General features: G+C 59.8%; 47 protein-coding genes and 1 riboswitch (1 of these 48 only partly in view). Of the genes, 39 read left to right on the top strand and 8 right to left on the bottom strand.

Annotation, left to right across the window (positions count from 1 at the left end; genetic code table 11):
- Positions 1-145: 145 nt before the first annotated feature.
- The 29 genes from argF to DWY51_RS04355 all read left to right on the top strand — a co-directional run bounded on the left by argF (position 146) and on the right by DWY51_RS04355 (position 32,260).
- Positions 146-1,141, top strand: coding sequence for an ornithine carbamoyltransferase (argF, locus tag DWY51_RS04495; protein ID WP_099431521.1), 996 nt, complete (start codon positions 146-148; stop codon positions 1,139-1,141).
- A gap of 138 nt (positions 1,142-1,279) precedes the next feature.
- On the top strand, positions 1,280-2,767 hold the full coding sequence (locus tag DWY51_RS04490) for a YfcC family protein (RefSeq protein WP_369831649.1): 1,488 nt from the start codon (positions 1,280-1,282) through the stop codon (positions 2,765-2,767).
- Positions 2,768-3,321: 554 nt separating this feature from the next.
- A complete protein-coding gene (locus DWY51_RS04485) occupies positions 3,322-4,803 on the top strand; it encodes a DUF1846 domain-containing protein (protein ID WP_006234276.1) in 1,482 nt (493 codons plus the stop codon).
- A 256-nt stretch (positions 4,804-5,059) separates the two neighbouring features.
- Positions 5,060-5,398 (top strand): hypothetical protein, encoded by a 339-nt coding sequence (locus tag DWY51_RS04480; RefSeq protein ID WP_040358312.1) that lies wholly within the window; start codon positions 5,060-5,062, stop codon positions 5,396-5,398.
- A 178-nt stretch (positions 5,399-5,576) separates the two neighbouring features.
- A complete protein-coding gene (locus tag DWY51_RS04475) occupies positions 5,577-7,238 on the top strand; it encodes a CTP synthase (protein WP_117770006.1) in 1,662 nt (553 codons plus the stop codon).
- Between the two features lie 2 nt (positions 7,239-7,240).
- A complete protein-coding gene (xerD, locus tag DWY51_RS04470) occupies positions 7,241-8,182 on the top strand; it encodes a site-specific tyrosine recombinase XerD (protein ID WP_171025140.1) in 942 nt (313 codons plus the stop codon).
- A gap of 462 nt (positions 8,183-8,644) precedes the next feature.
- On the top strand, positions 8,645-9,079 hold the full coding sequence (locus tag DWY51_RS04465) for a division/cell wall cluster transcriptional repressor MraZ (protein ID WP_006234269.1): 435 nt from the start codon (positions 8,645-8,647) through the stop codon (positions 9,077-9,079).
- Positions 9,080-9,099: 20 nt separating this feature from the next.
- Complete coding sequence (gene rsmH, locus DWY51_RS04460; RefSeq protein ID WP_006234266.1) at positions 9,100-10,065, top strand: 16S rRNA (cytosine(1402)-N(4))-methyltransferase RsmH; 966 nt, start codon at positions 9,100-9,102, stop codon at positions 10,063-10,065.
- Positions 10,066-10,155: 90 nt separating this feature from the next.
- Positions 10,156-10,626 (top strand): hypothetical protein, encoded by a 471-nt coding sequence (locus tag DWY51_RS04455; protein ID WP_022094483.1) that lies wholly within the window; start codon positions 10,156-10,158, stop codon positions 10,624-10,626.
- 260 nt (positions 10,627-10,886) lie between these two features.
- Positions 10,887-12,509, top strand: a complete 1,623-nt coding sequence (locus tag DWY51_RS04450) for a penicillin-binding protein 2 (RefSeq protein WP_055309809.1) — start codon at positions 10,887-10,889, stop codon at positions 12,507-12,509.
- 126 nt (positions 12,510-12,635) lie between these two features.
- Positions 12,636-14,060: a UDP-N-acetylmuramoyl-tripeptide--D-alanyl-D-alanine ligase gene (gene murF / locus DWY51_RS04445; RefSeq protein ID WP_117770004.1), complete on the top strand. Its 1,425-nt coding sequence runs from the start codon at positions 12,636-12,638 to the stop codon at positions 14,058-14,060.
- A 3-nt stretch (positions 14,061-14,063) separates the two neighbouring features.
- The gene (gene mraY / locus DWY51_RS04440; RefSeq protein WP_117746963.1) at positions 14,064-15,083 is read left to right on the top strand and encodes a phospho-N-acetylmuramoyl-pentapeptide-transferase; all 1,020 of its coding nucleotides are present in this window, start codon (positions 14,064-14,066) and stop codon (positions 15,081-15,083) included.
- Positions 15,084-15,092: 9 nt separating this feature from the next.
- A complete protein-coding gene (murD, locus tag DWY51_RS04435) occupies positions 15,093-16,499 on the top strand; it encodes a UDP-N-acetylmuramoyl-L-alanine--D-glutamate ligase (RefSeq protein ID WP_117770003.1) in 1,407 nt (468 codons plus the stop codon).
- A gap of 36 nt (positions 16,500-16,535) precedes the next feature.
- Positions 16,536-18,029 carry a putative lipid II flippase FtsW gene (gene ftsW / locus DWY51_RS04430; protein ID WP_117770002.1) on the top strand — a complete coding sequence of 498 codons (1,494 nt, stop codon included), beginning with the start codon at positions 16,536-16,538 and terminating at the stop codon, positions 18,027-18,029.
- Positions 18,019-19,134, top strand: a complete 1,116-nt coding sequence (gene murG / locus DWY51_RS04425; protein ID WP_117770001.1) for an undecaprenyldiphospho-muramoylpentapeptide beta-N-acetylglucosaminyltransferase — start codon at positions 18,019-18,021, stop codon at positions 19,132-19,134. Before ftsW ends, murG begins: the two co-directional genes overlap by 11 nt.
- Positions 19,135-19,231: 97 nt before the next feature.
- The gene (murC, locus tag DWY51_RS04420) at positions 19,232-20,650 is read left to right on the top strand and encodes a UDP-N-acetylmuramate--L-alanine ligase (RefSeq protein ID WP_055286074.1); all 1,419 of its coding nucleotides are present in this window, start codon (positions 19,232-19,234) and stop codon (positions 20,648-20,650) included.
- Positions 20,651-20,655: 5 nt separating this feature from the next.
- A complete protein-coding gene (murB, locus tag DWY51_RS04415; protein ID WP_117770000.1) occupies positions 20,656-21,567 on the top strand; it encodes a UDP-N-acetylmuramate dehydrogenase in 912 nt (303 codons plus the stop codon).
- 424 nt (positions 21,568-21,991) lie between these two features.
- Positions 21,992-22,780, top strand: a complete 789-nt coding sequence (locus DWY51_RS04410) for a cell division protein FtsQ/DivIB (protein ID WP_227790121.1) — start codon at positions 21,992-21,994, stop codon at positions 22,778-22,780.
- Positions 22,781-22,979: 199 nt separating this feature from the next.
- Positions 22,980-24,134, top strand: coding sequence for a cell division protein FtsZ (ftsZ, locus tag DWY51_RS04405; RefSeq protein ID WP_022094491.1), 1,155 nt, complete (start codon positions 22,980-22,982; stop codon positions 24,132-24,134).
- 210 nt (positions 24,135-24,344) lie between these two features.
- Positions 24,345-25,145 carry a polyphenol oxidase family protein gene (locus tag DWY51_RS04400; protein WP_117758729.1) on the top strand — a complete coding sequence of 267 codons (801 nt, stop codon included), beginning with the start codon at positions 24,345-24,347 and terminating at the stop codon, positions 25,143-25,145.
- Positions 25,142-25,978, top strand: a complete 837-nt coding sequence (locus DWY51_RS04395; RefSeq protein ID WP_055251678.1) for a phosphate ABC transporter substrate-binding protein — start codon at positions 25,142-25,144, stop codon at positions 25,976-25,978. Before DWY51_RS04400 ends, DWY51_RS04395 begins: the two co-directional genes overlap by 4 nt.
- 1 nt (position 25,979) lies before the next feature.
- Positions 25,980-26,906 carry a phosphate ABC transporter permease subunit PstC gene (gene pstC, locus DWY51_RS04390; protein ID WP_117769999.1) on the top strand — a complete coding sequence of 309 codons (927 nt, stop codon included), beginning with the start codon at positions 25,980-25,982 and terminating at the stop codon, positions 26,904-26,906.
- Between the two features lie 3 nt (positions 26,907-26,909).
- Positions 26,910-27,815 (top strand): phosphate ABC transporter permease PstA, encoded by a 906-nt coding sequence (gene pstA / locus DWY51_RS04385; protein ID WP_006234250.1) that lies wholly within the window; start codon positions 26,910-26,912, stop codon positions 27,813-27,815.
- A 12-nt stretch (positions 27,816-27,827) separates the two neighbouring features.
- Positions 27,828-28,631 (top strand): phosphate ABC transporter ATP-binding protein PstB, encoded by an 804-nt coding sequence (gene pstB, locus DWY51_RS04380; RefSeq protein WP_117758727.1) that lies wholly within the window; start codon positions 27,828-27,830, stop codon positions 28,629-28,631.
- Between the two features lie 92 nt (positions 28,632-28,723).
- The gene (locus tag DWY51_RS04375) at positions 28,724-29,581 is read left to right on the top strand and encodes a PhoU domain-containing protein (RefSeq protein ID WP_006234247.1); all 858 of its coding nucleotides are present in this window, start codon (positions 28,724-28,726) and stop codon (positions 29,579-29,581) included.
- Positions 29,582-29,700: 119 nt separating this feature from the next.
- Entirely contained in the window at positions 29,701-30,438 is a 738-nt protein-coding gene (locus DWY51_RS04370; RefSeq protein WP_117758726.1) for a YggS family pyridoxal phosphate-dependent enzyme, read from the top strand.
- 60 nt (positions 30,439-30,498) lie between these two features.
- A complete protein-coding gene (locus DWY51_RS04365) occupies positions 30,499-31,221 on the top strand; it encodes a cell division protein SepF (RefSeq protein ID WP_006234245.1) in 723 nt (240 codons plus the stop codon).
- A 15-nt stretch (positions 31,222-31,236) separates the two neighbouring features.
- A complete protein-coding gene (locus DWY51_RS04360; protein ID WP_040358293.1) occupies positions 31,237-31,524 on the top strand; it encodes a YggT family protein in 288 nt (95 codons plus the stop codon).
- A 61-nt stretch (positions 31,525-31,585) separates the two neighbouring features.
- Positions 31,586-32,260, top strand: coding sequence for a DivIVA domain-containing protein (locus tag DWY51_RS04355; RefSeq protein ID WP_006234242.1), 675 nt, complete (start codon positions 31,586-31,588; stop codon positions 32,258-32,260).
- A gap of 167 nt (positions 32,261-32,427) precedes the next feature.
- On the opposite strand, the gene DWY51_RS04350 is transcribed toward DWY51_RS04355, so the two are convergent.
- From DWY51_RS04350 to DWY51_RS04340, 3 genes are all read right to left on the bottom strand, one after another.
- On the bottom strand, positions 32,428-32,958 hold the full coding sequence (locus DWY51_RS04350) for a nitroreductase family protein (RefSeq protein ID WP_117758725.1): 531 nt from the start codon (positions 32,956-32,958) through the stop codon (positions 32,428-32,430).
- A gap of 280 nt (positions 32,959-33,238) precedes the next feature.
- Positions 33,239-33,862, bottom strand: a complete 624-nt coding sequence (locus DWY51_RS04345) for a DUF47 domain-containing protein (RefSeq protein WP_006234238.1) — start codon at positions 33,860-33,862, stop codon at positions 33,239-33,241.
- Positions 33,863-33,929: 67 nt separating this feature from the next.
- Positions 33,930-34,979 (bottom strand): inorganic phosphate transporter, encoded by a 1,050-nt coding sequence (locus DWY51_RS04340; protein WP_006234237.1) that lies wholly within the window; start codon positions 34,977-34,979, stop codon positions 33,930-33,932.
- 250 nt (positions 34,980-35,229) lie between these two features.
- On the opposite strand from DWY51_RS04340, the gene DWY51_RS04335 reads away from it, so the two are divergent.
- From DWY51_RS04335 to DWY51_RS04320, 4 genes are all read left to right on the top strand, one after another.
- Positions 35,230-35,568, top strand: coding sequence for a hypothetical protein (locus DWY51_RS04335; protein ID WP_117758724.1), 339 nt, complete (start codon positions 35,230-35,232; stop codon positions 35,566-35,568).
- An 83-nt stretch (positions 35,569-35,651) separates the two neighbouring features.
- A complete protein-coding gene (locus DWY51_RS04330) occupies positions 35,652-36,347 on the top strand; it encodes a Bax inhibitor-1 family protein (RefSeq protein WP_117758723.1) in 696 nt (231 codons plus the stop codon).
- A gap of 137 nt (positions 36,348-36,484) precedes the next feature.
- Positions 36,485-37,636 (top strand): TIGR02452 family protein, encoded by a 1,152-nt coding sequence (locus DWY51_RS04325; RefSeq protein ID WP_117758722.1) that lies wholly within the window; start codon positions 36,485-36,487, stop codon positions 37,634-37,636.
- A 77-nt stretch (positions 37,637-37,713) separates the two neighbouring features.
- Entirely contained in the window at positions 37,714-38,373 is a 660-nt protein-coding gene (locus DWY51_RS04320) for an SGNH/GDSL hydrolase family protein (RefSeq protein ID WP_158556905.1), read from the top strand.
- Positions 38,374-38,706: 333 nt separating this feature from the next.
- Here the strand turns inward: DWY51_RS04320 and thiD are convergent, their stop codons facing one another.
- Both thiD and thiC read right to left on the bottom strand, forming a co-directional pair.
- On the bottom strand, positions 38,707-39,537 hold the full coding sequence (gene thiD / locus DWY51_RS04315) for a bifunctional hydroxymethylpyrimidine kinase/phosphomethylpyrimidine kinase (protein WP_117758720.1): 831 nt from the start codon (positions 39,535-39,537) through the stop codon (positions 38,707-38,709).
- Between the two features lie 182 nt (positions 39,538-39,719).
- Positions 39,720-41,054, bottom strand: a complete 1,335-nt coding sequence (gene thiC / locus DWY51_RS04310; protein WP_117758719.1) for a phosphomethylpyrimidine synthase ThiC — start codon at positions 41,052-41,054, stop codon at positions 39,720-39,722.
- Positions 41,047-41,162: riboswitch (TPP riboswitch) on the bottom strand. (Overlaps the previous gene by 8 nt.)
- Before the next feature lie 63 nt (positions 41,163-41,225).
- On the opposite strand from thiC, the gene DWY51_RS04305 reads away from it, so the two are divergent.
- On the top strand, positions 41,226-41,741 hold the full coding sequence (locus DWY51_RS04305) for a hypothetical protein (protein ID WP_118072001.1): 516 nt from the start codon (positions 41,226-41,228) through the stop codon (positions 41,739-41,741).
- A 23-nt stretch (positions 41,742-41,764) separates the two neighbouring features.
- Here DWY51_RS04305 and DWY51_RS04300 read toward each other — a convergent pair whose 3' ends face one another.
- Positions 41,765-42,574, bottom strand: a complete 810-nt coding sequence (locus DWY51_RS04300; protein ID WP_117758717.1) for a YaaA family protein — start codon at positions 42,572-42,574, stop codon at positions 41,765-41,767.
- A 105-nt stretch (positions 42,575-42,679) separates the two neighbouring features.
- Positions 42,680-44,077: an aminopeptidase gene (locus DWY51_RS04295; protein ID WP_117758716.1), complete on the bottom strand. Its 1,398-nt coding sequence runs from the start codon at positions 44,075-44,077 to the stop codon at positions 42,680-42,682.
- 166 nt (positions 44,078-44,243) lie between these two features.
- Between DWY51_RS04295 and polA the strand changes: the two genes are divergently transcribed.
- Complete coding sequence (gene polA, locus DWY51_RS04290; protein ID WP_117769997.1) at positions 44,244-46,994, top strand: DNA polymerase I; 2,751 nt, start codon at positions 44,244-44,246, stop codon at positions 46,992-46,994.
- Positions 46,995-47,266: 272 nt separating this feature from the next.
- Here polA and DWY51_RS04285 read toward each other — a convergent pair whose 3' ends face one another.
- Positions 47,267-48,094, bottom strand: a complete 828-nt coding sequence (locus tag DWY51_RS04285; protein WP_117769996.1) for a Cof-type HAD-IIB family hydrolase — start codon at positions 48,092-48,094, stop codon at positions 47,267-47,269.
- Positions 48,095-48,648: 554 nt separating this feature from the next.
- Here DWY51_RS04285 and DWY51_RS04280 point away from each other — a divergent pair.
- From DWY51_RS04280 to ndk, 4 genes are all read left to right on the top strand, one after another.
- A complete protein-coding gene (locus tag DWY51_RS04280) occupies positions 48,649-49,875 on the top strand; it encodes an argininosuccinate synthase (RefSeq protein ID WP_117640300.1) in 1,227 nt (408 codons plus the stop codon).
- A 235-nt stretch (positions 49,876-50,110) separates the two neighbouring features.
- Positions 50,111-50,281 carry a hypothetical protein gene (locus DWY51_RS09495; protein WP_158556904.1) on the top strand — a complete coding sequence of 57 codons (171 nt, stop codon included), beginning with the start codon at positions 50,111-50,113 and terminating at the stop codon, positions 50,279-50,281.
- 119 nt (positions 50,282-50,400) lie between these two features.
- Entirely contained in the window at positions 50,401-51,831 is a 1,431-nt protein-coding gene (gene argH, locus DWY51_RS04275) for an argininosuccinate lyase (protein WP_117769995.1), read from the top strand.
- Between the two features lie 385 nt (positions 51,832-52,216).
- A protein-coding gene (gene ndk / locus DWY51_RS04270) for a nucleoside-diphosphate kinase (RefSeq protein ID WP_055251725.1) crosses the window boundary here: on the top strand, positions 52,217-52,409 show its 5' portion. 212 nt of this gene lie beyond the right edge of the window; 193 of the gene's 405 nt are visible here — the first part of the coding sequence; its start codon is at positions 52,217-52,219; its stop codon lies off the right edge, out of view.

Below are 52,409 nucleotides of genomic sequence, written 5' to 3'. Positions count from 1 at the left end.
GCGCTGCATGAGCATGCCCTTCTGGCGCGAGGACCTCTAAGTCTTTCCGTTTCCGGTGCGGTCCCCCTACAACCGCACCGGCTTCGCCCGTTAAACGGGCAACACTAATACTTACGTAATTCATTTCTTCGAAAGGAATCGAACCATGGGTGTTAACCTCTCCGGCCGTAGCTTCCTCAAGCTTCTCGACCTCTCCACCGAGGAGATCGAGTACCTGCTCAAGCTCTCCAAGAACTTCAAGGACATGAAGCGCGCTGGCGTTCCGCACCGCTATCTCGAGGGCAAGAACATCGTTCTGCTCTTCCAGAAGACCTCCACTCGTACCCGCTGCGCCTTTGAGGTCGGCGGCATGGATCTGGGCATGGGCGTCACCTACCTCGATCCGGGTTCGTCGCAGATGGGCAAGAAGGAGTCCATCGAGGACACCGCCCGCGTTCTCGGCCGCATGTATGACGGCATCGAGTTCCGTGGCTTTGCCCAGGACGATGTCGAGGAGCTCGCTGCTAAGTCCGGCGTGCCCGTGTGGAACGGCCTGACCACTGAGTGGCATCCCACCCAGATGCTCGCCGACATCCTGACCGTCCAGGAGAACTTCAACTACGACATCAAGGGCAAGACTCTCGTTTTCATGGGCGACTGCAAGAACAACGTTGCTCGCTCCCTCATGGTCGTCTGCTCCAAGCTCGGCATGAATTTCGTGGCCTGCGGCCCCGAGGAGTGCATGCCCGCCGACGACGTCATCGAGGCCTGCAAGCCCATCGCCGAGGCCAACGGCTGCACCATCAAGCTGACCACCGACGTCAAGGACGGCGTCACCGGTGCCGACGTTATCTACACCGACGTGTGGGTCTCCATGGGCGAGCCCGACGAGGTCTGGGCCGAGCGCATCGCTCAGCTCACCCCGTATCGTGTTACTTCCGAGGTCATGGCTATGGCCAACCCGGGTGCCATCTTCCTGCACTGCCTGCCCAGCTTCCACGACACCAACACTACGATTGGCGCCGAGAAGTGCGAGCAGTTCGGCATCACCGAGCAGGAGGTCACCGACGAGGTCTTCGAGAGCCCCGCTTCCAAGGTCTTCGACGAGGCCGAGAACCGCATGCACACCATCAAGGCTGTCATGTACGCCACGCTCAAGTAAGAGCATCTAGCATCTCGCTCGGGGTGTATTGCTGCTCACCCCGAGCAGTTTTGTCTGGTAAATATCTTGCGTCGGGCGGTGGGCACGGCACGGAAAATCCGCTTCGCGCGAGAAAGTTAAATGATTTATGAAGGGGGGATGAGAACCATGACTGAGACCGCTAAGAAAAAGCGCGGTATGCCTTCATCGTTCACCATTCTTCTAGCTCTGCTGGCAATTGTTGCAGTTGTTACCGTTATCGTCTCCGGCACGTCCGGCGGCGCGGTTACTGCCGCCCGTCTGAGCGATTTCTGCACCGCCCCGATTAAGGGCTTCGCTGACGCTCTGCCCGTCTGCCTCTTCGTTATGATCCTGGGCGGCTTCCTCGGTATGATGACCGAGACCGGCGCTCTGGACAACGGCATCGCCGTCCTGGTGCAGAAGCTTAAGGGCAACGAGATCATGCTCATTCCCGTGCTGATGCTCATCTTCTCCCTCGGTGGTACCACCTATGGTATGTGCGAGGAGACCGTTCCCTTCTACGCCCTGCTCGCCGCTACCATGATGGCTGCCGGCTTCGACCCGATGGTCGGCGCCGCTACCGTCCTGCTCGGCGCTGGCTGCGGCTGCCTGGGCTCCACGGTTAACCCGTTCGCCGTCGGCGCTGCCGTTGACGCTCTGACCGGCGTTGACATTGCCGTGAATCAGTCCATCATCATCGGCCTCGGTGCCGTCCTGTGGATTGTCACTACCGCTATGTCCATCGTCTTCGTGATGAACTATGCCAAGAAGGTCAAGGCTGACAAGGGTTCCACCATCCTGTCGATGCAGGAGCTCAAGGATGCCGAAGAGGCTCACGGCAAGGCTGCTTCCGAGGTCCACAAGGAGGTCAAGCTCACCGGTCGTCAGAAGGGTGTTCTGATCGCCTTCGCCTTCACCTTCGTCGTCATGATCGTCGGCTTCATTCCGCTGGCCGACCTCAACGAGGGCGTCGCCAACTTCTTCGACGCTGGCGCTGTCTACGACGCCGACGGTAACGCCGTCGTCCAGGGCTGGTCTGCCCTGATCACTGGCCTGCCCATTGGCCAGTGGTACTTCGACGAGGCTTCCACCTGGTTCTTCCTCATGGCTATCCTGATCGGTATCATCGGTGGCCTGTCCGAGAAGCAGATCGTTAACACCTTTATCACCGGCGCTGCCGACATGATGTCCGTTGTTCTCGTCATCGCCCTCGCCCGTGGTATCTCCGTCCTCATGGCTAACACCGGCCTCGACGTCTTCGTCCTCGACGCTGCCGCCAATGCCCTGGCTGGCCTGTCCGGCGTGATCTTCGCTCCCATGAGCTTCCTGGTTTACTTCGGCCTGTCCTTCCTGATCCCCTCGACCTCCGGTATGGCCACCGTCTCCATGCCCATCATGGGACCGCTGGCTGTTAAGCTCGGCTTCTCGCCCGAGGTCATGGTCATGATCTTCTCCGCCGCCATCGGTGTCGTGAACCTGTTCACCCCGACCTCCGGCGCCATCATGGGCGGTCTCGCCCTGGCCAAGATCGAGTGGACGACCTGGCTCAAGTTTGCCCTTAAGCTCATCGTCGCGCTCTCCGTCGTCTGCGCCGTCATCCTGACCGTCGCCTGCGTGTTGATCTAAGTACCCAACGGGTACCCCACGGAAACCTTGACGATCCTGTAAAGGATCACCTGGTCATCGTCTGTCCGGTGGGGTCAACCCACCGGTAGACTCCTACCTTTAGCCCCCTTCCGTTCCGTGCGCGGGAGGGGGCGCTCTTGTGTTCCGGCGTTTTACCAAACGCCGGAACCACTCGACGCTGCAAGCCCGCCAGAGCGGCAATCTGACGTTCAATCGTCGGGCATGGCCAAAAGGCCTATGCCCTCCTCTTTCACGTCACCTTGCTCGCTCTGGCGGGCTTTCGCTGACTTTTGCTCCACCTGCGGCGCTGCCATTGTTGGTGCAGAGGGCGCTTTGCCTACTCTGGTGCCCGTTCGCTGGCTTTGGCTCTGCCTGTGACGTTTTCATTGTTGGTGCTGAGTGCCTTGTTTCCCGTCCCAAATGATCTACCCCGGGTCCCCGGTGGTTGCGGTGGGCGTGTTTGGTTGGTGCCTGTTGATGGTCTGGGTATCGGGGAGGGCGGGCTCCGTTATAATCGCCTAGAACATTAAATGGAAACGGGACGGGAGCCATATATGCGCCAGGGTTTCGACAACGCGAAGTATATCGAGCTGCAGGCTGCTCACATTAAGGAGCGCATCTCGCAGTTTGGTGGCAAGCTCTATTTGGAGTTTGGCGGTAAGCTGTTCGATGACTATCATGCGAGCCGCGTGCTACCGGGTTTTGAACCGGACAGCAAGTTCCGCATGCTCAAGAGCATCGCCGACGATGTCGAGGTTATCATCGCAATCAACGCGAACCACATCGAGAAAAACAAGGCTCGTGGTGACCTCGGTATTACCTATGACGAGGATGTGCTGCGCCTGGTTGACCTGTTCCGCGGCAACGGCTTTGCCGTCGCGGCTGTGGTCATCACCCAGTACGCCGGCCAGCCTGCTGCCGATGTGTTCCGCAACCGCCTGAACGCGCTCGGTATTCCCGCCAAGCTGCACTATCCCATCGAGGGGTATCCGCACGATGTCGATCTGATCGTGTCCGACGATGGCTACGGCAAGAACGAGTTTGTCGAGACCACCCGACCGCTCGTCGTGGTCACTGCCCCCGGTCCTGGCTCGGGCAAGCTTGCCACCTGCCTGTCTCAGCTCTATCACGAGCACAAGCATGGCACGGCCGCCGGCTATGCTAAATTCGAGACCTTCCCGGTCTGGAATCTTCCTCTGACGCATCCGGTCAATATTGCCTACGAGGCCGCCACGGCTGACCTCGACGACGCCAATATCATCGATTCGTTCCACCTTGAGGCCTACAACAAGACCACGGTCAACTACAACCGCGACGTCGAGGCCTTCCCGGTAGTCCGTGCCCTGATGGAAAAGATCCTGGGCAAGAGCCCCTACCAGAGCCCTACGGACATGGGCGTCAATATGGTCGGCTTTGCCATCACCGATGACGATGCCTGCCGCGACGCTTCCAAGATGGAGATCGTCCGCCGCTACTTTACCGCGGTCGAAAATGTGCGCCGTACCGGCGTGGGCGATGAGCAAGTCGACCGTCTCAAGATTATTATGAAGAAAGCCGGCATCGATAAGAACTACTCACCGGCGCGCTCAGCGGCCCTCACCAGGGAGCAGCTGACGGGTGGTCCCGTGGGTGCCATGGTCATGCCCGATGGCTCCGTGGTGACCGGTAAGACCTCCACGCGCCTGGGCGCCGCAAGTTCGCTCATTATGAACGCCCTCAAGCATGTCTCGGGCGTCGACCTTGAGCTCGAGGTCATTAGCGATGAGGCGATCGAGCCCATCAGCAAGCTCAAGACGCATTTCCTGGGCAGCAAAAACCCGCGCCTCCACACCGACGAGACGCTTATGGCGCTGTCGATCACCTCGGCCACGAGTGAGACGGCCGCTCGCGTCCTTTCGGGCCTGGAGCAGCTGCGCGGTTGCGATGCCTTCTTTAGCGTGATTATCTCGCCGACGGACGAGACGGTACTGCGCAAACTGGGTATCAACGTGTGCTGCGAGCCCAAGTTTGAGCGCCGCGGTTTCTTCCATCGCTAAGTTTGAAGCACCGCGGTAATTGCATTGCATTTTGGCCGTATCGGGTTAGCGCCCGGTACGGCTTTTTGATCAATAAAGCGCCTATTTCGGCGAAAAATAGCTGTTTACCTGCCTAGAAACAATTTGAGCGGTATACAATAACCGTAACTGTTTCATCCTTAGCGGGATGCCGCATGATGGATATTACCTGCCATCGTGAGGTGTGTCGGTCGCGCACGGCGCGTTAGATGCTCGTGCTCGGTTTGAGGAGGCTGCTATGGCGGGCAAGGGTCGTGCGAGTGTCAACGATATGAAGCGTGTCGAGGTGCTGGTGTTGATGGAGATCGACCAGCAAACTGAAGACAATGGCGGGCCGTATGGTTTCTCGCGCAAAACGCTTGCCGAGCGCGTGGGGGTTTCGCCGTATCGTGCCCGCGCCGCAATCGATCGCTTGGATTCCGAAGGCATGATTGATGTCGTCTCGCGTTATAGCGACGACGGCGGTCAGCTTGCAAATGGCATTTGCCTCACCGAACGTGGCGAGTGGTATCTTGAGGGCGTCCGTACCGGCATGCTCGTTCAAGAAATGCTTGAGGACGAGGTTGCTGATCGATAGCAGCATGTAACCCTTGCCATAGCGACGCCGCCTGGGAAACCGGGCGGCGTTTTGTTTCAAGATTGAGAAATGCAATCTCACGCGAGAAAAATTGCGAACGGTCCGCGGCGCGAGTATTACAATGAAGACCCGTAAGATGTGGATAAACAACTTCTACGGGAAGCGCAGGTAACTCAATATGACCAAGCATGTGTTCGTAACCGGTGGCGTGGTTTCGTCTCTGGGCAAGGGTATCACCGCGGCCTCGCTGGGCCGTCTGCTCAAGTCGCGTGGCTACAAAGTAACGATGCAGAAGGCCGACCCGTATCTGAACGTCGACCCCGGTACCATGAGCCCGTTCCAGCATGGTGAGGTCTTCGTTACCGAGGATGGTTACGAGTCCGACCTGGACCTGGGTCATTACGAGCGCTTTATTGATGAGAACCTGACCCGCGATTCCAACTTTACGACCGGCGCCATCTACAAAAGCCTGATCGCCCGTGAGCGTCGCGGCGACTTTTTGGGCGGTACCGTGCAGGTGATTCCCCACGTCACCAACGCCATTAAGGACAAGTTCCGCCGCATCGAGGAGCAGACCGGCTCCGATGTAGTCATCACCGAGCTGGGCGGCACGATCGGCGACATCGAGTCGCAGCCGTTTGTCGAGGCCATCCGCCAGTACCGCAAGGAGGCCGGCCCCGAGAACGTCTGCTACATTCACGTGTCGCTCGTTCCCTATATCGCCGCCGCCCACGAGGTCAAGACCAAGCCCACGCAGCATTCCGTCAAGGAGCTCCGCAGCTTTGGCATCCAGCCCGATATCATCGTGCTGCGCTCCGACCACCATATCGATGACGCTATCCGCGGAAAGATCGCAAGCTTCTGCGACGTCGACACCGATTGCGTCTTTACCAACGAGGACTGCGCGAGCATTTACGATGTTCCGCAGCTGCTTGCCGAGCAGGACTTTGACCTGCGCATTTGCGAGCGCCTGGGTCTGGATCCGCGTGAGCGCGACATGAGCGAGTGGAACGAGTTCCTGCGCAAACAGAATCACGCCAACCATCACACCGACAAGGTGAAGATCGCCGTCGTGGGTAAGTACACGCAGCTGCCCGATGCGTACCTGTCGGTTATCGAGGCCCTGCACCATGCGGGCGTCTTCTACGATCGCCATGTGGACGTCCAGCTGGTCGACGGCGAGAGTCTCGACGAGCAGAATGTCTCCGAGGTTCTGGGCGACGCCTCGGGCATCCTGGTCCCCGGCGGCTTTGGCAAGCGCGCCCTGGAGGGCAAAATCCTCGCGGCCGAGTTTGCCCGTGAGCACAAGATTCCGTATCTGGGCATTTGCCTGGGTATGCAGGTCGCCGTGTGCGAGTTTGCCCGCAATGTCGTTGGCCTTGCCGGTGCCAGCTCCTCCGAGTTCGATCCGGATGGGCCGTATAGTGTCATCGATCTGATGAGCTCGCAGGAGGACGTGACCGAGAAGGGCGGCACCATGCGCCTGGGCGCCTATCCGTGCAAGCTCGCCGCCGATACCCTTGCTCGCGAGGCATATGGCGAGGAGCTCGTCTACGAGCGTCACCGTCATCGCTTTGAGTTCAACAACGCCTTCCGTGACCAGCTCGAGGACGCCGGCTTGGTTATCTCGGGTCTGTCGCCCGACGAGCGCCTGGTCGAGATGGTCGAGCTGCCGCGCGACGTGCATCCGTGGTATGTGGCAACCCAGGCTCATCCCGAGTTCAAGAGCCGCCCGACCAACCCGCAGCCGCTGTTCCGCGAGTTCGTGCGCGCTTCGATCGGCCAGCACGAGGGTGTCGACCGTCTGCAGGTGACGCCCATGAACCTCGCTACGGACTAAGGGTGCCGGCGAATAAGGAACATACCGAAGCTACTCCCTCGTCGCTCGCCGTGGCGGCGGGGGAGTATCTCGATTACCTCGCGGTCGAGCGGGGTTTGGCGCGCAACACGATTGCGGCCTATCGTCGTGACCTGACGACGTACTGCGCCTATCTGGAGCGGGCGGGTATTGTGTCTTTTGAAGAGGTGACCCGTCAGGTCGTGGAGGGCTTTGTCGCCGACCGTCGCGATGGGGGCTATTCCGATGCCTCGGTGGAGCGTGCGCTTGCGGCCGTGAAGGGCCTACATGCCTTTTTGGTGCGCGATGGGGCTGTGGCCCAAAATCCAACGGCGGCGTTGCGCCTGCCTAAAAAGGCTGAGCGTTTGCCGGAGTATCTATCGGTGGAGGATGTCTCGGCGCTGCTCGATCAAGACTTCCCCGAGGGCGAGATGGGCTTGCGCGACCATGCCATCTTGGAAGTGCTCTACGGATGCGGTTTGCGTGTGAGCGAGTTGGTGGGGCTCGATGTGGGCGATATCCATATCGACGATGGCTTTGTGCTCGTTCGTGGTAAGGGCTCGAAGGAACGCCTGTCCCCGCTGGTAGGAAGCGCGGCGCGAGCTCTGACGCTTTATGTAACTGAGGGGCGTTCTCGCTTGGCGGCCCATGCCCGCGGAACCGAGACCTCGGCGGTCTTTTTAAATAAGAACGGCCGCCGTCTGTCGCGCCAGGGCATCCATGCCATCTGTGAGCGCTACGGGCGCCAGGTGGGACTGGTGGGGCTCCATCCCCATACCTTGCGCCACTCCTTTGCCACCCACATGCTCGCGGGCGGTGCCGACCTGCGTGTGCTGCAGGAGATTTTGGGCCATGCCGATATTTCGACCACGCAGGTCTACACGCATGTCGACCGAACGCAACTGACCGAGGTCTATCTGGCGGCGCATCCGCTAGCACATCGCTAGCACCTCGCTGACCTGCATATTTATAAATATTAAATGGGACGGGCCCCAGATTGCCGATACGCACTTTTGCGCGCATGGGCAATCTGGGGCCCGTCCCATTTTTTGCCAGACACCGACGCGGTGGTGGGCCGTGTGTACCGTGGGCGGGGGAGTTTGGGGGCGATGTGAACGGCGTGTAAAGGGACGTAAAAATCGCCTCAAGGTCAACTTGAAGGTTGAGGTTCGCGGGCGTGGTTCTACAGGTGGCATCCCGCCGTTGCTGTAAACACAACATATTGTGTTTTCGAACATATGCTTGGGGGTGTTTTGCAATATATGGTGAGTGGAGTAGTGGGGCGGGGTGGGGGAAGGGGTGGGGAAAGGTGTTGAAAAATGGGGCGGTTCCCCATATTATTAATGACGTCGACAAGCGGGGTGGTTCCCCGCGTACGTGCCATCTGAGTAACCGAGGGGAGGGCGCACATGGGAATGACTGGTGCATACGAGCGCAATCTCGATGCAAAAGGTCGTCTGTCCCTGCCTGCACCCCTTCGCGAGGAGCTTGGAGAGCACGTTCGCGTGTTCAAAGCCCTGGATGTCGATGCTCTGTACGTGTTCTCTGCCGAGGCCTTCGATAAGTGGGTCGAAGGACTCTTCGCGGGTCGTGAGGGCCACGAGGGTTTTAACCCGCGTGACATTAATGACCAGAAGCTCATGAGGGCGATCAACAAGCGCACCACGTCGATGGACGTGGACAGCGCCGGTCGTATCGGTCTTTCCGAGTCTCTCCGCAAGCAGGCGAACCTCGACCGCGAGGTCACGGTTGTGGGCAACTACGACCACCTTGAGGTTTGGGATCGCGCCGCGGCCGATGAGGACGATGACGATGAGGCCCTGCTGGACCTCTTCTTCTCGTAAGGGCAAGGCACGGGTAACGGATGGAGCGTGGGATCTTGACACAAGAATATCGGCATGAACCTGTCATGCTCGGCGAAGTGCTTGAGTCGCTGCGGCTAAAGAGCGGCTCCGTTGTCTGCGATTGCACCCTTGGCGGTGCCGGCCATTCGGTAAAGATGGCCGCGCAGGTGGGGGAGACGGGCCTTTTGCTCGGCGTCGATCAGGACGACATGGCCCTCGAGGCCGCTGGCGCCCGTCTGGACCGCGAGGTTCCCGGCGTTCCGCACCAGCTGCTGAAGGGCAACTTCGGCGACTTGGACGAGCTACTTTGCTCGGCCGAGGTGCCCGGGGTCGATGGCTTCCTGTTCGATTTGGGCGTTTCGTCGCCGCAACTCGATATCCCTGGCAGGGGCTTTTCGTATAACGAGGACGCCCCATTGGACATGCGGATGGATCCGGGTAATAACACCTTAAACGCAGCTGAGGTCATCAACACCTATAACGAACACGACCTCGCCCGGATTCTACGCGTCTACGGCGAAGAGAAGTTCGCCTCGCAGATCGCGCGCGAGATCGTGCGCCGCCGCGAGCAAGAACCGATCGAAACCACCGGCCAATTTGTCGAGATCATCAAGGCGGGTATCCCGGCTGCCGCTCGTCGGCATGGCGGACACCCGGCCAAGAAAAGTTTCCAGGCCATTCGCATCGAGGTCAATCACGAGCTCGATGTGCTCGAACGAGGGCTTGATGCCGCCACCAGGTGGCTCAACCCGGGCGGACGTATCTGCGTCATCTCGTATCACTCGCTCGAGGACCGTATCGTAAAGAACCACTTTAAGGAGATGAGCCAGGGGTGCACGTGTCCGCCGGAGATTCCGGTGTGCGTGTGCGGCAACGTGCCGATACTCAAGGTCATCACCCGCAAACCCTTGGTTGCCCAGCCTGATGAGGTTGAGCGCAACCCTCGGGCGAGATCAGCCAAAATCCGCGTGGCGCAGCGTCTGTAGGCGCGACCGTGCGATATTGGACCTCCCGCTCGCACCATAAACGAAGCTTAAACACACTACCAACGTACTCGGGATGGGAGGCGGCATATCATGGGCTACAACACTTCAAGCGCAGCACTCGCCTATGATATGAACGCCATGCCCGCCTATCGTGAGACGCCGCAGGCCCCCGTTGCTCCCCGTGAGCAGCGCACGCCGCGCTTTGATGTCTACACGGGCGCGGGCCGTCAGGCAAACCAGGCGGTAAGCCCGGTTTTCATGAGCGTTCTTAAAACGTTTTGCATCATTGCGGCTATCTTCATGACGATCGGCGTCGCCCGCGTGGCGCTCGCCGGCGTTACGGCCCAGGTGCTCAACAGCAACGCCGAGCTTACCAACACGCTCGAAAAAGCGACCGATGAGAGCTCCGACCTGGAGGTCATGCATTCGGTCTATGGTGCCGACACGCGCATTCGCGACCTTGCGGGCGCTTATGGCATGGTGGAGCCCAGCGAGAGCGTTACACTTGACTTTTCGCAGGATGCAGCCGCGGGCGCCAACGCGACCGCGACCGCTCAGTAGCAAGACGGTAGCTGAGTATGACAAATGACTATCGCCGCGGTTCCGATGGGGGCCGCGGTTCTGGACGTCCCTCGTCGCGGGGACGTTCTGGTTATCAAGGAACGGGTCGGCAATCTTACAACGCCGGGCAGTCCCGTGGCAACGACCCGGCGTCGCGACTTCGCGGCTCGGGCGGCCCTCAAGTGCATAACACCAGGTCGCGCAAGAGTTCGTCGACCGAATGGCTCACAGGCGCGCCTCTGCCTCGCCGCAAAGCCGTCATGGGCTTCATCGGGCTTGGCTTGGGCTTGGGCGTCTTTCGCCTTGCCGACTATCAAATTGTCGAAGCCGATAAACTGCGCGAGCGTGCCGATGCGCGCCGCCTGCTTGCGCAGACCCTCTATGCCAAACGCGGCACCATCTACGACCGCAACGGCAACGTGTTGGCGTCGTCGGTCGAATGTCGCAACATCGCCGTGAACCCGCAGCTTGTCGAGGATGTTGACAAGACGGTGTCGGCGCTGGTCAAGGCAACTGGAATCGATAAAAAGACCTGCCGCAAGCTCGTTGAGTCCGATGGAACCTGGGTGTATATCAAGCGCCAGGTGGACGAAGACGATGTTGCGGCGCTGGAGAAGAAGAACCTGCCCGGCGTGCTTTTTGAGCAGGCCATGAAGCGCGTATATCCATACGGCAATCTGGCATCGCAGGTGCTGGGTGTAGTGAATGTAGACAACGACGGCTTGACGGGTCTCGAAAAGCAATACAACAAGCTTCTGACCGGCACGAACGGTTCTCTCGTACGCGAGCGCGCGAGGGACGGCAGCTATATCGCGGGCGGTGCCTATAAAAAGGTGGCTGCGGTCGACGGCGTTGATATCGTGACGACGCTCGACGTCAATATCCAGCGTGCGGCCGAGGATGCCCTGGCAGAGGCAGTTGAGAAGACTAAGGCCAAGAACGGCTCGGCGCTGGTCACCGATCCTACGACAGGCGAGATTTTGGCAGCCTGCTCGTACCCGACCTACGACCAGACCGATCTGGAGAATGCCAAGACCGAGGATATGAATCTGCGCCTGGTCACCGACGCCTACGAGCCCGGCTCGGTCTTTAAGACGCTCGTGGCGGGCGCCGGCTTCGACTTGGGCGTCGTGCGATCGAGTACGTCGTTTGAGGTGCCGGCGAGCATCAAGGTGGGCGACGATACCGTCACCGATGCCGACAAGCGCGACTATGCCATGACCATGGATGTGCGCGAGATGATGCGCCGTTCGTCCAACGTGGGCTTTGTCCTGGTGGGGCGCAAGATCGGTGCCGACGACTTTGCCGCCTATGTGGACAAGTGGGGCATCGGTCACAGCTCGGGTGTCGATTTTCCGGGAGAGAGTCTGGGTATCGTCAAGGAGCGTGATCAGTATGACGGCGCCACGCTGGGCTCGATGAGCTTTGGACAGGCACTGTCCGTCTCGCCGATTGAGATCGCACGTGCCGTGGGCGGCATCGCCAACGGCGGCGTGATGATGACACCGCACTTCTATAAGTCCAGCAAAGGCGACGAGAAGGACTGGGGTGAAGGCGAGCGCGCGATTTCGGAGGACGCCGCATCCCAGGTGACATCGTGCATGCAGACGGTCGTGTCCGAGGGAACGGGCGTTGGCGGCGCGGTTGACGGCTATGACGTGGCGGGTAAGACCGGTACGGCCGAACGTGCCGACGAGAACGGCGGCTACCTCAAGGAGAACTACATGTCGTCCTTTATGGGCTTTGCACCGGCACAATCGCCCAAGGTGCTGTGCTATATCACGCTCGACGGAACGCCGAGCGGCTCAGATGCCGCTGCGGTGCCGTTCCAGTCCATTATGGCCAACGCGCTCGACGTGCTGGGTATCCCGCACACGAAGTAGGGGGTTACAATCTTTGGGGCGTTGTTTGTTGTCCCATATGAGGGTGTTCACATGCCCTGCACCACGCATGTGCGGCGCTGGGATACAATACGCCGATAGCATTATTAGGTTTACAGGGGAGCTGCAATGATAGAGATCGCCGTCAACAACCTCGCGGCCGCAACAGGGGCCCGAACCGTGACGGGAGAAGCCGATCGGGTATGCCGCGGGTGCGTTATCGACTCGCGCCAGGTCGAGGAAGGGACGATTTTCGTCGCCTTTCCCGGTGAAAACGTCGACGGCAATGATTTTGCTTCCCGTGCCGTCCAGTCGGGTGCCGGCGCCGTCGTGATGACGCGTGAGCCCGAGGCTGAGCTGGTCTCGCTGGCGCAGGACAAGGGGTGCGCCATCCTGCTGACCGATGATCCCGAGGAGTTTCTGCTGCGTTTGGCGCACACGTATCGCCTGGAGCTTGGCTGCCTGGTCGTTGGCATTACCGGTTCCATCGGCAAGACGACGACCAAGGACGTGCTCGCCGCCGTGCTCGCCAAGCGCTATCGTGTCTGGGCCACCAAGGGCAATTTCAATAACCTGATCGGCATGCCGCTCACGGTGCTTTCCGCTCCGGCCGATACCGAGGTCCTGGTGCTCGAGATGGGCATGAACCATTTCCACGAGATTGAGCGCCTTTCCCAGTCCGCCAATCCCAACCTTGCCATCGTAAGCAAGATTGGTACCTCTCACATCGGCATTTTGGGCAGCCGCGAGAACATCGCCCGCGCTAAGGCCGAGATTGTCCAGGGTATGTGCGCCGCCGGCGACTTCTTGCCGCTGCTGGTTTTGGGCGGCGAGGACGACTTTACTCCGTTCATTCGCGATACGTTCGCCCAGCCTGCTGGTATCGATGTGATGCTGGCCGGCGTCTCGGACGATGATGAGGTCCGTGCCCGCGACATTCGTGTTGATGACGAGGGACGTCCGGTCTTTACGCTCGATTTTGGCCAGGGTGAGACGATCGATACCATGCTTGCCATCCCCGGCGTGCAGTCCGTTCCTAATGCCGTTAAGGCCGCCGCGGTTTCCTATCGCCTGGGCGTGACGCCCGAGCAGATCGATGCTGCCTTTAGGGGCCTCACGATCACCGGTCACCGCCAGGAGATCAAGCGCGCCAAGAGCGGTGCCCGCGTCATCGACGATTCCTATAACGCCAGTGCCGAATCCATGGCTGCTGGCCTCGATCTACTGTGCTCGCTTTCGTGCACGGGGTCTCGCATGGCGATCCTGGGCGAGATGGGCGAGATGGGCGATGAGGCTCCTCGCATGCATGAGCTCGTGGGCGCCTATGCGGCCGCCAAGAAGCTCGACATGCTGGCGTGCGTGGGTGGTGAGCTGGCCCAGCTTATGGCCGATGCCGCGCGCATGATGGGCATGGACGAGGACCGCATCCAGGTGTTCTCCGATTATCAGCAGGTGCTCGACCGCATGGGCGGCGCGCTTGAAAAACATGATGTTGTACTGGTCAAGGGTTCCCGCTTTGTTGAGCTCGACCGCTTTGTGGAAGGTGTGTGCTAGCCCATGTTCGGCAATCCCTCGTATCCAACGTATCAGGCTTTTTTGGGGCTTGGCATCGCCGCTGCCATTGCGCTGCTGCTCATGCCGTGGTGGATCAAGCTGCTGAAGGTCGAGGGTATCGGCCAACAGGTCCGAGCCGACGGCCCCAAGCGTCATTTGATTAAACAGGGTACGCCGACCATGGGCGGCGTCATCATCCTTGTTGCGATTTCGCTGACCTGCCTGCTGATGGGCAAGCTCACCACCGAGCTCGTGCTCGTGCTGCTCGCCACGCTGGCGACCGGCGTGCTGGGCCTGATCGACGACCTGACCTCCGTTACGCATGGGCGCTCGCTCGGTCTGACGCCTCATGCCAAGATGATCGGCCTAACCATTATCTGTGTCACCTTTACGGTACTTGCCGTCAACTGGTGCGGCGTCGCCCCCGAGATTCGTTTTCCCGGCGGCCTGACGATTGACCTTGGCGTGCTTTCGACCACCATCTGCGGCCTTTCGTTCCCGTGGCTCTACATTGTCTTTTGCTGGCTGATGATCGCCGGTCTTTCTAATGCCGTGAACCTGACCGATGGCCTTGACGGTCTTGCCGGCGGCACCTCCATGATTGCCATGCTCGCCATGGCTGCCATGGCGTTTTTGCACGGAGACGTGAACCTGTCCATCTTCTGCACCGCGTGTGCCGGTGCCTGCTTGGGCTTTCTGTGGTTCAACTGCTATCCGGCGAGCATCTTTATGGGCGATACCGGCTCGCTTGCCCTGGGCGCCGCGTTTGCCTGCACGTCCATCATGACCAACACCGAGGTCGTCTCCCTCATCATCGGCGGCCTGTTTATCGTTGAGACCCTGTCGGTCATGATTCAGGTTGTCTACTTCCACTTTACGCACAAGCGCGTCTTCCTTATGGCGCCCATCCATCATCATTTCGAAAAGAAGGGCTGGGCCGAGACCAAGGTCGTCATCCGTTTTTGGATTATCGCTGCGGCCTTTGGTGCCGTTGGCCTTGCTTTGTTCTTCCAGTTGGGATAGTGGTCTTTCATGCCTCTTGCTGATGTCTTTAGCCTGCTCGTTTTGGGTCAGGGCAAATCCGGTCTCGATGTCGCCCGCTGGGCGCTGGCACATCCCGAGCGCGTAAGCGCCGTTACCGTGTATGGCGGCGGCACCTCTGAGCCCAATGACGCCACGCGTGCGCTCGAGGCTGCTGGTGCGTCGTTTGTCTATGGGGCCGAACAGGTCGAGGGCGCCTATGACGTGTGCGTGACATGCCCGGGTATTTCGGAGTTCTCGTCCTTCTTTAAGGCGGGGCGTGAGCATGCCGCTCAGATTATGGGCGAGCCCGAGTTTGCCTATCGCTTGTCTCCCCAAAATTGGATTGCCATCACGGGCACCAACGGCAAGACAACTACCACGTCGCTGACTGATTATCTGCTCAAGGCCGCCGGTGAAGCCAGCGTGGCCGTCGGCAATATCGGTGAGCCGCCGGTGAACGAGATCGACGGCCGCGCACATAATGAGTGGTTTGTGGCCGAGCTGTCGAGTTATCAGATTGCTACGACCGCCGAGCTTCATCCTCGCGTGGCGGTGCTGCTCAACATCACGCCCGACCACCTGGGCTGGCACAAGAGCCACAAGAACTATGCGCTTGCCAAGATCAAGTTGTTCGAGAATATGGTCGACGACGACCTCGTGGTTATCGACGTTGAGGATGCCGGCATCCATGAGTTCGATGAGTACATCTACATGCCGGGCCGCCGCATCTGCAAGGTCGCTTTTGACGAGCCCGAGGGTGCAGACGCCGCCTTTGTGCGCGACGGCAAGATGATCGTGCGTCTGAAGGGTGTCGAGACCCCGCTCATCGCTACATCCGAGCTCAAGATCTCGGGCCATCACAATGTCATCAATGCCCTATGTGCTGCCACGGCTGCTTTGGCCGTCGGTGCCGATCCCGAGGGCATTTGCCGTGGTTTGGCATCGTTCCAGCCGCTGGAGCACCGCGTTGAGCCCTGTGGCGAGATCGATGGCGTGCGCTACGTCAACGATTCCAAGGCAACGAACACCGATGCAGTCGAAAAGGCCCTGACGGCGTTTCCCGACGACGATGTGATTTTGCTGCTCGGCGGCCACGATAAGGGTACGCCGCTTGCGGACTTTGCCCGCGTCGTTATGGACAACGTGCGCTCGGTCGTTTGCTTTGGCGATGCGCGCGAGCGCTTTACCGCCGCTATGGACGAGGCCGATGTCGATGGTGACGTGGATATCGCCCAGGCGGATGACCTGCGCGATGCCGTGGACGTCGCCCGTTCGCTGTCGAGCCGTGGCGACGTGATCTTACTTTCTCCTGCCTGCTCTTCGTTCGATGAGTTCTCGGGCTATGAGGAGCGCGGCCGCGTGTTTAAGGACTATGTGGCCCAGCTTGCCGCTGCGGCGAAATCGCAAATGGAATAGGGGTTGCCGGTGAGAGAGGAGAGCCCCCGACAAGGTATGAGGAGGCCCGACTCGGACCGTGCTTCCTCGCGGCGCAGCACACCGCGTTCCGGTCGCGGCGGGCAGACGTTTAGCGAACGCTATATTGCCGGCGTTCCCGCCCGTATCATGCGCCCCCGTTTGATATTCATGGCCTGCCTGTTTACCTTGGTGTGCTTTGGCCTGCTGATGGTGTACTCGGCGTCTTCGGTCGAGGCGCTGCACGAGAATGGCTCGGCGACGTTTTTTCTGTTTCGACAAGCCGCGTTTGCCGGAGTTGGCGTGCTGGCTATGGTTGCCATCGTGCGCATCTTGCCGGACAGTTGGTTTGGGGAAGACGTGCTCAGGATCTTCCTCATAGGCATGATAGGGCTACTGTTTCTGGTGTTCTTGGTGGGCAGCGGCAGCCGTGGCGCCACGCGCTGGCTCAACATCGCCGGCATTCAGTTCCAGCCTTCCGAGTTTTTAAAGCCATTTGCCATTGCGTATTCGGCCATCATGCTCGATCGCTTCTTTTCGCCCGGTGGCAACATCAACGAATTCCTTCGCAAGATGGGCATCTACCTGGGCATTTCGCTCTTTCTGATCTTTATCCAGCCCGATTTCGGTACTGTCCTGATCATCCTGTTGACCCTCATGTGCATGGCGTTGTTTGCGGGTCTCGACCCCAGATTTATCATCGGCGTGCTAATCTTCGGCATTCTCGTGATCGCGATTGCGCTTGTCGCAGAGCCGTACCGTATGGTGCGTATTCAGGTTGCCTTGAACCCTTGGGCCGACGAGTATGGTGACGGCTATCAGGCCACGCTTGCCATCATGGCCTTTGCCTCGGGCGGTCTGTTCGGCCGTGGCATCGGCAACTCAACCATGAAGTACTCGTATCTGCCCGAGGCGCACAATGACTACATTCTGGCTATCATTGGCGAGGAAGTCGGCTTTGTCGGAACCGTGCTGTTCTTCTTGGTGTTTGCGATGCTGATCTACTCGGCGTTTCGCATTGCCGAGCAGGCGACCGATCGTCGGGGCGCGCTCATGGCGTCTGGCTCCGCGGTCATTCTCGCAGTGCAGTTTTTGATTAACGCGCTGGGCATCCTCAACGTGTTTCCCATGACGGGCAAACCGTTGCCGTTTATTAGCTACGGCGGTTCGTCGATTATTGTGTCGCTTATGCTTGCCGGGTTGATCCTGCGCGTTTCGTACGAGAGCGCCCGCCGCGATGAGTATGACCGCCGCCGTGAGAGCTTTGCCGTTATGGACGAGAGCACCGCCGGCGTAGCCCATGTGCGCGGTGAACGACCTTCGCGTAGCGGCTTTACCGTTCTGGATGGTTCTGCATCCGAGCCGGCAGCTCGTCCACGCCCGCGAATGGCTCCGCAAGGTCGTCCGCAGCGCCCCAGCCCTCGCAACGCGGGCGGCGGATATAATCGAATCGATTTGAACTCGGACCCGTCGGCGCGTCTGCGTACCGACGACCAGGGACCGCGTGTACGAAGGGACTACCATGACCGATAAAATGACCGTTGCTATTGCAGCCGGCGGCACGGCAGGACACATCAACCCCGCGCTCGCCTTGGCCGAAGAACTGCGTGACCGTGGCCACCACGTTGTGTTCGTGGGCCAGTCGCGCAAGCTCGAGGGTCGTCTGGTCCCCGAGGCTGGGTTTGATTTTGTGCCCATTACGGTCACGGGCTTCGACCGCTCCCGTCCTTGGACGGCGCTGACCTCGCTGTGGCGTGTCAACAAGGCCAAACGTGCGCTCGCCAGTCATTTCTCAAAGGTCGGCAAGCCCGATGCTGCCGTCGGTTTTGGTGCCTATGTCGAGGTTCCGCTGCTGGGGTGGTGCAAGGGCGCAGGCGTTCCGTATCTGCTGCATGAGCAGAACTCTGTTCCGGGCCTGGCCAACAAGATGATGAACTCCCACGCCGCCCGCGTGTGCATCTCGGTGCCGGCAGCGCGTTCGGTCTTTGAGCGCGAAGGTGACCCTGACCACGTGCTCATGACCGGCAACCCCGTACGTCGCTCGGTAATCGAAGGCGATCGCGCTCGCGGCCGCAAGGCACTTGGCGTTCCCGAGGACGCTACGCTGCTGCTCGTCTTTGGCGGTTCACTTGGCGCCCAGCACCTCAACGAGCGCGTGGTTTCGCTCAAAAACGAGCTGCTTTCGCGCAAGAACCTCTATGTGTTGCATTCGACGGGTGCCGACGGCTTTGAGGAGACCGAGCGCGCTTTGGCGCTGACGCCCGAGGAGGCGAAGCGTTACCGCGTCCAGCCTTACATCGACAACATGGGCGATATGTTGGCTGCTGCCGATTTGGTGCTCTCGCGTTCGGGCGCATCGAGCGTGGCCGAGATCGCTGCGCTCGCCGTGCCCTCGGTGCTCGTGCCGTATCCGCATGCGACGGCCGACCACCAAACCACCAATGCCCGGTATCTGGTCGACGCCGGGGCCGGCGTGCTCTGCGCCGATGCCGATATCGACGGTTCTGCCTTTGCCGATGAACTGCTGCACCTGGTCGATGACGCGGCGGCGCGCGACGCCATGCGTCAGGCGGCGCGTGGTCTGGCTCAGGATAGGGCCGCCGCTCTTCTGGCGGATGCGGTAGAGGGTTTGCGTTAGTTAGACGGGATATCGTCGGTCGCCCTCGCGCTGATGCGGTAGGTGCGGTACAGTTAACGGGTTACAGGCAGTGTTTACGCAAGGAGTACACGAGCACATGGCTGATTCCCAGACTGCAACCTCCGCGCCCGAGTTTAAGAGCGCCCACTTTATCGGTATCGGCGGCGCCGGCATGAGCGGCATCGCCCTCGTTCTGCACGAGCGCGGTTATGCCGTTACCGGCTCCGACCTTAAGACGTCACGTTATATCCGCCAGCTTACCCGCGCTGGTGTGAAGGTACATGTGGGCCATGAGGCCGCCACGATCGACGAGGTCAAGCCCGACGTGGTTGTTGTCTCCACCGCTATTCCGGAGTCCAACCCTGAACTCGTGCGCGCTCGCGAGCTTGGTATTCCCGTGTGGCCCCGTGCCAAGATGCTCTCTGCCTTGGGCCACGGCTACACTACCGTCGCTGTTGCCGGCACGCACGGCAAGACCACCACGTCTTCGATGTGCGCCACCATGCTCGACCGCATGGGTCTGGATCCGAGCTTCCTGATCGGTGGCATCGTCGAGGGCTATGACACGAACGGCAAGAACGGCTCGGGCGACTACTTTGTCGCCGAGGCCGACGAGTCCGACAGCTCCTTCCTGTTCCTGAACCCCAACGTGGTCATTGTGACCAACGTCGAGGCCGACCACCTCGATCACTACTCGGGTATCGAGGAGATCGAAGCGACTTTCGCCAAATTCATGAGCCTGGTGGGCGAGGACGGCACCGTCATCGTCTGCGGTGAGGACCCGCATCTGGTCGAGCTCGCCAAGTCGACGGGCCGTCACGTGCTTTCCTACGGCTTTGCCGAGAGCAACGACATCGTCTGCATGCACCCGGATGTCAAAGGCATCCAGAGTGACTTTATCGTTCGCTTTGAGGACGGCACTGAGCATGCCGTGGAGATCAAGAGCAATCCCGGTCGCCACAACATGCTCAACGCCACGGCGGTGCTCACCGTCGCCCATGTCCTGGGCCTTGACATCGACGCCGCCGCCAAGGCGCTCTCGAGCTTTGAGGGCGTCCGCCGTCGCTTTACCCACGTGGGCGATATCGATGGCATCACCGTGGTCGATGATTACGGCCATCACCCCACCGAGATCAAGGCGACGCTTGCTGCCGCTTCGTCGCTGGGCTACAAGCATGTCGACGTCGTGTTCCAGCCGCACCGTTATTCGCGCCTGCAGGCCCTGTGCGACGACTTTGCCGATGCATTTGCCAATGCCGATAAACTGCTGCTGATTGATGTGTTCTCGGCTGGCGAGATGCCCATTCCGGGTGTTACCTCTAAGATGCTCGCCGATACCGTGCGCGCCAAGCATCCTGGCAAGGAGGTCGTGTACTGCTCCAGCCGTCTTGAGCTCAATCAGGAGCTCGAGCAGATGGTGGGCGAGGGCGATCTGCTGCTCACTATGGGTGCCGGTGACGTTACGACCGTCGGTCCCGAGTTCATTGAGTATCTGACTGCCAAGAAAGACGCTTAAGTCTAATGGATCTGTTTAATGCCGTCATGGCGCTCTCGGGCATGATCGACACGGATGTGATCGAGGACGAGCGCCTTGCGCGTCATACGAGCTATCGTATCGGCGGCAAGGCCGACCTCTTTGTGACGTGCCATAGCTATCATGCCCTCCGCCGCGCCGTGGCGGTGCTCGATCGCGAGCAGGTGCCGTGGGTCATCATCGGCAAGGGCTCCAATCTGCTGGTTGCCGATGGCGGTTATCGCGGCGCCGTCATTTCGCTCGGACGTGAGTTTCAGCGCACGGTTGTTGCCGATGACGGTTGTACGCTGACGGTCGGTGCGGGCGTGATGTTTGCGCGCCTGGTCAACGATGCCCTGTCGCGTAGCCTCTCGGGCCTTGAGTTTGCCGTTGGCATCCCTGGCTCGGTTGGCGGTGCGATATCTATGAATGCCGGCACACGGACCGAGTGGATTGGCTCGCTGGTTGAGGATGTCGTAACGTTTGACCCGGCATCCGGTATCAAGCATTATGCGGGGTCCGAGATCACTTGGGGCTACCGCGAATGTAGCCTTCCCCGCAATGAGATTATCCTCGAGTGCGTGCTCAAGCTTAAACCGGCGCCCAAGGCCGACATTCGCGAGCGCATGGAGCGGTACCTGACGAGGCGCAAGCGTACGCAGCCCATGGGTCGCGCATCCTGCGGGTCGGTCTTTCGCAACCCGCCCGATGCGAGTGTGGGCAAGCTTATCGAGGATTGTGGATTAAAGGGTTTTTCGATTGGCGGCGCGGAAGTTTCGCCCGTTCACGCTAATTTTATCGTTAATAACGGAACTGCCTCGGCCGATGACGTTGCCGCGGTTATCAGACATGTGCACGGAAAGGTGAGGGAGGCGTATGGCATCGAGCTCAGACCGGAAGTTAAATTCCTCGGCTTCTAGAGCATCGAAACCCACCTTCCGCCGCGCCGGAGGGCGTTCCGGCGCGCCTGCCAAACCTCAACGCAATACCGTCGCGCACTCTAAGTCTGTCGGGCATGCTCGACAGACCAGTCGTCCGGTTGTCGGCTCGCAGCTCGGTAATCGTCCGGCCGCAAAAAAGTCCTCGCGTCCCTCGGTGACGTCAAAGCCTGTTATGGGCGCCAAACCCGCCCGTCCCATGGCAACTCCTAAGCCCTCGACGGGAACTAAAGCGCCGCGTCCAGGTCGCACGCTGGGCGCATCGAAACCGCGCTCGCTGACATCGGTGCCGGCTACCGCCAAGAAGCCTTCGGGTAAAAAAAGCGTCAACCCGTTATCTTCACTTGGGGCGATGGTAAATAAAACATCAGACGCCGCTTCTGTCGTTGCAGGCAAAGGCAAAATCGTGGGCGGCGTTCTGGCCGCCTTGGCCGTGCTCGTCGTCGTTGCCATCGTGGTGATCAACTCTGGATTGTTTACCGCCACTGATATTCAGATTCAAGGCAGCGAGCATGTGACGAAGCACGATGCTATCCAGCTGATCGATTTGCCCGAGGGAACGTCGCTTTTTAACGTCGATCCCGACCAGATTACCGAGGACCTCAAGCAGAATCCGTGGGTCTCGGGCGTGGATGTCCAGCGTCAGTTCCCGCATACGCTCATCATTACGCCGATGGAGCGCAAGGTCATCGCAATTGCCTATATCAGTTCCGATGACCTTGCCTGGGCCATCGGGGATGATGACACCTGGATCGCCCCACTGTCGACGTCGGTCGAAGTGGACGACCAAGGCAACGTCATCACGACAGGGCAGGGCTCAAATACCTTGACCGGAATCGATGCCGCGCTGGCGCTCGCTAAGCACTATGGCGCGGTGTTGTTGACTGATGTCTCGGCGGATGTCGCTCCGGTTTCCGGCCAGGCGGTGAGCTCCAAGGCCGTTAAGGCTGGCTTGGATTATGTGCGTGGTTTTTCGAGCGAGTTCTTGGGACAAGTCAAGGATATTTCCACGCCTTCGGTCGAAGCCATCTCGGCAAACCTCAATAACGGCATTGAGGTGTCGCTGGGCGATTCGAACGATATCGTCAAGAAGGAGCGCGTAGTCACCAAGCTGCTTTCGCAGGTAGAGGGCGTAACGTATATCAATGTGCGCTCTCCGGGTAACTATACATTTAGGAACGCTCCGACCTCGTAGCGCTGGTTGATGCTTTGTTGAGGGGCCATACCACGCCGTTTATCTGGTTTGTTTGGTTTTCACGGTCAATTATTTGACTGATACGTTCATAATGTGCAAACATAATACGGTTTACCTTTGCATTTACTTTCAACCTGAAGGTTAATGTGCGCAGGGGTCGACCCATGCTATGGCTATAACCTTTGTTCGGAGGACCGACATGCACGAGACAGAGATCAACAACTACCTTGCCGTCATTAAGGTGGTCGGCGTCGGCGGCGGCGGTACCAACGCGGTCAATCGAATGATCGAAGAGGGCATCCGCGGCGTCGAGTTTGTTGCCATCAACACCGATGCTCAGGCACTCGCGATCTCTGATGCCGATATCAAGGTGCACATCGGCACCGACCTTACCCGCGGCCTGGGCGCCGGCGCCAACCCCGAGGTTGGCCGCAAGGCTGCCGATGAGTCCCGCGACGACATTGCCGAGGCGCTCGCTGGCGCCGACATGGTGTTCATCACCTGCGGCGAGGGCGGTGGCACCGGTACCGGCGCTGCTCCCATCGTTGCCGATATCGCGATGAACGAGGTCGGTGCGCTGACCGTCGCCGTCGTGACCAAGCCCTTCACCTTCGAGGGCCGCAAGCGCAAGAAGAGCGCCGAGGAGGGCATTAAGACCCTCTCCGATTGCGTCGACACCATGATCGTCATCCCTAACGATAAGCTGCTCGACATCGCCGAGAAGAAGACCACCATGCTCGAGGCCTTCGCGATTGCCGATGGCGTCCTTTCCCAGGGCACCCAGGGCATCACCGACCTCATCACCGTCCCCGGTATCATCAACCTGGACTTCGCCGATGTTAAGACCATCATGAAGCAGGCCGGTACCGCCATGATGGGTATCGGTACCTCTTCTGGGGACACCCGTGCCGTCGACGCTGCCCAGCAGGCCATCTCCAGCCCGCTGCTCGAGAGCTCCATCGATGGTGCCACGCGCGTGCTGCTCTCCATCGCCGGTTCCAAGGACCTGGGCATCCAGGAGATCAGCGACGCCGCCGACGTTGTCGCCAACGCCGTCGACCCCGAGGCCAACATCATCTTCGGTACCGTTGTCGACGAGTCCCTGGGCGATCAGGTGCGTATCACCGTCATCGCTACGGGCTTCTCCGACTCCAACGTCAACCGTCAGGACGAGCTCTTTGCTGCTCAGCAGTCTCAGAGCAAGGCCGCTGCCTCCGCTGAGCCGCAGCGCACCGCTCCTGCCACGAGCCCGGCTCAGGCCGCTCCGACCCGCAACGTCGGTGGCACCGAGCTTCCTAACTTCGGCAACGATCAGTTCGAGCTTCCCGACTTCCTGAAGCGCGGCAGCTTCTAAGTCGTTCTTTGCATTGTTGTGCACAGGGGCGTGTCCGTATGGACGCGCCCTTTTTATTTCGACTTTGTAAACTAGAACCTCCAATCTCTTTACGTTCCCTTTACGATTGCCTCCAGCGCAGCAGGTATCCTTTTAGAGAAGTATGACAGCCGTATAAACGCGGGCTGTAGCGGCGATGCCGCGGTACTTGTGTTATTAGGAGGCTTTAGTATGGCAGCACGTGCGGACAAAGTTTCGCGTGTCGACCATGATGGAGTTACGTTGGTGGAGGGCGCGACATCCGATGTTCGCTTTGCCTTCACCGAGCGCGCCGGTGGCGTTTCCGAAGATGCGTACTCCTCACTCAACTTGGGCTCGCATGTTGGCGATGACCCCTTTGCTGTTCAAGAAAATCGTTGTCGTGCGCTCGAGGCTATGGGTGCCGCCGAGTGCGAGCACAACCTGCTCGTTCCCAATCAGGTCCATGGTGATCATATCGTTGCGGTGACCTCGAACGGCGCCGATGACCTTGAGGACGTTCGCGAGCAGATTGCCGAGGGCTGTGATGCCATCGTCTGCACGGCGCATAACGTGCCCGTGCTGCTCTGCTTTGCCGACTGCGTTCCCGTGGTGCTGGTGGCCCCCGGCGGATTTGCCGTGGTGCACTCCGGTTGGAAGGGCACGATTGCACGTATTTCCGCCAAGGCGTGCCAGGCGCTTTGCGATGCTGCCGGTTGCGATGCGAGCGACGTTTCCGCCTATATCGGCCCCCATATCTTGGGTGACGAATATGAGGTATCCCAGGAACTCATGGATCGCTTTGCCGCCGAGTTCTCTTGCATCGATGCGAATACCTCTCGCATGCTTGATCTTTCCGCTGCCATTCGCGAGGCGCTGGTAGATGTCGGTGTCGACGCGGATGATATCGTGGATACCCAGCTTTCGACCGTGCGTCAGAACGACCGCTTTTATTCCTACCGTAACGAGGACGGCACCTGTGGGCGCCATGCTGCGATCGGCGTGATGCTATGAGAAAGATCGTATCGGTCCTGAGCGCCGCTGTGCTTACGCTTACGCTGTGCGCCTGTTCTTCGGGATCTTCTACCTCTTCCATTACCGTGGCCGGCTCCACGACCTGCCTTCCTATCGCCGAGATTGCGGCCGAGGGCTTTAAGGAGGAGACCGGCATCGACGTGCTCGTTTCCGGTTTGGGTTCTTCCGCTGGGATCGAGGCCGTCAGCGCCGGCACGGCCGATATCGCCAGCTCCTCCCGTGGACTCAATGCCGACGAACAGGATCTGGGCCTGACTCCCATCGTCATTGCCCACGACGGTATTGCGGTCATCGTGAACGACGACAACCCCGTCGATAACCTCTCGACCGAGCAGCTCCGCGATATCTACGCCGGCAAGATTACCAATTGGAAAGAGGTCGGTGGCGAGGACCTGAGGATTCAGGTCATCAACCGAGACGAGGCGTCCGGTACGCGCGAGGCCTTCCGTACCATCGTGATGGATGGCACGCCGTTCGATCGCCGCTCGGCTGTTCTTTCGGGTACGGGCCAGGTGCGCGACGTGGTATCTCGTTCGCGTGGGGCCATCGGCTACATTTCGCTGGGCTTCGTCGATAGCCTCAACGCCAAGACCTCGGTCAAGGCTGTCTCGGTCAATCATGTTGAGGCGTCCGAGAAGACGGTCGCGAGTGGCGGCTATCCCATCTCGCGCGACCTTTACTTCTTTGTGAAGGGTGCGCCTTCGCAGCAGGCGCAGGATTACATCGACTACGTGACGTCCGAAAAGATGGACAAGCAGATTCGCGAGGCGGGCTTTATTCCCGTCACCAACGACGAGAAGGGGAGTGAGTAGCATGGAAGCACAGGAAAACTCCCAGACTGAGCAGAATGCTCAGGCACCCAAGAAGCGCGAGCTGGCGCTCGTATCGCGCAGTACCTATATCAAGGAGAAGGCGCTGCAGTGGATCTTCTTTGCCTGCGCGTTTTTGGCGGTCGTTACCGTCATCCTGATTTTTGTCTTTACCACGTACTCGGCGCTGCCCGTCTTTACCGACATCGGTCTGGCGGACTTCTTTAGCTTTACGTGGGCGCCCTCTGAGGGCCACTACGGCATCATGTCGCTGCTTGCCGGCTCAGGTCTGGTGACCGTCGGTGCGCTCGCCATGGGCGTGCCGCTGGGCGTGGGTACGGCCGTTTACCTGGTCGAGATTGCCAGCAAGCGCGTGCGCAAGCTCATCAGCCCCGCCGTTGACCTGCTGGCGGGCATACCCTCCATCATCTACGGCTTCTTTGGCATGATCATCATCCGCCCGTTTATCGCACAACTGACCGGCGGCCTTGGTTTTGGTGCGCTGACGGCGTGGTTTGTGCTCGCCATCATGATCGTCCCTACCATCACCACGCTCACCATCGATGCCCTCAATTCCATTCCCATGGGCATTCGCGAGGCATCGTATGCCATGGGTGCTACTAAGTGGCAGACCATCTATAAGGTCGTGCTACCTGCCGCTAAGCTGGGTATCGTGGATGCCATCGTGCTGGGTATGGGCCGTGCCATCGGAGAGACCATGGCCGTGCTCATGGTCGTGGGTAACGCCCCGGTTATTCCCGACAGCATTGCGAGCCCTATCTCGACGCTCACGAGCCAGATCGCGCTCGACATGAGCTATTCCTCGGGTCTGCATCGCTCGGCGCTGTTCGGCATGGGCGTGGTCCTGTTTATCATCTCCGCCACGCTGGTGGGCATCGTCCGTCTGATTTCCAAGAAGAAGAGGGGGTAGGCTATGTCCGATTCCGTTGACACGACGGTCGATACGACCTCGTCGCGCGAGCGCATCAAGCGTGCCCTTTCCCACGGCAAGAAGGGCCGCATCAACAAGGACCTGTCCAACAAGATCATGCTTGGCGTGTTTCGTGCCGCTGCCTACATCACCACGCTGGTGCTGGTCGCTATCATCGCCTACGTGGTCATCAACGGCCTGCCACACATCTCGCTCGACTTTATCTTCGGTTGGCCCCAGGGCGTCAACGCCGAGGGCGGAATTTGGCCCACGATCGTCTCGACCGTCTACGTGACGGCGCTCGCCATGCTTATCTGCACGCCGATCGCTGTGCTGGCAGCCGTCTATCTGGCCGAGTACGCCAAGCAGGGCAAGGTCGTCGAGCTCATTCGCTACGCTGCTGACGCTTTGGCCTCGGTGCCCTCCATCGTTATGGGCCTGTTTGGCTACGCCTTGTTTGTCGAGGCCATGGGCCTGGGCCTTTCGATGGTCTCGGCCGCCCTGGCACTCGCGCTCTTGATGCTTCCCATCGTCATGCGTACCACCGAAGAGGCCATTCGCGCCGTTCCGCGCTATATCCGCTGGGGCGCATATGGCCTGGGCGCCACCAAGTGGCAGGTTGTCTCCAAGATCGTGCTTCCCTCTGCCTTTGGCCGTATTGCCACGGGCATCGTTCTCGCCATCGGCCGTGCCATTGGCGAGACCGCGGTGGTGCTCTATACCATGGGGCAGGCCATCAATCTACCTATTTCGCCGCTCGATTCCGGCCGCCCCATGACGGTTCACCTGTATCTGCTTGCCAACGACGGCATCAACATGAACGCAGCCTACGGCACCGCGCTCTTGCTGATGGTGATCATTCTGGCCTTCAACCTGTTTGCGCGCTTCCTGTCGCGCAAGCGTCGCTAGTTAAGGAGTCCCATGTCCGTTTATCAGTCCGCTCCCACGTTGGAGCAAGCGGCCATTACGGCCAAGGATTTCAACTTTTGGTACGGTGACTTTCATGCGCTGACGGGGCTTGACCTCAACATCGCCAAAAACGCCATCACCTCCTTCATTGGCCCTTCGGGCTGCGGCAAGTCGACGTTTTTGCGCTGCATCAACCGCATGAATGACCTGATCGAGGGCACGCGCGTCGAGGGCACCATGACGCTCGACGGCAACGATATCTATGTCGAGGGTGTCGACCCGGTCGATCTCCGTCGTCGCGTGGGCATGATCTTTCAGCAGCCCAACCCGTTTCCTAAATCCATCTACGAGAATGTCGCCTTTGGCCCTCGTCTGCAGGGCGTGACTAGCAAAAGTGACCTCGATGACATCGTGGAAGAATCGCTCAAGCGCGCCAACCTCTGGAAAGAGGTATCCAATCAGCTCAACAAGGATGGTTTGGCGCTCTCGGGCGGTCAGCAGCAGCGTCTGTGCATCGCGCGCGTGCTTGCGGTGCAACCCGATGTTCTTCTGATGGACGAGCCCTGCTCCGCCATCGACCCCACGTCCGTCTCTAAGGTCGAGGATCTGATGGCCGAGCTGGCGCCCGAGATGACGATCATCATCGTCACGCATTCAATGCAGCAGGCAGCTCGCATTAGCGACTACACCGCATTCTTCTTGCAGGAAGTTGCCGGCGAGCCCGCTACGCTCATCGAGTATGGTCAAACCGACGCGATCTTCACCAGCCCGGTGGACTCGCGGACGGAAGACTATATCACCGGCCGCTTTGGCTGATCGGTGCGACTAGTCCCAAGCCGATCGGATCTGGTCCGGTGCGTATTCACTGTGCGGGCGGCATGACCGCACCCAACTGATTGGAGTGAACCATGCGCAAACTGTTTTCCCGTCAGCTCATCGAGGCCCGTCACGAGATGCTGAGCATCTACGAGGCCGTCGATCTGGCCCTCCACGATGCCGTGAAGGCCTATGTGACCGACGACCGCAAGCTCGCCACCAAGACCAAGAAGCGCACGCTTTCGATTGACGCACGCTGCGCCAACCTGGAGGCCGTCTGCTACAACCTGATTGCCACGCAGTCACCGGTCGCCTCCGACTTTCGCTTGCTGCAGACGATCATCTACGTCGACTTTAACCTGCAGCGCATGACCGATAAGGTTCGCCAGATTTGCCGCGCCACGCGTCATATGATCAAGGCCGACATCTCGCTGCCCAAGGAGCTTGTCGGCACGGTCGAGGCCGAGGCTGAGGCCGTCTACCAGGTACTGGGCTCTTCGCTTTCTGCGCTCGTCACCAACGACATGTCCATCATCTGCAACTTGGCCGTCGAGGACGAGCCAGTGCACGCCGCCTACGAGAAGTTCTTCCGCACCTTTAACCGCATGGACACGGGCGATTTTATGGACGACGACAGCAACTATGACGACCTGCGCCGCGCCATCATGGTATCGCGCTATCTCGATCGCATCGCCTCGATTTCCATCGATGCCGCCTGCCGTCTGACCTTCCTGTTGACCGGACAGCGTATGACTGCCGGTGATATCGCCTGCACTGATGAGGATGAGCTCGAGAGCATGCGCGTGCCTTCGGGCGAGGGTGTTATCATGAGGCCCGCCGTCGATGCACGCTACGTTGCCAAGGTGCCCGTTAACGAGGTCAGCGAGGGTCTTCGCTACCTGCTCGATCATCTTGAGGACGAGGACGATGGCGAGGACGACGAGGAGTAAGTAACCCCGTTCATCGAAAGATTGTAAATACCTAAGTGAGCGCGGCCTTGCACATGCGGGGCCGCGCTCTTGCGTTAGCATGGGACTACTTGTTTGGCTGTCAGCGGAGGCGATTAGCAATGGATAACTATTTGGACTTGATGCGCGCTCGCCGCGAGCGGATTCTGGAACGTTTTTATGCGGCGCTCGATCGCGCGGGCCGCCCCCACGACGCCGCGCGCCTCATTGCCGTGTCCAAGACCGTTGGTGTCGATGAGACCGTTGCCGCCATCCAGGCGGGGTATCGCCATTTTGCCGAGAACCGCCCGCAGGAGCTGGTTCGCAAGCTCGCGGGTCTGGCGGAGCATCCGGAGCTGCCCGAGGTGCGCTTCGATATGATCGGCAACCTGCAGACCAATAAGATAAATGCGGTGCTGGGCTCAGCCGAGCTGATTCACTCGGTGGGTTCGCTGCATCTGGCGCAGGCGATCTCGAGCCGTGCTGTCCGCAAGATTGGGGCAGGCGAGCTTGCCGGCCCTCAGCGTGTGCTCATTGAGGTCAATGTGAGTGGTGAAGAGTCGAAGGGAGGCTTTTCGCCCGATGAGATTCGCGCCGCCGCGGGTGAGCTTGCGGAGCTTGAGGGAATTTGCGTGCAGGGGCTTATGACTATGGCGCCCCGGGGGAATAAGGATGTGGCACGCCGCACCTTTGCGGGGCTTCGTGAGCTGAGGGATGAGCTGGAGGCGGCGCATCCCGATTTGAACCTACCTGAGCTTTCCTGCGGCATGAGCGAGGACTTTGAGCCTGCCCTTGAGGAGGGCTCTACACTCGTTCGCCTGGGCAGGGTAGTATTTAGCCCGGAGTTTGCAGTAAAATAAGGCTCTGAAGTGCGCACTGATTATCGGGGCGCCTGCACTAAACCGCGAGAGGACACAACCATGGGCTTCCTTGACGAGATTAAAAATAAGATGCACCTGGGCGGCCAGCAGGGTTACGACCAGGGTTATGGCCAGGACGACGACTACGGCTACGATGACGGCTACGACGATGGCTATCAGAACAACGGCTACAGTGGTGCTTCGGGCGAGGGCTTCTACACCCAAGACGAGCCGAGCAACGGCCTGCTTGGCCAGACGCGCCGCGGTGAAGCTGAGTCGGTTGCCGTGTATACGCGCTCCGGTCAGCTGGTCGGCGATGACTCCCGCCATGCCACGACGTATAACCCGCCTTCGCGCTCGCAGGACAGTGTTGCGAGCGGTTATCGTCCTGGTGCCTATGACACGCCGTCGAGCTACGCCGAGAATACCCGCGCCCGTGCCGCCGCTGCACCCGCGCCTGCACCGAGCGATGCCTCGGCCTATGCGAGCAATATCATCAACGCCACGCCGCAGCTGCCGGCCTATGTCCTGCGCCCCGAGAGCTATGACGACGTGGAGACCGTGGTGCGCCGCGTTCGCACCAAGCAGCCTGTCGCACTGATTTTTGTGGGCGTACGCACCGAAGTTGCCAAGCGCGTCTTGGACTTCTCTTACGGCTTTGCCTGCGGTCTGGGTGCCACGGTCAAGGAGGTGGGCGACCGCGTGTTCATGGTGCTGCCCGCCGGTTGCGAGGTCAAAGATTCCGATCTCAAGAAGCTTCGTGCCGACGGCTACCTTAAGTAAAGACAAGACGAGGAGATTCCCATCAACATCTACACTATCGTCCAGCTGGTCAACACGCTGTTCAACTTCTATTCCACGCTCATTGTCGTCTACTGCTTTATGACGTGGATTCCCATGAAGCAGGGTGGTTTGCTTCAGGATATTGCCGCGGTGCTTGATAGCGTGTGCGGTCCGTGGCTCAACCTGTTCCGTCGTTTCATCCCGCCGATGGGCGGTATCGATTTTTCGCCGGTCGTTGCGATTATTGCGTTGCAGTTGGTGCAGAGGCTGGTTCTGCAGCTTCTTATAGGTATACTCGTGTAGAACTGACTTAGTAACTTACGTCGGGCGTGTAGCGCCGAGGCGATGAAAAAGGAGACTTGTTATGGCTATTACCCCTGCAGACATCCAGGCTCAGACTTTCTCTGAGGCCAAGCGTGGCTACGATCCTGCTGAGGTCGACGTCTTCTTGGAGACGCTGTCTTCCGAGGTTGACGCTATGCTCGCTAAGATCGTCGACCTTAAGGGTCGTCTGACTGCTACCGAGCAGCAGCTTGCCGATGCGCAGGCTCAGCTTGCCCAAGCTCAGGATGCCACCGCCCAGGCCGTTCCTGCCGCCCCCGTGGCTGCTCCCGCCCCTGACTTCTCCGCTCAGGAGCGCCAGATTTCCGCTGCCCTGATCGCTGCCCAGCAGACCGCTGAGACCATCGTCAACGATGCCAACGAGAACGCTGAGCGTATCCGCAACGAGGCTGACGCCAAGGCCCGCGAGGTTATCCGCCAGGCTCTGACCGAGAAGCAGGCCGAGCTCGAGGAGATCGATCGTCTCAAGGCTTCCCGTGAGGAGTTCAAGGCAGAGTATCTCAAGCTCATCCAGCACTTCATGGACGATGCCCAGAATTCCTTCCCGGCCGATCTGATGGCCTCCACGCCGGTCGGTTCTGCCGCTTCTCCTGCAGTGACTGTTCCCGCCGAGCCGCTGCCCGTCGCTGACCCGGTTGTCCCCGTGGCCGATCCCTTCGCCCCGATCGACAACTTTGCTGCCGACGACCTGGACTAACATTCGGCCTACAATTTAGTGCCTAGAAAGGACCCGCAGCTTGCGGGTCCTTTTTTATGACTGTGCAGGGGCGCGCAACATAAAAAACCGAGCCCTGCACATTGTGGCGCAGAACTCGGCGAATGGGTGAGCGGTAAAAGGTAGGTTTTAGGGCATGTGCCAAAAAACTACTTGAGGAGGAAGTTGGGGAGGGGAATGGTACGGGCCTCGCGATGCTCGGGGTCGGCGATGTGGTCGGCAGGATAGCCACAGACAAGCATGTGATAGGGATAAACGCCCTTGGGCAGATTGAACTGCTCCTGTGCCACCTCTGGCTTAAAATGGCATACCCAGCACGTTCCCAGGCCCTGCTCGGTGGCCTCCATCATCATCTGATCGCAAACGATGGATGTATCGATTTCGCTGGAATTCATCTGATCATACGGGCGCACCCAAGCATCATCGGTAACGCTGCAAATAAGGAAGATAAGCGGAGCGCCAAAGATAGACCCATCACGAGCAAACCGAGGCTGACAAGCAGCAGCCTTCTCCAGAAGCTCAGGCGTATCCAACACCATCACACGGGTTGGATGATTATTACAAGCAGAAGGAGCAATCCGCCCAGCCTCAACAATGGCATCCACCACAGCCTGCTCAACAGAACGATTCTCAAACTCGCGACAAGAATACCGAGACCGAGCCAGATCCAAATAACTCACAACCAAGCCCTCCAAATTCAACGAATCAATCCAAAGTAAAACAAAGGGTACCCAAAGCCCCATCCACCCAAACGTTTAAGGCGGTCCCAAAGTTCCCAATCGGGTCCAAAGGCCCCGCCAACAAAAGCCCCATCGCTTTCAAAGTATCAGCCAAAGTTCCCAATGGTGGTACGTAAGGCGAAGGGCCGGCACCTGTTTACTTTCGAACGACTCTGCCATGCAGCCGGAGTGAGAAAGCAAACAGGTGCCGGCCCTTCGCCGCCGGGACACGTACCCCCAATTAACTGTTCTTCATGACAATCGAATCCACAACATCGGCCACATTCTCACAGCAGTCAGCGCAGTACTCCAGGAAGGCGTACACGTCACGCCAGGCGATGACCTCGAGCGGGTCCTTGCCGTTAACGTGCAGGTTGCGCATGGCGTTGATATAGAGCTCGTCGGCTTCGGACTCGATGGTGTTGATCTGGATGACGAGTTCGCGCAGGGTCTTGGACTTGCGGTAGTTGGGCAGCTCGACCATCAGGTCTTTCATGGCGCGGCAGGCGTCAGTCACCTTGTGGGCGATGACGATGGCGTCGGGATGGATGCTCTGGATGTTGGTGAAGTAGACGCGCTGCACGACGCCCTCGATGCGGTCGAGCACGGTGTCGAGTGAGCAGCTCATCAGATCCAGATCCTCGCGCTCGAGCGGGGTGATAAAGGCGGTGAGCAAGGCGTCCTCAAGCTCATGGTGCTTCTTGTCGGCCGCATGCTCGATCGCGTGCATCTTGTTGAGCATATCGTGAATCTTTGCGGGATCGAAGTTCTCGAAAATCTTGGTGAGCAGCTCGGCGGCCTGGACGGCAAGGTCGGCGCAGGCGACGTAGTTGTCGAAGTAGAACGAATCGGGTTTCTTTGCCATGGGTGGGTCCTTTCGAGGCGAAGACGGGTGGGCGAGGTAATGCAGTCCGGATGGACGTTCGGTTTGACTAGAGGAACATCATGAACAGCTTGGCCATGACAAAGCTGATGAGTCCGCAGGCGGGGAAGGTGAAGAACCAGGTGAACATCATGTCTTTGACGACGCCGAAGTTGATGGCTGAGAGGCGCTTGACGGCACCGACGCCCATGATGGCGCAGGTCTTGATGTGTGTGGAGGACACGGGGATGCCGGTAAGGGTGGCAAGCAGCAGGTTTGCGGCGCCCGCCAGGTCGGCGGAGAAGCCCTGATACTTTTCGAGCTTGACCATGCTCTGGCCGACGGACTTGATGATGCGCTCGCCGCCCACGCTGGTGCCGATACCCATAGTGGCCGAGCACAGCAGCATAATCCAGATGGGGATGCCTGCATCGCCGACGCTCGTCTGGCCGCTGGCAAAGGCCACGCCTAAAAAGAGCACGCCGATGAACTTCTGTCCATCCTGCGCGCCGTGCATAAAGCTCATGGCCGCAGCGCTCGCGATCTGAGCGTATTTAAAGAAGACATTGGCACGTCGCCTGTTGGCGGCGGCGAAAAGAATCGAGACGAGCTTGCACAGGACCCAGCCCATGACAAAGCCCAGGCCGATGGAGAGCGCCAGACCGTAGATGACCTTCATCCACTCGTGGACGTTGACGCTGCTCGCACCGCCGAGGGCGATGGCGGCACCGGTCAGGCCGGCGATAAGGCTGTGGCTTTGCGAGGTGGGGATGCCAAAACGCGACGCTGTGGCGCCGTAGACGACGATGGAGAACAGCGCCGCGCATAGGCAGGCGAGCGCCATGGTGCTGTTTCCGCCAAAGTCGACGATATGTGAGATGGTGTTGGCGACGCTCGCGTTAAAGTGCGTCATGATGAGCACGCCGAGGAAGTTGAATGCGGCGCTCATGAGAATGGCGGCGCGGGCGGGCATGCAACGCGTAGTGACGCAGGTCGCGATGGCGTTGGGCGCGTCGGTCCATCCATTGACGAAGATGGCGCCCAACGCGAGGATCACGGTGACGGCAAGGACTGGGTTCGACACAATTTGGCCGAGGAAGGTTGAGAACGTTACGTCCATATATGGGCTTTCTCGAAGTTTGCAGACACGTTACAAAAACATGATAAATCGTATCACCTCCTGCGGGTCTCTTTACCGAGTTCTGATGGGAGAAGTGAACTTTTTGGCACTAAAATTGAATATTAGCCCTGTTGGCCGCGGGTGTTCTTTTTGCTAACACGCCATACGGACACGTGCGATTACTACGACACTCCAAAACCACAGTCTGTTCGCTTTACAACATGCAAACATGCGTTCGATAATAGGAGGCATGGAATATCGACAGACAGACGGCAAAACTCGGCGCGTGCACAAGCAGTATGTGGACGTCGTGGCCCGCATCCTCGCGGGCGGACAAGTCGTGCCGGTTACCGTCTGCTGGGTCGACGGTCGCTGCTTTACGATTGACGAGATCGTCTCGTCCACTGGTTTTGGCCTGACGGTCCACGGCGTTCGTACGGCAACCTATAAGGTGCGTTTTGGCGGGCACGCGACCGAGTTGTATCTGGAGGACCAGGCGTGCGGACGGCCGGACGGCTCGCAGGCCCACGTGATGCGTTGGTGGGTCTGGGCGTTTGATCGTACGCTTGAGGGCGAGCGCCGTAGGTAAGGACGCACGGCGTTCGGGTACAATGGCAGGAATCTTGTCATCTGCTGCGCCGTCTTTCACGGCGCTTTGTGAAAGGACGAAGTATGAACGATATCCAGGGCTATCAGAACGGCCCCATCGAGACCGGTGCAAGCCGTGCCAAGGAGATGTCGCCGCGCGCGTACAACCTTGTCATGTCTGCCCTGATTTTCTTGGGCTTTTGCGCCATGGGCGCCGGCGCCTACTTTACGAGCACCATGTCGTTTGCGCGCATGATGATGAGCGGCGCAGCCTTGCCGCTGGTCTTTGGCTCGTTTATTTTGACCATCGTCGGCATGGTCATGATGTCGGCCGCCGCCAGCAAGCAGTCCGTGGGCCTGTCCCTTGTGGGCTACGTAATCTTTGCGAGTACCTTTGGCCTGACCGCGTCGTTTGGCCTTGCCAACTACGACCTGCCCACCATCAACACCGCTTTTATCGCCACGGCCGCCATCACCTTTGTCTTTGGCGCGCTGGGCGTGACCTTCCCCAAGTTTTTCCAGCGCGTATATGGCATCGGTTTTGGCATTCTGCTCGCCACTGTTCTGGTTGAGATCGTGCTGATGTTCATGGGCGTCTCGCAGTCCATCACCGACCTGATCGTGATCGTGGTGTTCGCCGGCTTTATTGGCTACGACACCTATGTTGCCACGACGGTGCCGCCTACGCTGCCCAACGCCGTGCTCATGGCGTCCAATCTGTTCGTTGACATTATCAACGTGTTCCTGCGCATCCTGAACATCCTTGGCCGTCGCGACTAGTGGCGAATTGCGGCGGTGCTTGCCGTGCGGGCAAATCGATGCGAAAGGCGGTCCTTCGGGGCCGTCTTTTTTGTACGCGGCGGGGTATCATGGATGGGAAAAGCCGATAGCGGCAGCGACAGGAAAGGTGGCCACGTATGGCAGACGTCGACAACAGGAACCGTAACCGCAGGTCCAACCGAGCGGGTCAGCCCAATCCCAAGCGCGAGGCCCGTGCCAAGGCCGCCGAGCGTCACGTGTCAACTGTGTCCGAAGCGTGCGCCAAGGATATCGAGCGTTCGCTTGCCGGTGTTCGCGAGTTTGACGGTATGCCTGCCGGCTTTGTCGCGGCGATGAAGGCCAAGGTTCAGACTGCTGTGGCCGCTGAAGAACAGGTTGCCGAGGACGTCGAGGGCGCGGAGGCTGCCGAGACCGAGGCGGCACCCGAGAGCGAGGCAGCGCCCGAGACCGAGGCAGCTCCTGAGCCCGTCGAGGAGCCTGCCGAGGAAATCGCCGAAGCTGAGTCCGCGCCTGCTGAGGAGCCTGCTGCGTCCCTGCCTGAGGTCACCGTGCTCGATGCCTCCGCCACGCAGGCCATCTTGGACAACGGTCGTGGCTATGCGCAGTTCTGCGACATGGCCGTGCTCGCCTTTGCCTCGTTCACCAATCCGGGCGGTGGCTATATTCAGGGTTATCTGGGCCAGGAGGCCACGCTGTGCGCCGATTCGTATCTGTACAACGTTCTCGATAAGCAGCGCAAATGGTACGGCGAGAACCGTCGCCGCAACATCAACTGCGAGCTTTACCGAAACCGTGCGCTGGTGGTGCCTGCGGTGCGCTTCGATCGCAACCACGTGCATGCATACGCCGACGTGATCGTGGCCGCCGCGCCCAACGTTAAGCGCGCCCGCCAGGAGTATCGCGTGAGCGACGATGCTCTGCTGGATGCCCTGCGCGACCGCATTCGCTTTGTGCTTGCCATCTGCGACGAGCTGGGTCGCGAGAAGCTCGTACTGGGCGCTTGGGGCTGCGACAACAACGGCTTTGACGCCGAGGCCGTGGCCGAGCTCTTCCGCAAGGAGCTCGCGTCGGGCGACTTTAAGGTCAAGCAAGTCTTCTTTGCCGTGCCTTCTACGCGCTGGGATGAGGATTTTGCCAAGTTCGAGCACGTGCTGGCAAACTTCCCCGAGCGCAACGAGGAGTCCTATGCCCAGGTTGCCGCTCGCGCTGCGGCAGCTCGCGCCGCCGAGCAGGCCCAGGCTGCTACCGAGGATGATGAGAACGAGGACGATTGGCGCAAGTACCTGTAATCGGTACGTGCTGACAGATGGGTCGAGCCGGCGGGAGGGCTGCTCCCGTCGGCTTTTTACTGAGCGAGGGGCTTACGATGAAAAACGTTCTATGCTTTGGCGACAGCAACACCTATGGTTACGATCCGGCGGGCATGCGCGACGGCACCGCGGTGCGCTATGCGCGGGATGTGCGCTGGTGCGGCGTGGCCCAACGTGACTTAGGCGAGGGCTGGCATGTAATTGAAGAAGGCCTCAACGGCCGCACGACGGTACGCGACGACATGTGCCATCTGGACACCAATCTTAACGGCATCCGCGCGCTGCCGATGCTGCTCGAGGCCCATAAGCCACTGGACGCCATTGTGATCATGCTGGGCACCAACGACTGCAAGACGGTCTTTAACGTGACGGCTGCCGATATCGCCCGTGGCGCCATGGCGCTGATTCGCGCCGTCCGCGCGTTTCCGTGGACCGACGCTGCGCCTTGTCCGCGCATTCTGCTGATGGCTCCTATCAAGATCAAGCCGCAGATCGCCGATGTATATATGACCGATTTTGACGAGCGTTCCGTCGAGGCCTCGGAGCATTTTGCTGAATACTACGCGCACGTAGCCGAGCAGTTTGGCTGCGACTTTTTGAATGCAGCGGAGTTTGCCGAGCCGGGCGATATCGACTATCTGCATATGATGCCCGAAAGCCATGAGAGCCTGGGTCACGCCGTGGCGGCCAAGCTCCAAGAGATGCTCGGTGAGTAGCACGGCCCCAAACCACCACAATAGTTCTCCTTGCGACGGCTTGTTTCGTTGGTTTGCTTTGATCTGTAACAGTTGTAAGGCCAAAAACGGGCTAGATGTTACAGATTAAGATTATTTAGGTCGATATCGGTCGTTTGTCTCGATCTGTAACATCTAGGGTCGATTTTGCCGAGTTACTGTTACACATCGAGATTATCTTCTCAGTGGAATTTGGATGTCTCGATTTGTAACGGGTGGGCCGAAAAATGGACTTTAACTGTTACAGATCGAGATGTTTGTGGGAACCACCGCAAGGGTGCCTGTCCCCTTTGCGGTGGTTTTGGACTGCGAATCTTAATACTGCCACATGTGGTTGACGGGGCCGGAGCCTTTGCCCATGTTCAGGCCGGCGGCCAGAGCGCCTGTCAGGTAGGCCTTGCCAGCGTTGACGGCATCGGCAAGATCCATACCCTGGGCCAGCGCGCAGGCAATGGCGGACGAGAGCGTGCAGCCGGTGCCGTGTGTGTTATTGGTATCGATACGCTTGTGGCGGAACCACGTGGTGAGTGGATCTCCCAGATGGTTGCCCTCGTCATCGAGCGGCGCGGGTTCGGCCAGTACATCGTTGGCCTCGTTGACAAGATGCCCACCCTTAACGAGGGATGCGCAACCAAAGCGGCGGGTGAGGAGCATGGCAGCATTTTGCTGCGTGCGCTCGGAGTCGACCTCGTAGTCGAGCAGGGCCATGGCCTCGGGAATATTGGGCGTGATAACCGTCGCCAGCGGGAACAGGCGGCGGGTGAGCGCCTCGGCGGCATCTTCGGCAATCAGCCGCGCGCCCGAGGTGGCGACCATGACGGGGTCGACGACCACGTTCGTTGCGTTCCAGGCGCTCAAGCGGTCGGCGATGACTTCGATAATCTCGACAGAAGAAACCATGCCGATCTTGACGGCGCTCGGGCGGATATCGTCAAAAACGGCGTCAATTTGCGCGGCTACGATATCTGGCGAGATATCCTGTACGGCGGTGACGCCCAGCGTGTTTTGCGCTGTGATGGCGGTGATGGCCGTCTCGGCATACAGGCGGTGCGCCGTGATGGTCTTGATGTCGGCCTGAATGCCGGCGCCGCCGCTGGAATCGGATCCCGCGATGGACAGGACGGCAGGTACCTTACTACGATCCATGTTCGCTCCCTTGTTCGGTCGGAATCAAATGGGTCTTTAAGCCAGCATTATAAAGATGCCCGGGCCGACTCTATGTCGAACCCGGGCGGGCGATGCAATCTTTACGCAAATGCAAGCAAATGTTCACACGTCAACAATTGACAGGCACCAGCTCGCCGCCAGAGGCGGCCGCGGCGACAGGGTTAGTCCTCTATGCCGAGGTCGATCGTGGTGCCCTCGAAGATCTTGTTGACGGTGCGGACGGCGCACATCTTGCCACACATGGTGCAAGTGCCCTCGGTGGCGGCGGGGGACTCCTCGTAGCGCTTCTTGCCCGTAACCGGGTCGAGCGCGCACTCCCACATGGCGTCCCAGTCAAGCTTGCGGCGTGCCTGGCCCATCTTGTCGTCCATGTCGCGGGCGTGCGGCACCTTTTTGGCGATGTCGGCGGCGTGTGCGGCGATCTTGGTGGCCATGAGGCCGTCGAGCACATCCTGGGCGTTGGGCAGGCATAGGTGCTCTGCCGGTGTCACGTAGCACAGGAAGTCGGCACCGGAGCTGGCGGAGATGGCGCCGCCGATGGCAGCGGTGATGTGGTCGTAACCCACGCCGATATCGGTCACCAGCGGCCCGAGCACATAGAACGGAGCATTGTGGCACAGGCGTTTCTGCAGTTTCATGTTGGCGGCGATCTCGTCGAGCGCCATGTGACCCGGGCCCTCGACCATGACCTGGACGCCGGCGGCCCAAGCGCGCTTGCACAGCTTGCCCAGCTCGATCATCTCAGCGGTCTCGGTGGCGTCGTTGGAGTCGTAGAGGCAGCCCGGGCGGCAGGAGTCGCCGAGCGAAATCGTCACGTCGTACTCGTGGCAAATCTCGAGCAACTCGTCGTAGAACTCATAGAATGGGTTCTCGTTACCGGTGACCTCCATCCAGCCAAACAGCAGTGAGCCGCCACGGCTCACGATGTTCATCAGGCGGCCGGTCTCCTTAAAGGTCTTGGTGACCGACTTGTTTATGCCGCAGTGGATGGTCATAAAGTCCACGCCGTCCTCGGCATGCGCGCGCACGACTTCGAACAGGTCGTCCTTGGTGAGCTTGACCAGCGGCTTTTCCATGTAGCCGATGGCGTCGTACATGGGGACGGTGCCTACCATGAGCGGCGTCTCGTCGATGAGCTGCTGGCGGAACTGGCGCGTCTTGCCCGAGTTGGAGAGGTCCATGATGGCGTCGGCGCCAAAGTCCTCGGCGATCTTGACCTTCTTCCATTCCTCGGCGGCATCGGCCTTGTCGCCCGAGATGCCCAGGTTCACGTTGACCTTGGTGGACAGGCCCTCACCGACGCCAAAGGCGCGCATGCCCTTTTTGATGTGCACGATGTTGGCGGGAATGGAGATGCGGCCGTCGGCCACGCGCTCGCGGATGTACTCGGGGTCGCGATGCTCGCGCTCGGCGACCTCCTTCATCTGCGGTGTGATCCGCCCGGCGCGGGCGAAGTCGATTTGCGTGACGAGCTTGGGCTCGGTCTGTGCGCTCATTGGCACGGCTCCCTTCGTTGGCATTACCCATATCAGGTTTGCGGGTCAGGGCGGGCGCGCCCAGTCTCAGCCTGCCGTCTTGTCCTGCAAGCTCCCCGTTTATGTAATGGGCTCAAGTATAGCCTGAATGGGTACGATTGGGCCAACGAGCGTGCCTGTGGGGAGGCGTACATGGAAGACAAGCATCTATATCGAGAGACACAATGGGGTGTATCGGCCGAGGAAAGCCGTGCGCACCATGGGTTGGTCGCGATTGGTTTTGCGGTGCTTGCCGTGCTGGTGATTGCCTTTTGTATTTGGACGTTCGGCGGTCCTGGCGGCGCCACCTGGGGGTTTGAAGCCGACGAGGGCCTGCCGATTATGACCATGAAAGTTTCTGGTGGCAACACGGTTGCCGCACCGGGCGACTATTGGTATCCGCGCGACGAGTTTGTGCAGCTGCAGCTGAGCGGCGGGTCTATTCCGGGTGAAGAAATCGAACGCGTGACGTTTGATGCGACGCTCAAAACGCTGACGGTGAAGCTCAAAGATCAAGGGGACGTGCCCACGACCATGGACATTGCGCTGACGGAGTGGCGTCTGGAACCTCCGTCGGGCGTTACGGTATCCGACGTAGAGCACGTTAAGATTACCTACCAAGATGGCTCGACGAGCGAGATTGCAAAGGCCGATGGCTTGGCGGAGTAACGGGGTGTTTGGAAACGGCGGGCCTATAGTGCCTGCGCGTTCATGAAAACCAGGGTGTTTTTGTCTGAAAGCTCGGGGATGTGCCGATAGCCGATGTTGAATGCGGTAAGTTCGCTTGCATCCTCGAGCTTGTTTTCTGCCATCCACCGCACCATGGAGCCGCGCGCCTTTTTGCTGGCGGTCGACCGTTGGATGGGCTTCCCGTTGCGGATGCCCTCGCCAAAGAGGCATGTGACGGCCGTGGCGTCGCCCGCGAGGTGGGGCAGAACGGCTTTGGCATACTCTACGCTGGCGAGGTTGACGATCGTGGTGTTTGAGCCTGCCGGGGCGATAGCCCGCGCGAGCTTATCGCTCCAAAATGCGTAGAGGTCTCGGGCACCGTCGACGACAAGCTTCGCGCCCATCTCCAGCCGATACGGTTCGACGGCATGAAAGGGACGAACGCACCCGTAGAGGCCGGAGAGGATCCACAGATGGCTTTGCAGCCAGGCGAGCTGTTCGGCATCCATTACCTCGGGTGCCATGCTCTGGTACTGAATGCCGTGATAGGACATGATGGCAGGGGAGAAGTGACGGGCGAGTGCGGGATTGTCGAGATCGCCGTTTTTCAGGATGGGCCCGAACTCATGCAGGGTGTTGAGGCAAGGTCCCAGCAGTTTGTCACTCACGTTCCACAGCGCCTGCAGGCCGCCGCTGCCTTCATTCCGCTCGATATCTAGCAGTGCGCGGTGGAGGCGAGCTGTCTCGCGCACAAAGGGTGGAATGCCCAGGACTTCAAAAGCATTTTGGGCCGCGCGCATCTGCTTGGCGGGCGAAATGATGACCTGCAGCATGGACTCTCCTCTGCCAAAAAAGAAATTGCGGTGGAATACGGTCTGTTTGGGCTATTGAAAGACCAAATCAATCCGTATTCCACCGCAAGTTATGGGTGGGGTGGATTAGGCGCGCTCGAGGAAGGCCTTGTAGCCGCGATAGGCCTCGTAGATGTCGGCCTTGTTGGCGACCTCCCACAGGGCGTGCATGGACAGGACGGCAACGCCGGAATCGATGACGTTCATGCCGTACTTGGCCATGATGTAGGCGATGGTGCCGCCGCCGCCCGCGTTGACGCGGCCGAGCTCGCAGGTCTGGAAGTCCACTCCTGCCTTGTCCATGATGTCGCGAATGAGGGCCACATACTCGGCGTCGGCGTCGTTAGAGCCGCCCTTGCCGCGGCTGCCCGTGTACTTGTTAAAGCACAGGCCGCGACCCATAAAGGCGGCGTTCTTGGTCTCGAACTTGCCGGCATAGCCCGGGTCGAAGCCGGCGGACACGTCGGAGGAGAGCATACGGCTGTGGGCGAGCGCGCGGCGCAGAGCCAGCGGGCTGTCCTCGCCGGCGAGCGTCATGATCTCGGCGACGGTGTTCTCGAAGAAGCGGCTCGTCATGCCGGTGGCGCCCACGGAGCCGATCTCCTCTTTGTCGACGATGAGCGTGATGCTCGTGCGCTCGACATTGGCCACATTGATCTGGGCGAGCATGGAGGGGTAAGCGCAGACGCGGTCGTCGTGACCATAGCCCAGAATCATGGAGCGGTCGAGGCCCATGTCGCGGGCGGGGCCGGCGGGCACGACCTCGATCTCGGCGGAGAGGAAGTCCTCCTCCTCGACGCCGTACTGCTCTTTGAGGATGTCCAAGAACATCTGCTTGACGGGCTCCTTGGAAGCGTCCTTGTCGTCCTCATCGAACTTGACGGGACGGCCGCCCACGATCACGTCGAGAATCTCGGCGTCGACGGCGTCCTTGGCGGGCTTGGCCATCTGCTCGCTCGAGAGGTGGATCAGCAGATCGGAGATGGTAAAGACCGGATCGTCTGCCTTGTCGCCGATATTGATGTCGACGGTGGTACCGTCCTTTTTGCAGATGACGCCCACGAGTGCGAGCGGGGAGGCTACCCAGTGGTAGCTCTTGACGCCGCCGTAGTAGTGCGTGTCGAGGTAGGCCATGTCGCCGGCCTCGAAGGCGGGATTCTGCTTAAGGTCCAGGCGCGGCGAGTCCACGTGGGCGCCCAGGATGTTAAAGCCCTGCTCGAGCGGGGCGGTGCCCAGGTTGACGAGCATAAGGTCCTTGCCGTGGTTGGCGGCGTACACCTTGTCGCCGGCCTTGAGCGTGCGGCCCTCGGCGATCACGGTCTCCAGGTCGACGTATCCCGCCTCCTCGGCCATCTTGATGCCGGTCTTGACGCACAGGCGCTCGGTCTTGTTCTCGCTCAAAAACTGCTTATAGCCGCGGCAAAGCCCCTCGAGCTCCTCGACTTGCTGTGGCGTGTACTTTTTCCATGCGCAGGGACGCTCCATGACGCAGGCTCCTTTCGGATCGATCGTGCTGGTTGATGTACCGTGAGCCATCGTATCACGCGCGGGCTCGCGGTGGCGGGGGAGCTTGATGTGCGGTGGCCGCGGGGCGGGGAGCGTGTAAACTGGAGTAAGCAAACCGTGCCCAGCCCAAAGCGAGGTATTCAATATGTCTGACAAGCGCCGCACCTTTGCCGTTATCGACGGCAACTCGCTCATGCACCGCGCCTTCCACGCCGTGCCGCCCACCATGAATGCGCCGGACGGCCGCCCCACCAACGCGATTTTCGGCTTTCTGAACATGTTTCTCAAGATGATCGATGCCTTTAACCCCGACGGTGTGGTCGTGGCGTTTGACAAGGGCAAACCGCGCGTGCGCATGGAGATGCTGCCGCAGTATAAGGCGCAACGCCCGCCCATGGACCCCGATCTGCATGCGCAGTTTCCGATGATCAAGGAGCTGCTCACCGCGCTCAACGTGCCGATTCTGCAGTCCGAGGGCTGGGAAGGCGACGATATCCTGGGAACCATGGCGCGCCTGGGTGAAGAGGCCGGCTGCGACATGCTGCTGGTGACCGGCGACCGCGACATGTATCAACTCGTGACCGAGCACGTCAACGTGGTCTCGACCCGCAAGGGCCTGTCCGACGTGGCGATCATGACGCCCGAGAGCGTGGACGACCTGTATCATGGCATTACGCCGGCGCTCGTGCCCGATTTTTACGGTCTAAAGGGCGATACGTCGGACAACATTCCCGGCGTACCGGGCATCGGCCCCAAAAAGGCGAGCGCGCTCATCGCACAGTACGGCAGCTTGGACGAGGTCATCGCGCATGCCGACGAGGTCAAGGGCAAGATGGGCGAGAACCTGCGTGCGCACATCGACGATGCGCTGCTGAGCCGCAAGGTCGCAACCATTCGCACCGATGCGCCCGTCGAGCTCGATTTTGAGGCGACGTCCTTCCCGGCGTTTTCTGCCGACGAGGTGTCTGCGGCACTGGGTACGCTTGGTATCACCGCCATGCAGAACCGTTTCTTGGCGTTGATCGGCGGCGAGGGCGGGGCTGCTGCTGCCTCCAGTGTGTTTGAGATACCTGCTATGGTTCGCGCAGCCGCCGGCGATGCCGACGCGCTTGGTGCCGTTGCGGCTGAGGTCTCCCGCGCGATTGATGCCGGCGAGTGGGTCGCCGCCGTGGTGGACGACGACAAGGAAGAGGGCGCGCTCTTTGGACTGACGCGCACGCTGTGGTTGGCGACGTCCAAGGGCCTGTTCGCGCTCGAGGAGGGCGACGGCGGTACCACTGCCGTAGTCGATGGCTTCAACTTCGCCCACGGCGTGATTGCCGGCGTGCTTGCGCGCCTGTTTATGGAGGGCCGCGTGGCGAGCCCGGATACGAAGGCGTTGTTGCACGAGCTTTCGCCCATCGATTCTTCTGAGCCCGAGCTCATGGATCCGCTGGCAGTCGATTCCACGCGTATCTTCGACACCGTGGTTGCCGCCTACCTGCTGGATTCTGACCGCTCTGAGTTTGACGAGGCGTATCTGGCCGATACCTATCTGCAGATGGCGCTGCCTGCGGCGCGCGGTGCAGAGGGTGCCGGTGAGGACGCTCCGGCGCCTGCCGCCCGTACTGCGGCCCTGACGCTGGCGCTCGTGGCGCCGTTGCGCGACCGCATGGCCCGCGAGAACGCCGCCAACGTGTTCGATGGTATCGAGATGCCGCTCGTTCCGGTACTTGCCAAGATGGAGCGCGCGGGCATGCTTGTGGACCCCGACCGCCTGCACAGTCTGTCCGAGGGTCTGGCGACCCAGATTGCCGAGGTTGAGCGCAGCATTCGCGACCTGGCGGGTGACGAGACCTTTAACATCGGCAGCCCCATGCAACTTTCGCACGTGCTCTTTGACGTGATGGGCCTTCCGACCAAGGGCCTCAAGAAGACTAAGCGCGGCTATTATTCAACCAACGCCAAGGTTCTGAGCGATCTTGCCCGTGACCACGAAATCGTGCGTCTGATCTTGGACTGGCGTGAGAAGTCTAAGATCAAGTCCACCTATCTGGACACGCTGGGCCCGCTACGCCGTGGTGACGGTCGCGTACACACTACGTACAACCAGACCATCACGGCAACGGGGCGTCTGTCCTCGAGCGACCCGAACCTGCAGAACATCCCGACGCGCTCGGAGCTGGGTCGTACCGTCAAGACGGCGTTTTCGGCAGGCGAGGGAAGCGTCTTTTTGGCGGTGGACTACTCGCAGATCGAGCTGCGTCTGCTGGCACATCTCTCGGGTGACGAGCACCTGGTGCGCGCCTTTAACGAGGGCGAGGACTTCCATGCCGAGACGGCGGCGCGCGTGTTTGGTGTGCCGGTGTCCGAGGTAACGCCCGACTTGCGCAGTCGCGCCAAGGCCGTGAACTTTGGCATCGTGTATGGCCAGCAGGCCTACGGCCTGTCGCAGTCGCTGCATATCTCGATGGCCGAGGCACGCGACATGATCGACCGCTACTATGAGGCCTATCCGGGCGTGCGCACGTTCCTCGACAACGTGGTGGTGCGTGCCAAGCAGACAGGTTACGCCGAGACCATGTACGGCCGCCGTCGCCACATTCCGGAGCTCAAGGCCAAAAATCCGCAACTCCGCGGCTTTGGCGAGCGTACGGCCATGAACCACCCCATGCAGGGCACCGCCGCCGACATCATCAAGATCGCGATGGCCCGCGTGAGCCGCCGTCTGGAAGAAGAGGACTTTGCCGCCCACATGATTCTGCAGGTACACGACGAACTGGACTTTGAGTGCCCCGTCGACGAAGTCGAGCGCCTCACCGCCATGGTCCGCGACGTCATGGAGCACGTAGTAGACCTCCGCGTACCGTTGATCGCCGAAGCCAGCACCGGCATAACCTGGGCCGATGCCAAATAAAGAAGCACCAACAAATCCAAAGTAACCAAAAGTAGAAGGGGCTCCTTGCCAACAAGGAGCCCCCTTCATTCCAAAAAATCAGCCAAGTATCTAGACGCCAAGACGCCATCTAGGCGGCAGACAAGTAAACCTAGGGCCTGGCCGGTCGGCACGGGTTAACTTTTCGTAGATTCCGCACGCAAAGAAAGCCACTTAATGTGGCTTTCGTCTTGCGCAGGACCTGACCGAGCGAAAAGTTATCCCGTGCCGCCCGGCCAGGCCCGATGGGACGGCTACCGAGCCGCCAAGATAGCGTCGATGAGCGTCAGTACGCCCCCGTCGTTGTTGCTCGGAATGCGCCACTTAGCATGCGCGTTCATATGCTCCTCGGCGTTGTCCACGATAAAGCTATGTCCGACGCGCTCCAGCATGGGGATATCGTTGTACGTATCGCCCACGGCGGCGGCGTCGGCGATATCGATGTCCAGGTGCTCGCATAGGTGCGCGACGCCGGCGCCCTTGTCGACGCCCAAGTTCATGAAGTCGATCCACTCGCGCCCGGCATTGGTGACGTAGAGCTTGTCCGAGAACTCGGGGCTATAGGTCTCGCGGAATGCAGGCTCGGCATCGTAGCCGGGGAAGAAGATCGAAATCTTGTTAGACTCGACGTCAAGGCCCTCAAAGGTATCGACGTAGTTGATCGTGTTGTAGTAAACGCTGAGCTCGTCGTGGTATTGATGGTCGCGAGCAAGCACGTAAAACTCGTCGAAGCAGCATAGCACGGGGACGGCGCGCGAATCCTCCGAGGCGCGCGCAAGCACCTGCTGATACAGCGCCACATCGATAGTGCTCTTATAGATATAGTTGCCGCGATAGATTACGCACGCGCCGTTATCGGGGCAAAAAGCGATGCGGCCCTTAATGTCCTCGAACATCTCCTCGAGCTTGGGAGCGGGACGTCCGCTGGCGGGGCAGAACACGATGCCGGCCTCGGCGAGCTTTTCCAAGCGCTCATCGAGGCCCTGGGGTAGCACGCGCTCGTCGGTCAGCAACGTCTTGTCCATATCGACGGCGAGAAGCTTAATGTTGCCGATAGCGGCGTCAGATTCAAAAGTTTGCATAAAACGCGCCTTTCCGTTTCTAATTTGTTTCGGGCGGAATAACCCTCCAGTTGGTAATCTGGCGTATTTTCGCAGGATTGGCGCGTATTTGCACCACACTTCACAAAGTAATGAAAAAAAATTTCAGAAATTTGAATTTGTCGCTTGCGCTGTAGGCACTTTAGCGTAATATAGCGACCATCGAAAACGGAGACGGAAAAACAACCGCTTACCGAGGAAAAGGTACCGTTTACGATATTAGAATTGCGCCCGGCGGTAGGTGAAAGGAGAGGCAGATGCAGTTCGTAAAGATCATCACTACTGCAGACAATGCCATCCGACGCCAGCGCGCAATTTCCCGACGACGATAACAATCGTCTCTGTCCGTATGGGGCTAAATGCCCCAACAGAGTCATTTTGAGGTCGTTGGGTTTTAGCACGACATAGACGCATGTTTCTAGGGCATGTTGTGCTGCTTTTTGCTATTTAACCTGATATTGCACGGTTTTTGACCTCGAAATGACTTGCAACTGACCGATGTTCTAACTAGCTACCAAGGGCGAAAGGAAACAGCCATGAGCAAGGAAAAAGTCGTTCTCGCATATTCCGGTGGTCTTGATACATCCGTATGTGTCAAGTGGCTTCAGGACGAGAAGAATCTTGATGTCGTTTGCGTCTGCGGTAACGTGGGCCAGGAGGAGACCGGCCTGGATGCCAAGAAGCAGAAGGCGCTCGACCTGGGCGTTCTGGATTGTCAGGTGCTCGACTTGCGCGACGAGTTCTCCGATGAGTTCCTGACCAAGGCCATCGCGGCCAACTCCATGTACGAGAACAAGTACCCGCTGCTCTCCGCCCTGTCCCGCCCGCTGCTCGCCAAGAAGCTCGTCGAGGTTGCTCACGAGTTTGGCGCGACCTACGTCGCCCACGGCTGCACCGGCAAAGGTAACGACCAGGTCCGTTTTGAGGCTGCCGTCAAGGCGCTCGACCCCGAGCTCAAGGTTATCGCCCCGGTTCGCGAGTGGGATCTGAAGTGCCGTCCGGACGAGGTCGCCTACGCCCACGCCCACAACGTGCCGGTTCCCGAGGGTGCCAACGACAACCCCTATTCCATCGACGACAACCTGTGGGGTCGCGCCATTGAGTGCGGTCACCTGGAGGATCCCTGGAACGAGCCGCTCGACGACGCCTGGGTTATGACCAAGAACCCCGAGGATACGCCCGACGCCCCGACCTACACCGAGATTGAGTTTGAGGCGGGCAAGCCCGTCGCCGTCGACGGCAAGAAGATGAAGCTCTCCGAGATCGTCATCGCTCTCAACAAGATTTCCGGCGACAATGGCTTTGGTCGCCTGGACCTGGTCGAGGACCGTCTGGTGGGCCTCAAGAGCCGCGAGTGCTATGAGGTCCCCGGCGCCCTGACGCTTATCACCGCCCACAAGGCGCTCGAGGACATTTGCGTTGAGGGCGACCTGCTCAAGGAGAAGATTAAGCTCGAGCAGGATTGGGCCACCGCCGTGTATAACGGCCAGTGGTACAGCCCGCTCAAAAACGCGCTCGATGCCTTTATGGCCGACACCCAGAAGTTCGTGACCGGCACCGTCCGTCTGAAGTTCTTTAAGGGCAACTGCCATGTCGTCGGCCGCAAGAGCCCCTTCAGCCTTTACGACTATGGCCTGGCTACCTACGACCGCGACACCACGTTTGATGAGAAGGCCAGCGCCGGCTTTATCGAGATCGACACGCTGTCGCTCAAGACGTGGGCCAAGGTCCAGGGTCCCAGCTCTGCTGCAGCTCAGGCCTAAGGCTTTTCCTTCCCTTGGTATCCGCGCGGCCCATCCGCGTGATACAAAACGGGCGCACGGGGTCCCTACCTTTCGTTATGCTTGCTGACACTTCTTAACATCGGTGGCCCCTACGTTCCGCCCGCATATATGACGCCGCGCCTGCGGCTGAGTCCGAGCCCCGCCGGGGTTGTCCGGCAGGGCTCTTTCTATCAATTTGTCGGCCTTGCGCCTATATATATGAGGAGTATCCAATATGTTCAATGCTATCGCGCATGCTTTACTTGCCCTCGCGCCCGAGATCGATACTGCAAAGGTCGAGGACGTCCCTATGAGCCTGAAGGCTTGGATCGATGGTTCGCAGGGCAACATTCGGAGGGAGACGTTGGGTGCCAAGTGCATGGTGCGTCACTTCTTTGCAAATTAGCTACATGGCCCCCGCGCACGGCAGGGAGTGTGTAAAACTAGCGGTTGAAAAATCGCTTTAGCGACAGGGCGCATTGCTTTGGGCGCTTGTTTTGGTATTTGATGAAAGGGGACGGTCCCATGGCTCTTTGGGGTGGTCGTTTTGAGGCGGGCGTGGCCGAGGTCACGCAGGAGTTTGGCGCGTCGCTGCCGGTCGACAAGCATCTCTATAAGCAGGATATCGCCGGCTCTAAGGCTCATGCCAAGATGCTGGCCGCCCAGGGCATCATCAGTGTCGAGGACGAGCGGGCGATTGCCGAGGGCCTGACCGGAATCGAGCAGGATGTCGATGCCGGCAACTTCACCTTCGATATCAACGACGAGGACATTCATATGTCCATCGAGAGCGAGCTGACGTGCCGCATCGGCGAGGCCGGCAAGCGCTTGCATACCGGGCGTTCGCGCAACGACCAGGTGGCGACCGACACGCGACTGGGCGTCAAGGCGCTGGCCAAGGAGCTCATGGAGGCCAATCTTGAGCTGCGCCATGTGCTGGTGGATGCGGCTAAAATGTACGACAAGGTGATTCTGCCGGGCTATACGCACATGCAGCATGCTCAGCCCGTGCTGCTCTCGCATCATCTGCTGGCGTACTCCTGGATGTTCGCGCGCGATTTTACGCGTCTGAAGGCCGCCTTCGATGCCGCTGATAATTGCCCGTTGGGCGCCGCCGCGCTCGCCGGCACGAGCTATCCGCTCGATCGCCAGATGACGGCTGCCGAGCTTGGCTTTGCGGGCGTGATTCCTAACTCGCTCGACGCTGTTTCCGATCGCGATTTCCTGCTCGACCTGCATTATGCCGGCTCCGTCATGGCCATGCACCTGTCGCGTCTTTCCGAGGAGATTGTGCTGTGGTCGAGCTCCGAATTTGGCTTTATCACGCTTTCCGACTCCTACTCCACCGGTTCGTCCATCATGCCGCAGAAGAAGAATCCCGACTTTGCCGAGCTTATCCGCGGCAAGAGCGGTCGAGTCTATGGCAACCTGGTGCAGCTGCTCGTGACCATGAAGGGCTTGCCGCTCGCTTATAACAAGGACTTGCAGGAGGACAAGGAGGGCGCGCTCGATACCGCCCATACGCTCATGCAGTGCCTGTCCGTTATGGCCGGAATGATATCGACCTGGACCGTCAACGAGGGCGCCATGGCGCGCGAGTGCGGCGTGGGTCACCTTGCCGCCACCGATGTTGCCGATTACCTGGCCAAGCGTGGTCTGCCGTTCCGCGAGGCGCACGCCGTGGTGGGACACCTGGTCCTGATGTGTGAGAAGCGCGGCTGCAACCTCGAGGACCTACCGTTCGAGGTCTTCCAGGAGGCAAGCCCGCTCTTTGAGCGCGATATTACCGAGGCGCTCGACATCCCGTCGATTGTCGCTGCGCGCACGACCGAGGGCGGCACCGCTCCTGCCGCCGTTGCCGTCCAGCTGGAGCGTGCCGAGGCACAGCTCGTGGCCGACGAAGGCGTGTTTGGGTCGCTGACCAAGGTCGTCGAGATGGGCCACGGGGCAAAGTAGGGGTTTGGCTGAAGCGGCTTTGGCCATTTATTGATAAATCGTTTTTGCTTTTACGGGCGTCTGCTGTTGCGGGCGCCCGTATTTTGTTGCTATGGGGGAGGGGCTTGTCGAGAACTTCTGGAGGACCTTTGGGCAGGTTGTGAAGGGCGCGCGTTCACAGACGGCAACCGACCGTCCGCTCGGTTCGATGCGGTTGATGCGCGGTCGGATGGTACTCTAATCGGGCTTCGAAACAGAAGTGACACATATGGAACGCTTTAATAAATTGTAGCGTTTCAAATAACAGCTTATTGTTTAACTGCAGCCAAAACTCTGTTACGATGCAGTTCAGGCGGGTGCCGGAATGGGACTTGGGCACGCGCGAACCTACTTGAAAGGCTACCTTATGGCTATCGAGAAGACCTTCATCATGATTAAGCCCGACGCCGTGCGCGATCGCAAGATCGGCGAGATCGTTGCTCGCATTGAGCGCAGCGGCCTTGTCATTGAGCGCATGGAGATGACCACGCTTGAGCGCGCCACCGTCGAGGAGCACTACGCTCATCTGGCCGACAAGCCTTTCTTTGGCGGTCTCTGCG

This window comes from Collinsella sp. AF25-2LB (genome assembly GCF_003458415.1).
GTDB lineage: Bacteria > Actinomycetota > Coriobacteriia > Coriobacteriales > Coriobacteriaceae > Collinsella.
Note: the sequence above shows the minus strand (reverse complement) of the source record. Positions and strands in the feature narration are given on the sequence as shown.

Coding starts and splice junctions, on each gene's coding strand:
- argF (WP_099431521.1), top strand. CDS start 146: ATGGGTGTTAACCTCTCCGGCCGTAGCTTCCTCAAGCTTCTCGACCTC.
- DWY51_RS04490 (WP_369831649.1), top strand. CDS start 1,280: ATGAGAACCATGACTGAGACCGCTAAGAAAAAGCGCGGTATGCCTTCA.
- DWY51_RS04485 (WP_006234276.1), top strand. CDS start 3,322: ATGCGCCAGGGTTTCGACAACGCGAAGTATATCGAGCTGCAGGCTGCT.
- DWY51_RS04480 (WP_040358312.1), top strand. CDS start 5,060: ATGGCGGGCAAGGGTCGTGCGAGTGTCAACGATATGAAGCGTGTCGAG.
- DWY51_RS04475 (WP_117770006.1), top strand. CDS start 5,577: ATGACCAAGCATGTGTTCGTAACCGGTGGCGTGGTTTCGTCTCTGGGC.
- DWY51_RS04465 (WP_006234269.1), top strand. CDS start 8,645: ATGGGAATGACTGGTGCATACGAGCGCAATCTCGATGCAAAAGGTCGT.
- rsmH (WP_006234266.1), top strand. CDS start 9,100: ATGGAGCGTGGGATCTTGACACAAGAATATCGGCATGAACCTGTCATG.
- DWY51_RS04455 (WP_022094483.1), top strand. CDS start 10,156: ATGGGCTACAACACTTCAAGCGCAGCACTCGCCTATGATATGAACGCC.
- DWY51_RS04450 (WP_055309809.1), top strand. CDS start 10,887: ATGGGCTTCATCGGGCTTGGCTTGGGCTTGGGCGTCTTTCGCCTTGCC.
- murF (WP_117770004.1), top strand. CDS start 12,636: ATGATAGAGATCGCCGTCAACAACCTCGCGGCCGCAACAGGGGCCCGA.
- mraY (WP_117746963.1), top strand. CDS start 14,064: ATGTTCGGCAATCCCTCGTATCCAACGTATCAGGCTTTTTTGGGGCTT.
- murD (WP_117770003.1), top strand. CDS start 15,093: ATGCCTCTTGCTGATGTCTTTAGCCTGCTCGTTTTGGGTCAGGGCAAA.
- ftsW (WP_117770002.1), top strand. CDS start 16,536: ATGAGGAGGCCCGACTCGGACCGTGCTTCCTCGCGGCGCAGCACACCG.
- murG (WP_117770001.1), top strand. CDS start 18,019: ATGACCGATAAAATGACCGTTGCTATTGCAGCCGGCGGCACGGCAGGA.
- murC (WP_055286074.1), top strand. CDS start 19,232: ATGGCTGATTCCCAGACTGCAACCTCCGCGCCCGAGTTTAAGAGCGCC.
- murB (WP_117770000.1), top strand. CDS start 20,656: ATGGATCTGTTTAATGCCGTCATGGCGCTCTCGGGCATGATCGACACG.
- ftsZ (WP_022094491.1), top strand. CDS start 22,980: ATGCACGAGACAGAGATCAACAACTACCTTGCCGTCATTAAGGTGGTC.
- DWY51_RS04400 (WP_117758729.1), top strand. CDS start 24,345: ATGGCAGCACGTGCGGACAAAGTTTCGCGTGTCGACCATGATGGAGTT.
- DWY51_RS04395 (WP_055251678.1), top strand. CDS start 25,142: ATGAGAAAGATCGTATCGGTCCTGAGCGCCGCTGTGCTTACGCTTACG.
- pstC (WP_117769999.1), top strand. CDS start 25,980: ATGGAAGCACAGGAAAACTCCCAGACTGAGCAGAATGCTCAGGCACCC.
- pstA (WP_006234250.1), top strand. CDS start 26,910: ATGTCCGATTCCGTTGACACGACGGTCGATACGACCTCGTCGCGCGAG.
- pstB (WP_117758727.1), top strand. CDS start 27,828: ATGTCCGTTTATCAGTCCGCTCCCACGTTGGAGCAAGCGGCCATTACG.
- DWY51_RS04375 (WP_006234247.1), top strand. CDS start 28,724: ATGCGCAAACTGTTTTCCCGTCAGCTCATCGAGGCCCGTCACGAGATG.
- DWY51_RS04370 (WP_117758726.1), top strand. CDS start 29,701: ATGGATAACTATTTGGACTTGATGCGCGCTCGCCGCGAGCGGATTCTG.
- DWY51_RS04365 (WP_006234245.1), top strand. CDS start 30,499: ATGGGCTTCCTTGACGAGATTAAAAATAAGATGCACCTGGGCGGCCAG.
- DWY51_RS04355 (WP_006234242.1), top strand. CDS start 31,586: ATGGCTATTACCCCTGCAGACATCCAGGCTCAGACTTTCTCTGAGGCC.
- DWY51_RS04345 (WP_006234238.1), bottom strand. CDS start 33,862: ATGGCAAAGAAACCCGATTCGTTCTACTTCGACAACTACGTCGCCTGC.
- DWY51_RS04340 (WP_006234237.1), bottom strand. CDS start 34,979: ATGGACGTAACGTTCTCAACCTTCCTCGGCCAAATTGTGTCGAACCCA.
- DWY51_RS04335 (WP_117758724.1), top strand. CDS start 35,230: ATGGAATATCGACAGACAGACGGCAAAACTCGGCGCGTGCACAAGCAG.
- DWY51_RS04330 (WP_117758723.1), top strand. CDS start 35,652: ATGAACGATATCCAGGGCTATCAGAACGGCCCCATCGAGACCGGTGCA.
- DWY51_RS04325 (WP_117758722.1), top strand. CDS start 36,485: ATGGCAGACGTCGACAACAGGAACCGTAACCGCAGGTCCAACCGAGCG.
- DWY51_RS04320 (WP_158556905.1), top strand. CDS start 37,714: ATGAAAAACGTTCTATGCTTTGGCGACAGCAACACCTATGGTTACGAT.
- thiD (WP_117758720.1), bottom strand. CDS start 39,537: ATGGATCGTAGTAAGGTACCTGCCGTCCTGTCCATCGCGGGATCCGAT.
- thiC (WP_117758719.1), bottom strand. CDS start 41,054: ATGAGCGCACAGACCGAGCCCAAGCTCGTCACGCAAATCGACTTCGCC.
- DWY51_RS04305 (WP_118072001.1), top strand. CDS start 41,226: ATGGAAGACAAGCATCTATATCGAGAGACACAATGGGGTGTATCGGCC.
- DWY51_RS04300 (WP_117758717.1), bottom strand. CDS start 42,574: ATGCTGCAGGTCATCATTTCGCCCGCCAAGCAGATGCGCGCGGCCCAA.
- DWY51_RS04295 (WP_117758716.1), bottom strand. CDS start 44,077: ATGGAGCGTCCCTGCGCATGGAAAAAGTACACGCCACAGCAAGTCGAG.
- polA (WP_117769997.1), top strand. CDS start 44,244: ATGTCTGACAAGCGCCGCACCTTTGCCGTTATCGACGGCAACTCGCTC.
- DWY51_RS04285 (WP_117769996.1), bottom strand. CDS start 48,094: ATGCAAACTTTTGAATCTGACGCCGCTATCGGCAACATTAAGCTTCTC.
- DWY51_RS04280 (WP_117640300.1), top strand. CDS start 48,649: ATGAGCAAGGAAAAAGTCGTTCTCGCATATTCCGGTGGTCTTGATACA.
- DWY51_RS09495 (WP_158556904.1), top strand. CDS start 50,111: ATGTTCAATGCTATCGCGCATGCTTTACTTGCCCTCGCGCCCGAGATC.
- argH (WP_117769995.1), top strand. CDS start 50,401: ATGGCTCTTTGGGGTGGTCGTTTTGAGGCGGGCGTGGCCGAGGTCACG.